Here is a 57671-nt window from a genome sequence, read left to right on the forward strand (position 1 = left end):
ATTTATATTTTTATTAACCATTATTTACTGAGTAGATAATGGTTAATATCAGGCCATTATCAATTACAAAATACCGTATATTATCGGCGTAATATTTCCTTATTGCTGCATTTCGTTAATAAGGATTATTTATGTCATGGAATAAGCATGAAGCTGTGTCATACGCCCGTAGCCACGCACTAACCCATACTGGACACTATTGCGCTCGCGCAATCGCCGCCGCCATTCGAGCCGGAGGGCTTAAAATCGAAGGGGCAAACGCTAAGGATTTCTGGCGTTCTCTTGAAAAAGCAGGGTTCACAAAAGTCTATGGCACTCCCATAGAGGGGGATATCGCGGTGATTGATGCCTTGCCCGGCCCGAATCAGTACGGGCATGTCTGTATTTACGATGGCGCTGGAACCTGGTATTCAGATTTTAAACAGAGAACAATGTACCCGGGGCCAACGTATCGCCAACTCCAGCCAGCCGTCACCTTATACAGGCATTATTAATATGAATAAGCTCATCTTAATTGTATTATTCAGCACAGCAGCATTGGGGGCCGAAGATTTTCAGGTACCGATGCAGCGCGCCCTTGAATTCAATCGCTGGTACGTCAAACAGGTGAACAACGATCATTATCCTATCCAGGAGGGAAATGAAATCGATAAGTTCGTTACGGCCAGTACCATGAAAAAATTACGTCATGCAGACGATCCCCGTTATGCCGATGCTGAATTTTACGAGGCTGATTTTTTTATGAAATCGCAGTATATCGGCGAGGACTGGGCTGAGAATGTGGCTATTGATTCGTATGATTCAGACCCGGTCTGTGTAAACGTGAATATCACGTTCGGCAAAAAGACCCAGCACACAGTTATTGATTGCATGGTTAAAGAAGATGGGATCTGGAAAATTCAGTCTGTCGCTGCACGGGATAATAATTGATTCCCCCGCTAACAATAATGTAGCCGGGTGGCGCTGCGCTTACCCGGCCTACAAAACCCGTAGGCCCGTGCAAGCGTAGCGCCGCCGGGCAAATCAGGCGACGATGCGGCCTGATGCCCTTTCTCCCACAACCCGCTCTACTCAATTGATTTTTCACCCCGAAAAAGGTACGTTTTCGCCTTCATTCCAGCGTGGACATGCCAGCATTATGCCGATTATTCAGTCTGTTGAACGTGCGTTGCAGATCCTCGACCTGTTTAACGAGCAGGCCACCGAGCTTAAGATCACCGACATCAGCAAACTGATGGGGCTGAGCAAGAGTACCCTCCACTCGCTGCTGAAAACCCTCCAGCTTCACGGCTATATCGATCAGAACCCGGAGAACGGCAAATATCGCCTTGGCATGAAGCTGGTCGAGCGCGGCCATTTTGTCGTGGGCTCCATCGATATTCGCCAGAAGGCGAAAGGCTGGCTGACAGAGCTGTCCCAGCGTACCGGGCAGACCACCCATCTGGGGATCCTGGACGGGCGTGAAGGGGTCTATATCGAGAAGATTGAAGGCAAGCTGGCCGCCATCGCCTATTCGCGCATCGGACGCCGCCTGCCGGTTCACGCCACCGCCATCGGCAAGGTGCTGATTGCCTGGCTGGGCGAGGCCGAGCTGAACGCCCTGCTGGAGGGCTATCACTACACCACCTTTACTCCCGCGACCCTCGCCTCTCGTGAAGCGTTAATGACCGCCCTGGCGCAGACCCGCGAGCAGGGCTACGCCCTGGACAGCGAAGAGAACGAGCAGGGCGTGCGCTGCGTGGCGGTGCCGGTGTGGAACCACGAATCCCGCGTGATTGCCGCCCTGAGCCTGTCGACGCTCACCTCCCGCGTGGACGACGCCGAGCTGGCCCGCTTCCGCGAGGAGCTTCAGCAGGCCGGGCTCGAGCTCTCACGCGCGCTGGGCTATACCGGCTCGTAAGTGAAGTAGTCGAAGTCCGCGTGACAGCCGTCGCCGCTGATGTCCTCGCAGTGCAGCCCCACAAACGCGCCGGTAAAGAAGCCGCGCCCGCCGATGTAGTCATCCGACAGCTTCCACGCTTCATAGGTCACCGGCACGGCGTGCCACGTCTCGCCGTCGAACGAGTAGCTGTAGCGGTAGACCAGCGTATCCACATCTACCCGCAGCCAGACGCTCTCCGTATGTTCCGGCACCAAAATGGGCTGCTCGTGCAGCGGCCACGACGGCACGTTGTGGTCGAGCTGGATCACCTTGATGGTTCTCCCCTGCCCCTCCTCGAAATCCACAAAGCAGTAGCTCCAGTTTTTGCTGTTGTAGTAGCAGGTCAGCCCCGCGCTCTGCTGGAAGTGAACCGGCGAGAACTGCATCCGCGTCTCGGCCCGGAAGGTGAAGTGCTGCCAGCGGCGCGCCACGGTCGACTGGGTGAAGGTCGAGTTGAGCGAGTCGTTGCCGTAGAGCCGTAAGTAGCCCGGGCGGGCGGTGAGCGAGCCGAGGGTGTCGTCGAACGGAATGCGCAGGGTCTGCAGCTCCGGGTCAAGCGTACTGCCGTCGAAATCATCCCGCCAGTTACCCTGAGCGGCTGCGGGCTGCTCCGCCACCTGCGGGCCGGGCACGGTCAGCTGCGCGTGTTTGCCGCCTTCCACGTACGGCCAGCCGTCGCGCCACGCAATGCGGGCGATGCCGGTCTCGCGCCCCAGCGGGCAGTAGCCGCGCCCGCCGGAGGCCAGCAGCGGCACGCCGGGCAGGCGCAGCGGGCGGCTGGTGAGGTAGGCCATATACCATTCTCCCGTATGGGTTTGCAGCAGCGAGCCGTGGCCGCTCTTTTGCAGCGGGTTCTCCGGCAGGTGCCAGCTGGTCATCATCGTTACGTCCGGATGAAGCTCGTACGGACCGTCGATATTTTTGGAACGCAGTACCACGACCGCGTGCTCGTAGCTGGTGCCGCCCTCGGCAACCATCAGGTAGTACCAGCCCGCGTGGCGATAAAGATGTGCTCCTTCGGTGTAGCAGAGCGGCGTACCGGTAAACAGCGTTTTGCGCTCGGGCGAGAGCGTGCCGGTCTGCGGGTCAAACTCCTGCATCACAATGGTGTTGTGCGGGTTGCTGTGGTGTCGCGGCCCCCACGGACGGTAGAGGTAGTATTTACGCCCATCGTCGTCGTGGAACAGGGACGGATCGAACCCACCGTTGCCCATCGGGATCGGCTCGCTCCACGGCCCCTCAATGGACGGCGCGGTGACGAGGAAGTTGCGGCCGTTTTTCCACGGCGAGTCGACAATCTTCACGTCGGTATAGAGCAGCCAGAATTTGCCGTCGGCGTAGCTCAGGCACGGCGCCCAGATGCCGCCGGAGTCCGGGTTACCCTTCATGTCCAGCATCGACACGCGATCCAGCGGGGTGCTGACCAGCGACCAGTTTTTCAGGTCGCGGGAGTGGTAGATGCGCACGCCCGGGAACCACTCGAAGGTCGAGGTGGCGATGTAGTAGTCCTCGCCCTGACGGCACAGGGACGGGTCCGGGTTGAAGCCGGTCAGGATCGGGTTAGTAATTTCCATGTTGCCTCCGGTTAATGGGATGCGGCTGTCGCGGCGTCGGGAACAGCCTCGCCCTGCGCCGCGCGGTGTTTGATCAGCTGCTGGCTGATGGCCTCCACGCGGTCGTCGGTGAGCTTGTAGAACGACAGCATGATGAACATGCCCGCGTAGAGCACCACCGGCACCACGCAGAACAGAATTTTGATGGTGGTGAGCACCTCAACCGGCTGCACGCTGCTGCTGGCGGAGTAGTTCACCCAGGCCAGGATCCAACCCACAACCGCCCCGCCAATCGCCAGGCCAATCTTCAGGCTGAACAGGTAAGTGGAGAACACCAGCCCGTCGAGGCGACGCCCGCTGCGGCTCTCCTCGTAATCCACCACGTCGGAGGCCATCAGCCACTGCAGCGGCGTGGTGGTGTTGAAGACGAACAGGAACAGGATGTTGAGGGCGAAAATCAGCGCGATGTGCTCGGCCGGGGTGAAGAAAATCAGCAGGCTGATGAGCGAGTAAGCGACGATGATCCACTTGAAGGCGGTGACGCGGTCGAAGCGGCCCAGCAGGCGTGAGGAGCAGAGCGAGCCGAACATGGTGGCGAGGCTGCCGTAGAGTAAAAACTGGGTCGCCATCTCCGGGTGATCCATCACGTATTTCACGAAGTAGAGCGTCGCCCCGCCGCGCACCACGTTGGAGCAGGTCGCCATCATCTTGAACGCGCACATGATGCGCCACTGGCCGTTGCCGAGCAGCAGCCTGAGATCTTTCGCCACCGACGAGCCCGGCTGCACCTCAAAGGTGTAGCGCTCTTTGGTGGTGAAGAAGCAGACGTAGAGCAGCACCACGCCGGTCAGCCCCAGCACGCACATGGCGCCGAAATAGCCCACCTGCTCGTCCCCCTTGCCGATGATGCTGACCAGCGGCAGCGCGATGCCGCTGATGGCGAGCGAGCCCGCCGCGGCGAGGAAGAAACGCCAGGACTGAAGGGCGTGGCGCTCTTTCGGGTCGGCGGTGATCACCCCCGGCATGGCGCAGTACGGGACGTTAACGAAGGTGTAGACCAGGGTCAGAAGAATGTAGGTCGCGCAGGCGTAGATGATTTTGCCCTGCGCGGAGAAGTCCGGCGTGTAGAAGGTCAGCATGCAGACGATGCCAAACGGGATGGCGCCCCACAGCAGGAACGGGCGGAACTGACCGTGCCGCGTGCGGGTGCGGTCTACCAGCAGCCCCATCAGCGGGTCGGTCACGGCGTCGAGCACGCGGGAGACTAAAAACAGCGTGCCCATAATGCCCGCGGAGAGTCCAAACACGTCGGTGTAGAAATAGGCCAGCAGGAACATCGTGGCCTGCCAGACAAAGCCGCAGGCGGTGTCACCCAGCCCGTAGCCAATTTTGTCTTTCATGGTTAATTGCGTCATCAGAATTACACCCTTTGGTAGTGTGCTGAATTACAACATCGTGTTAATGGAGTGTAATGAGCTGTTCAATTAGCCAGCAATGGTCATATCTTATTTCTGAATTACGTTATTTTGCTTTTGTGACGCCAACGATATATCGCAACGTATTGTTTAAATTAACAAATTATAGATACGTAAAAGCCGCCCACGGAATATATTCCGTAGACGACAATCGCGTGAAAAATAATTAAATGCCGAGCGCTTTTTTACCGGCGTTAATTACCTCAATAATTTTATCGGTGTCATAAATACAGCCTTTCCAGGTGCCGCCGCTCACGGACTGCAATGCCGCCCACAGCCGGGTATCGTCCGGCAAAAAGTCGTGGGCGTGCAGGTCCGGGTGCGTCTGCCGCAGCGCCAGCTCGCGCGCGCCCTCCTCCGGCGTCAGCGGGTTATCCGCGGTGCCGATAAAGTTCACGCTGCCTGTTAATGTCAGGCGGTCGACGGCAATCTCGATGATGTCATTGTCGCGCAGCTTGCCGATCGGCCCGCCCGCCAGCGCCTCCGGCGACACGTGGCCGAAGCAGGCACCCGTCGATACGCCCGAGAAGCGCGCATCGGTGATTAACGACACCGTCTTGCCCCACGAGATATGCTTCAGCGCGGAGGTAAGCTGGTAGGTCTCTTCCATACCGGTGCCGGACGGCCCGCCGCCGATCACCACCATGATATCGCCCTGCGCAATCTCTTCCCGCTTGATGGCCTTGATCGCCTGCGCTTCCGAGACAAACACTCGCACCCGGCCGGTGTGGCGGTAAACGCCATCGTCATCCACCACCGACGGGTCGATCGCCGTGGCCTTGATCACCGAACCTTCCGGCGCGATGTTGCCCGTCGGGAAGCAGACCGTCGAGGTCAGCCCTTTCGCTTTTGCTTTCTCCGGCGGCAGGATCACGTCATCCGGCTCCACGCCGTCCTGCTCGCGCAGGCACTGGCGGAAGCGCTTACGGCGCTCGGACGTCTGCCACCAGTCGAGGTTCTCGCCCACCGTCTGGCCGGTGACGGTCATGGCGTCCAGATGCAGCAGGCCGCGATCGCGCAGGTGGAGCATCACCTCCGGCACGCCGCCCGCGAGGAACGCGCGCACGGTCGGGTGATAGTCCGGGCCGTTGGGCAGCACGCTCACCAGGCGCGGCACCCTGCGGTTGACGCGCGTCCAGTGCTCTACGTCCGGAATAGTGCAGCCCGCCGCGTGGGCAATGGCCGGGATGTGCAGCAGTAAGTTCGTTGAACCGCCGAACGCAGCGTGGATCACCATGGCGTTTTCGATGGCTTTATCGGTGAGGATATCGCGCGTGGTAATGCCGCGGTTATCCAGCTCGCTCACCGCCCGCGCCGACTGGCGGGCGATCTCCAGCCACACCGCCTGCCCGGACGGCGCCAGCGCGGAGTGCGGCAGCGCCAGCCCCAGCGCTTCCGCCACCACTTGCGAGGTGCCCGCCGTGCCGAGGAACTGGCAGCCGCCGCCCGGCGACGCGCAGGCGCGACAGCCGAGCTCGGCGGCCTCCTGCAAGGAGAGCTCGTGGTTGGCAAAGCGCGCGCCGATGGTCTGCACCTTGCCTGCGTCTTCCCCCACGGTTGGCGGCAGCGTCGCCCCGCCCGGCACCAGAATGGTCGGCAGGTCGTGCATGGAGGCCAGCGCGATCATGGTGGCGGGTAGCCCTTTATCGCAGGTGGCCACGCCGATCACCGCCCGGCGCGTCGGGAGGGAACGGATCAGACGGCGAAACACGATCGCCGCGTCGTTACGATACGGCAGGGAGTCGAACATGCCGTACGTGCCCTGCGAGCGCCCGTCGCACGGATCGCTGACGAAGGCCGCAAACGGGATCCCGCCGTTGCGGGTGATCTCCTTCGCCGCCGCCTGCATCTGCATGCCGATTTCCCAGTGTCCGGTGTGGTAGCCCAGCGCAACCGGGCGTCCATCTCCGGCGCGAATACCGCCCTGGGTACCGATAATCAGCACCTCTTTGCCGGTCAGCTTGTTGGCGTCCCAGCCCATCCCGGCGTTCTGCGTCATGCCGAACAGGTTGCCGCTGGGGGATTCCATCAGCATCTGCGGGGTCAGCGGCAGCGCGCCCTGCGGCCCCGCCGCGTGGGTGATCACCGCATAAAACGCATCGTCCTGTGGGGTGAAAATTTTCTCAATGGTCATCGTTATCGTCCGGCTCAGCAGAGCTTGAGCTGTTGCAGCAGGGTTTTCAGCTGCGCCTTACGCGGCTCGTCCAGCGGCGTGGCGGGCGGCAGCACGTGCGTGGAGACAGGACGACCACAAAGCACGATCGCCTCTTTAATGACGTTCACAAACGGCGTATCCAGCTGATACATCTGCGGGATTTGCAGCAGGGTCTGATGATACTCAGCCGCTTTCGCCACGTCTTTATCCCGCCAGGCTTTCAGAAGATTCACCGACACCTGCGGGGCAAAGTTGCCGCTGGCCGAAATCGCCCCGTCGCCGCCGAGCAGCAGGGTATTAAACAGATGATCGTCGTAGCCGCACAGCACGGTGAAGTGCGGATGAGCGGCTTTAACGGTGAGGATCATGCTGCGCAGGTGGGCGACGGAGTCGATGGTGTCTTTGATGCCAATAATATTGCTGCGCGAATCGGCCAGGGTTTTCACCAGCGCCGGAGTCAGATCCTGCCCGGTCAGCGCCGGGAAGTTATAGAGCATCACCGGCAGCGTGACGCTGTCGGCCACCTGTTCGAAATAGCGGATCAGGTTTGCTTCCGACACCTTCCAGTAGTAGGGGTTGATCACCACGATGCCGTCCGCGCCCGCCTGCTGCGCGTGCTGGCTGAGTTCAATGGTTTCCCGGGCGTTGGTGCCGCCGGTGCCGATCAGCACCGGCACACGACGATCGACATGATCGATAGCAAAGCGGGCAATGGTTTTACGCTCTTCGGCGCTGAGCTGGGAGAACTCGCCGCCGCTGCCCAGGAAGAACAGGCCGTCAACGCCTGCTTTGATGAGATCGTCGATCAGCGCGGCGGTGCCCTGCTCATCAAGCTGGCCGTCGGCGGTAAAAATGGTGGAGACAGGGGGAATGATTCCCGTGAACAACGCGGACTGCGGCATAAGATCTCCTTGTTGAATCATTTTGTTCTACATTATAGAACAGTGTTCATTAATTTAACGATCATACTATGACGCAGAAAAAGGGGAGGTAAATGGGAGATGAGGAGGGAGTGCGGGAAGTTTAAGCTGGATCACATTATGCGTGGGTGCAGTCTGGTGCCCTCTCCCTGTGGGAGAGGGCTGGGGTGAGGGGAACTTACTCCACCAGCATTTTAACAACCACTTTTCTGACCTTTGCCGGCTCCCCCACCGCGCACAGCGGCTTATGCACTTCACCCGGCCAGAACACCACAAAATCCCCTTCGCTCAGCACCACGGTTTTCTCCTGCTCGCCTTCCGGCAGGAACGCGATGTCTTTATCCGCCAGCCAGTCGGTGTCCGGCGTGCCGTGCGGCAGGGTGCTGAACGTCATCCCTTCCTGGCCCTTCAGCACAATCTGGATATCCAGATAGCGCGCGTGGTACTCGGCGCGGCGCTCGGCGAACGGCTGGGTCATGTCTTCTGACACCAGATAAAACAGGCTGTTGCCGTTGATGTCATGCTTGCCGAGCGGCGTGGCGTCGGTGACGTGGGCTTTAACGTGCTCAATGGCCTGGCGCAGCGCGTCAGGCAGCCAGGACTGCAGATGGTGGATGTTGCCGATAATCATGGGAAACCTCTCGATGTAAAACAACGTTTCATTTTTGTCTTTTATACGAGAGTTAAGCCTGCCATACCAGCCCTTTTTCGACGAGGCTTGCGCGAGCGCATGTTTATCGGAAAAGGTGTTAACCCGCTGTTAATACTGCCCAGGCAATTATGCAGCGGTTATGCATAACCTCATTTCGCGCGCGCTAAGGTTCTCACATAACCCACTGAAATAAAGAGCTTAATAACAAAACCCGCTGCCGTATCACATTTTACGACTTTGATAATTTCCGTTATAAGCCCATAATTATTTATGGATTTTCCTTAAGTCAAAAATAGTTAATTGTCATTATTGCATAGCCATTCTTTCCACTTTATTTAATCGTTTAAAATCAAACAGATAACTAATAATTACAAAATGTGTAATTCCACAAAATAATAACAACCTCAAATAATGCCACCGGATCCTGCTTAGCTATTCAACTCCCAATAATATGAAATTAATCATTATCTGATGCGAATCATGCAAATGAAAACAAACGCATTAATATCCATTTTCGCGTGAGCAATATCACATTACGGATTATTTAACTGCCTACTATAAATCACGAAATCAATTGAGCTTAGCCGCCATGTAATTAAACACACCACATGGCGCATGCCCTTTTTATTCTGAAAAACAGTTAAAGGAATAATTATGGAAAAGCATTACGTCGGTTCTGAAATTGGTCAATTGCGTAGCGTTATGCTGCACCGCCCTAATTTAAGTCTGAAGCGGTTAACCCCCTCAAACTGTCAGGAGCTGTTATTTGATGATGTACTGTCGGTTGAACGGGCGGGTGAGGAGCATGACATCTTCGCAAACACGCTGCGCGAGCAGGGTGTGGAAGTCCTGCTGTTGACCGACCTTCTCACGCAAACCCTTGATATTGCAGAAGCGAAAGCCTGGCTTCTTGAAACGCAAATCTCCGATTATCGCCTCGGGCCAACCTTTGCCGGCGACGTGCGCGGCTGGCTGGCGGATATGCCGCACCGCGAACTGGCGCGGCGATTAAGCGGGGGATTAACCTACGGCGAAATTCCGGCAGCCATTAAAAATATGGTAGTGGATACCCACACGGCGAATGATTTTATTATGAAGCCGCTGCCGAACCACTTATTTACCCGCGATACCTCCTGCTGGATTTATAACGGCGTGTCCATTAACCCAATGGCGAAACCCGCCCGCCAGCGTGAAACCAATAATCTGCGCGCGATATATCGCTGGCATCCGGCATTTGCCGACGGCGATTTTATTAAGTATTTCGGCGACGAGAATATTAATTACGACCACGCCACCTTAGAAGGCGGTGACGTACTGGTGATTGGCCGCGGGTCGGTATTGATCGGCATGTCCGAGCGCACGACGCCGCAGGGCGTGGAGTTCCTCGCCAACAGCCTGTTTAAACACCGTCAGGCCGAACGCGTTATTGCCGTTGAGCTGCCAAAACACCGCTCCTGCATGCACCTCGACACGGTGATGACCCACATCGACGTGGACACTTTCTCCGTCTATCCGGAAGTGGTGCGCAAAGACGCCCAGTGCTGGACGCTCACGCCGGACGGACGCGGCGGCCTGCTGCGCACTCAGGAAACCGACCTGCTGCACGCCATCGAAAAAGCCCTCGGCATTAACCAGGTCCGCCTGATCACCACCGGCGGCGACGCCTTTGAAGCGGAACGCGAGCAGTGGAACGACGCCAACAACGTTCTGACCATCCGCCCGGGCGTGGTGATTGGCTACGAGCGTAACGTCTGGACCAACGAGAAGTACGACAAAGCGGGCATTACCGTGCTGCCGATCCCCGGCGACGAACTGGGACGCGGTCGCGGCGGCGCGCGCTGCATGAGCTGCCCACTGGAACGCGACGGAATTTAAGGAGCCATCATGGAACGAAAACCCACTCTGGTTGTGGCTCTGGGCGGCAACGCGCTGCTTAAGCGCGGCGAGCCGCTGGAAGCGGATATCCAGCGCCAGAACATCGAGCAGGCCGCCCGCACCATCGCCGGGCTGACGGCGCAGTGGCGTGTGGTGCTGGTGCACGGCAACGGGCCGCAGGTCGGGCTGCTGGCGCTGCAAAACAGCGCCTACGACAAAGTGACGCCCTACCCGCTGGACGTTCTCGGCGCGGAAAGCCAGGGGATGATCGGCTACATGCTCCAGCAGGCGCTGAAAAACAATCTGCCGCAGCGTGAGGTGAGCGTCCTGCTCACCCAGGTGGAAGTGGACGCCGCCGACCCGGCGTTCAGCAACCCGACCAAGTACATCGGTCCGGTGTACAGCGAAGCGCAGGCGAAAGCGCTGGCCGCAGAAAAAGGCTGGACGTTCAGGGCAGACGGCGCCTATTTCCGCCGCGTGGTGCCCTCTCCGCAGCCGAAGCGCATCGTGGAGAGCGACGCCATCACGGCGCTGATCCAGCGCGACCACCTGGTCATCTGCAACGGCGGCGGCGGCGTGCCGGTAGTGGAAAACGCCAACGGCTATCGCGGCATTGAGGCGGTGATCGACAAAGACCTCTCCGCCGCCCTGCTGGCGCGTCAGATCGAGGCCGACGCCCTGCTGATCCTCACCGATGCCGACGCGGTGTACCTCGACTGGGGCAAGCCGACCCAGCGCCCGCTGGCGCAGGTGACGCCGGAACTGCTTAAAGACATGCCGTTCGACGCCGGATCGATGGGGCCGAAGGTCGCCGCCTGCCGCGAGTTTGTTGAGGCCTGCAACGGCATTGCCGGGATCGGCGCGCTGGCCGACGGCGCGGAGATCCTGGCGGGCGAGAAAGGCACGCTGATTCGTAACTGATCACTCATTTTAAAAAGGATTTAGCCATGACCATCAACCTGAAAAACCGCAACTTCCTCAAACTGCTGGACTACACCCCGGCGGAAATTCAGTACCTGATCGACCTCGCCATCGAGCTCAAGGCGGCCAAAAAGGCCGGGCGCGAAAAGCAGACGCTGGTCGGGAAAAACATCGCCCTGATCTTTGAAAAAACCTCCACCCGCACCCGCTGCGCTTTCGAAGTGGGCGCGTTTGACCAGGGCGCGCAGGTCACCTACCTCGGCCCAAGCGGGTCGCAGATCGGCCATAAAGAGTCGATGAAAGACACCGCCCGCGTGCTGGGCCGCATGTATGACGGCATCGAGTACCGCGGCTACGGCCAGGCTATCGTCGAGGAGCTGGGCGAGTACGCGGGCGTGCCGGTATGGAACGGCCTGACCGACGAGTTCCACCCGACGCAAATTCTCGCTGACCTGATGACCATGCTGGAGCATTCACCGGGCAAAACTCTGCCGGAGTTGAGCTTTGCCTATCTCGGCGACGCGCGCAACAACATGGGCAACTCCCTGATGGTCGGCGCGGCCAAGATGGGGATGGATATCCGCCTCGTGGCACCGAAATCCTTCTGGCCGGAAGCCGGGCTGGTTGAGCAGTGCCGCGCCATCGCCAAAGAAACGGGCGCACGCATCACCCTCACCGACGACGTGGAAGAAGGCGTACAGGGCACCGATTTCCTCTACACCGACGTGTGGGTCTCCATGGGCGAGCCGAAGGAGGCCTGGGCCGAGCGCGTCAGCCTGATGAAGCCGTATCAAATCAACGCGGACGTCATGAAGGCCACCGGCAACCCGAACGTCAAGTTCATGCACTGCCTGCCCGCGTTCCACAACGAGCACACTAAAGTGGGCCGCGAGATCGAGATGGCGTACGGCCTGAAGGGGCTGGAGGTGACGGAAGAGGTCTTTGAATCACCGAACTCCATCGTCTTTGACGAAGCAGAAAACCGCATGCACACCATTAAGGCGGTCATGGTGGCGACACTCGGCGACTAATCACCGCCCGGCGCGCCGCGGGGTGCGCCGGGTTTCAGGAGAACATCATGGGCAAGTTCAAGTTTCCCTCCGCTTACACCATTCTCTTTTTTCTGATTGCCGTGGTTGCCGTGCTGACGTGGATTGTTCCGGCCGGGCAGTACCATATGGCGATGAACGAGGCGCTCGGCAAAGAGGTGCCGGTTGCCGGCACCTATGCGCACGTGGCATCGCATCCGCAGGGGCTGGTGTCGGTGCTGATGGCGCCGATTGCCGGACTGTACGATCCGGAGTCCGGCCAGGCCGGGGCGATCGACGTTGCGCTGTTTATCCTGATCATCGGGGGATTTCTCGGGATCGTCACCAAAACCGGAGCGATTGACGCCGGGATCGAGCGCGTCACCACTAAGCTGCGCGGGCGCGAAGAGTGGATGATCCCGATCCTGATGGCGCTGTTTGCCGCAGGCGGCACGATTTACGGCATGGCCGAAGAGTCGCTGCCCTTCTATACCTTACTGGTGCCGGTGATGCTGGCGGCGCGGTTCGATCCGGTGGTTGCCGCGTCCACCGTACTGCTCGGGGCGGGGATCGGCACGCTCGGATCCACCATTAACCCGTTCGCGACGGTGATCGCCGCTAACGCAGCCGGGATCCCCTTCACCAATGGGATCATGCTGCGCATCGCGCTGCTGGTCATCGGCTGGATCATCTGCGTGGCGTGGGTGATGCGCTATGCCCGCAAGGTGCGCAAAGATCCGTCGCTGTCGATCGTGGCGGATAAACAGGAGGAGAACCTCGCCCACTTCCTCGGCAACAAGGGCGAGCAGTCGCTGGAATTTACCCCGGTGCGCAAACTCATCCTGGTGATTTTCGCCCTCGCCTTCGCGGTGATGATCTACGGCGTGGCGGTGCTGGGTTGGTGGATGGCGGAGATCTCGGCGGTGTTCCTCGCCAGCGCCATTATCGTTGGGCTTATCGCCCGCATGAGCGAAGAGGAGCTGACGTCGACGTTTATCAACGGCGCGCGAGATTTGCTGGGCGTCGCGCTGATTATCGGCATCGCGCGCGGTATCGTAGTGATTATGGATAAGGGCATGATTACCCACACCATTTTGCACAGCGCCGAGGGGATGGTCACCGGATTGTCGACGGTGGCGTTCATTAACGTGATGTACTGGCTGGAGGTGGTGCTGTCGTTTCTTGTGCCTTCTTCGTCCGGCCTGGCCGTTCTGACGATGCCGATCATGGCGCCCCTTGCCGATTTCGCTAACGTCAACCGCGACCTGGTGGTTACGGCTTACCAGTCGGCGTCCGGCATCGTTAACCTTATCACCCCCACCTCTGCCGTCGTGATGGGCGGGCTGGCTATCGCCCGCGTGCCCTACGTGCGTTATCTGAAATGGGTCGCGCCGCTGCTGGGGATTTTGACGGTGGTGATTATGGTGGCGTTAAGCCTGGGCGCGTTGTTGTGATTTGCCGGATGGCGCTGCGCTTATCCGGCCTACGGATCGGTGCGGTGCCACCGGTTTTTTCGGGAACTGATATGGGAACTATGATGGATTACGAAGAGTACTCTCCCAAAGAGCAACTACAGCTAACGGTCTGCCAGCGTCTGATCGCGGAAAAGAGCTATCTCTCTCAGGAAGAGATCCGCCGCGACTTGCAGGAGCGGGGTTTTGAGACCATCAGCCAGTCCACCGTTTCACGTCTGCTCAAGTTGCTCGGCGTCATAAAAATTCGCAATGCCAAAGGGCTAAAGATTTATTCGCTGAATCCCCAGCTGCGCCCTGCCCCCGACGCCGCGCGTACCGTCTCCGAAATGGTGGTAAGCGTGGAGCACAATAGCGAATTTATCCTTATTCATACCGTTGCCGGATATGGCCGCGCGGTGGCGCGTATTCTGGATTATCACCAGTTACCGGAAATTTTAGGCGTGGTGGCGGGAAGCAGTATTGTCTGGGTCGCGCCCCGAGTGGTGAAGCGTACCGCGCTGGTGCATAAGCAAATTAATTATTTACTCAGAATGCATTAATATTCATAAAGAACCGTTTGCATTGAGTAAAGCGTGCATTAAATCGCTTGATCCCAAAAACGAGCTGCGTATAATGCCCGACAATTTGCCGGGAGGAAGCATGGTCAAGCGTGTACGACATAACGTCTTACCGCGTCTGAAATCAGACGCTGGCCTGCCGTTTTTCTTCCCGTTGCTAAACCTATTCCCAGAGCCCCTCATTTGAGGGGCTTTTTTTTGCCCGGCGTCAGGAGATAAACATGAATCCGCTTTATCAAAAACACATCATTTCCATAAACGACCTCAGCCGCGAAGAGCTGGAACTGGTTCTGGAAACCGCGGCAAAACTGAAGGCCAATCCGCAGCCAGAGCTGCTGAAGCACAAGGTGATCGCGAGCTGTTTCTTTGAAGCCTCGACGCGCACCCGCCTCTCCTTTGAAACCTCCATGTACCGCCTGGGCGCGAGCGTGGTGGGCTTCTCGGACAGCAGCAACACGTCGCTGGGCAAAAAAGGCGAAACCCTGGCGGATACCATTTCAGTGATCAGCACCTACGTGGACGCGATTGTGATGCGTCATCCGCAGGAGGGCGCGGCGCGTCTGGCCACCGAGTTTTCCGGCGGCATTCCGGTGCTGAACGCCGGTGACGGCGCCAACCAGCATCCGACGCAGACCCTGCTGGACCTGTTCACCATTCAGGAGACGCAGGGCACGCTTGAAAACCTGAACATCGCCATGGTCGGCGACCTGAAGTACGGCCGCACCGTCCACTCCCTGACCCAGGCGCTGGCGAAATTTAGCGGCAACCGCTTCTTCTTCATCGCCCCGGACGCGCTGGCGATGCCGCAGTACATCCTCGACATGCTGGACGAGAAAGGCATTACGTGGAGCCTGCACGCCAGCATCGAAGAGGTGGTGGGCAACGTGGATATTCTCTATATGACCCGCGTGCAGAAAGAGCGTCTGGATCCGTCCGAATACGCCAACGTGAAGGCGCAGTTCGTGCTGCGCGCCAGCGACCTCGACGGCGCGCGCGACAACATGAAGGTGCTGCACCCGCTGCCGCGCATCGATGAGATTGCCACCGACGTGGATAAAACGCCGCACGCCTGGTACTTCCAGCAGGCCGGAAACGGCATCTTCGCTCGCCAGGCGTTACTGGCACTGGTTCTGAATCGCGAATTAGCTCTGTAAGGGGAGACGACCATGACACACGATAACAAACTCCAGGTTGAAGCCATCAAGCGTGGCACCGTGATTGACCACATCCCTGCGCAGGTGGGCTTTAAGCTGCTGACGCTGTTCAAACTGACCGAAACCGACCAGCGCATCACCATCGGCCTGAACCTGCCTTCCGGCGAAATGGGCCGTAAAGATCTGATCAAGATCGAGAACACCTTCCTGACCGACGAGCAGGTCAACCAGCTGTCGCTGTACGCGCCGGACGCCACGGTTAACCGCATCGACGATTACGACGTGGTGGGCAAATCCCGCCCGAGCCTGCCGGAGCGTATCGAAAGCGTGCTGGTCTGCCCGAACAGCAACTGCATCAGCCACGCCGAGCCGGTTTCGTCCAGCTTTGCAGTGAAAAAGCGCGCCAATGACATCGCGCTCAAATGCAAATACTGCGAAAAAGAGTTTTCCCATTATGTGGTGCTGGCCAACTAATTGAGGTTGGTAATGAAATCCCGGCTGTTATAATGGCCGGGAACATTCTTAACGCTGTAATTCTGGAGAAAAAATGAGCAAAGTACTCGCGACGGAAAATGCACCAGCGGCTATCGGCCCATACGTTCAGGGCGTTGATCTGGGCAGCATGATCATCACCTCTGGCCAGATCCCGGTAAACCCGAAAACCGGTGAAGTACCGGCCGACGTGGCGGCTCAGGCGCGTCAGTCGCTGGAAAACGTGCAGGCTATCGTTGAATCTGCGGGCCTGAAAGTGGGTGATATCGTCAAAACGACGGTGTTCGTGAAAGATCTGAACGACTTCGCCACCGTTAACGCCACTTACGAAGCGTTCTTCACCGAGCACAACGCCACCTTCCCGGCGCGCTCCTGCGTGGAAGTGGCGCGTCTGCCAAAAGACGTGAAAATTGAAATTGAAGCGATCGCCGTACGTCGTTAATACATTTCAATAAACAGAAGGCAGCTCGGGCTGCCTTTTTTATTTCGGTTATTTTTACTCTCCGGGTAAAATGACACAGAGCCAGATCCATTATTAGACTCTCCCTCGCCTAGTAATATTCTCTAATAATGGATGAGTAATGAAACTTTCAAAAATTGCACTTGCCCTCGCAACAGTGACCGTTGCATCTTCGGCATTTGCTCACGGATATATTGAATCTCCTGCCAGCCGCGCCTATATGTGTAAGCTGGGTCAAAATATTGATTGCGGCTCCGTACAGTATGAACCGCAGAGCGTAGAGAAAACCTCCGGCTTCCCGACCGGGGCAGAGCCAGCAGACGGACACCTCGCCAGCGCGGGTATCTCTCAATATTCTCAGTTGGATAAGCAGAGCCTGAATGCGTGGACTAAAAACCCGATGACCGCGGGCCCGCATGAATTTGTCTGGCACCATACTGCGCCGCACAAAACTACCAACTGGCGTTATTACATTACCAAACAAAACTGGGATCCAAATAAACCGCTAACTCGCGATCAGTTTGAATTAACCCCGTTCTGTACAATTAACGGAAATAGCCAGGCGCCAGCCGTAACTAAATCCATGACCTGTAATGTTCCTGAACGCACAGGTTATCAGGTAATTTACGGCGTATGGGAAATTGCAGATACCACAAACAGCTTCTATCAGGCTATCGACGTTGATTTCGGGAATGGCGGCAACGTTACCCCGGACGAAACGCCTGCGGTTGTGTCCGAGTGGAGCAAAACCCTGAGCGGCCAGATTGCCGGTAATAACCTGAACGTGGGCGATAAAGTTATCGCACGCTTCTTCGACGCCCACGGCGAAGTGACCGCCATGCGCACCGAGATGACCATCGGCTCTGCTGAACAAGGCGACGCTAACCAGTGGTCCTACGATCTGGCGCAGAAGATCAACACCGCGCAGCACGACGTGCGCGTCGGCGTGAAGGATGAAGCCGGTGACATCAGCCCGGTTCACGGCGCCAACAGCGTATTCGTGAAAGACGGCAGCACGCTGCAGTCCGTTGCTATCTCTTATGAAGAGCAAAAAGCGCAGGTGAATGAGACCATTGCCGTTACCGATCTGCAATACAGCAAAATCGAACATGGCAACGCGACCGTGACCTTCCACGTGAATACGCAGGGTGACGTGAATTTTGAAGCACACGTGATGAACCACCACGGTGCGGAAAAAGGCTACCTGAAGCAGGACATGAACAACAGCAATCAGGACGTCACCATGACCCTGACCGACGTGACCGCCGGCCACCACATGCTGAAATACTACGCGACCAATAAAGACGGCACCCTGTTCGCGCAGGACGTCCTGAACCTGATGCTGGAAGGCGATGCCGCTGCGGATAGCACCGGCCACCACGACTTTACCTTCCCGGACAATATCGCGTCGTACAAGGCAGGTACCGTGGTGCTTCAGCCTAAAGACGGTAAGACCTACGAATGTAAGCCTTTCCCGTACAGCGGCTTCTGCGTGCAGTACAGCCCAACCGCAAACCAGTATGAGCCAGGCGTTGGCGCACACTGGAAAGAGGCGTGGGTTCTGAAGAACTGAGTGGCCTTTACGCCCGGCGGCACTTCGTTTGCCGGGCCTACACACCACGTAGGCCCGGTAAGCGCAGCGCCACCGGGCATGTGTGTTACTGATTTCGCGTGGCGCGTAGCAGCGTCTCCAGCGGATAGACCGCCGCAATCACCACCTCATCCTGCACCTTCGCCGCGCTGTCCAGCTCGCTCTGGATCGACGCGATCTCTTTGTCGTCCAGCGTCCCCTGACGCGCCACCAGATCCGTCAGCCTCAGGCCAATCGAGGCCAGCTTATCCACCTCCAGAATGACCGGCTTAATGGCCTTCAGCTGATAGCTGTTTTCGCTCAAAGCCAGCACGTCGCTGGTGTTGTTCTGCCAGCGGTTAAAGACGTGGCGCAGCGCCTCGGCGCTCTCCGTGTCTTCCGCGTCGCTCACCAGGCGGTCCACCCACTTGTGCATCTGACGCACGGTAGCGCTTTCGGCGTTCAGCGCATCTGCAAGTCTGTTAAGCGGCTCAAACTGATGGTAGTTTCCGGCCTGGAACTTCAGGTGCTGGCGGGTGTAATACTGGGCCGGCTCGAGCGCCTGAGCGAGGATTTGCAACGGCAGGGTGTCCGCATTGTTAGCGAGGCGCGTGAACTGCACCTGCTGCTGGGTATGCTGCTGCAGCCCGACGGAAACCGTCGACCAGCTGTCCATCGCCTGCAGGCGGGTATACATGTTATCGACGTCGTTGACGTCCTGCGCGGACCACAGCCGCTCCGCCACCGCAAAGGCGCGCGGCCACAGGCGGATGTCCAGCACCGGCGCGACCACGTTTTCCGCCCACAGCGCGGCTTCGCCGCCGAGCAGGTTGGCCTGATTCGCCACGTCCGGCACGACCGGAGGGGTACCTTTCGGCACGTCGTCCAGACGCGCGCCGCTAATCGGGTAGCGGGTGTTTCCCACCAGGAAATAGCCGGTGAGTTTGTCGTTATCAACGTTGGCCACCGGGCGCGTTTCACCCATCCAGGTGTCGACGGTAAAGGTCACCTGGTTGTCGTCGCGCCACTGAATGTTATTCACCGCCCGACGCGATTTCCCGGCAAAATCAATAAAACCGCGCCAGCCGGCGTCGCCTTTCACCAGCGTAAAGCTGCCTTCCACCGGCTTGCCCTTCAGGCGCGGCATGGAGAAAGCCCAGCTCTGGACGCTGTCGGTGTCCGCTATCACGTCCACGCCATTCAGCCCCTGCGGCACGATTTCGTTGCGGTAGTGATAGGCGGTGGACTGGGGCTGGTCGAGGTAGAAGCCGGTTGAGAGAATGCCCTTATAGCCGTTCTGCGCCACCTGCCCCAGCGCGTCCTGTCCCTGCCAGGACTGGATCAGAATGCTTTTCGGCAGATCGGGATGGTAGATCTCATCCCAGCCGACCATCTGCCGGTGATGCTTCTCAAGGATCGTCTCCAGCTTGCGGTTGAAATACGCCTGCAGCGCGTGGCTGTCCGCCAGTTTGTTGTCGCGCATAAATCTCTGGATCGCCGCGTTTGCCTTCCACTGGCTGTCGTCCACCTCATCGCCGCCGATATGCAGATACGGATCGGGGAAGATCGCCGCCAGTTCGCTGACCATCGCGTCGGCGAATGTGTAGGTCGCCTCTATGGTGGGATCCAGCACCGGCTTCAGCACGCCCCAGTGGCGCTCCATAGCGTACGGCCCCGGCGCGCTCATCAGTTCTGGATAGGCGACGGCAATCGCTGAGGCGTGGCCCGGCATATCGATTTCCGGCACCACGCGTATGCCGCGTTCGGCAGCGTAACGCACAATCTCGCGCATCTGCTCAGGGGTGTAGAACAGCCCGTCGCTGGCAAGCTGGGTTAATTTTGGATAACGCTTCGAGGTAAAGCGCCAGCCCTGATCGTCGGTCAGATGCCAGTGCAGGACGTTGAGCTTGGCCGCAGCCATGCCGTCGATCTGACGCTTGATATCGGGTAACGGGATGAAATGGCGCGCCGAATCGAGCAGCAGCCCGCGCCACGGGAAGCGCGGCGAATCTTCGATGGTAACCCACGGAATCGAAGTGTTTTCGGCACCGCTCTGCATCAGCTGGAGCAAGGTTTCCATTGCGCGAAATGCGCCAAAGCGGGTGTTAGCGGAGATGTTCACGCCGTTGGCATCCACTATGAGTTTGTAGCTCTCATCGCTGTCCGGCAGCGGCTGCGGCTTCACCTTTTTAGCGATGGCGATACGGATGGTCGGCTTGTCAGGTTTTTCGGCCTGTGGCTGTAGCGTCCAGCCGGTTTGCAGCGCAATGCGCTGGCGCAGGCGGTTGACCGCGTCCCCCAGATCGTCGCCGCTGACGCTCACGGAGAGTTGATTGTTAAGCACCAGCGCGCCCTGCGTCGTCGGGCGTTCAACCTTCGCAGGCCAGGGCATCAGGGGAAGATCGCCTGCCGGCGCGGCAAAAGCGGAGGCGCCGAGCATAAGCCCGGCGGTTAAGAGACTGTACCGTAACATGAATGTTCCTTATCTGACGGGCCAAATACAGGCAAAACATTCTGTTAACATGCGTACAAATTGTCGTCAAGCGAATGCGCCGACGGAGATCACAGGTTGTTGAATTTGGGAGGAAAGCCAGATGCCGGGTGGCGGCTTCGCCTTACCCGGCCTACGTTTGGATTGTGGGAAAATGAGTTTACTGCCACCCATATCGACGCGCATAGAACCCTTTCACCATCTGGGTCAGCACCATATAGCCCGCGAGGATCGCCACCAGCCACGGGAAGTAGCTCAGCGGCAGCGCCTGAAGTTGCAGGTAACCTGCAAGAGGCGAGAACGGCAGCGCAATCCCGAGCGCCATCACAATGCCCGTCATCACAATCAGCGGCCACGCGGCACGGCTCTGGATGAACGGAATGCGGCGCGTGCGGATCATATGCACAATCAGCGTCTGGGACAGCAGCCCTACCACGAACCAGCCGGACTGGAACAGCGTCTGGTGTTCCGGCGTGTTGGCGTGGAACACAAACCACATCAGGCAGAAGGTCAGAATGTCGAAGATGGAGCTGATCGGCCCAAAGAACAGCATGAAGCGGCCCAGATCGGCCGGGTTCCAGCGCTGCGGCTTCTGGATCTGCTCGTCATCAACGTTATCAAACGGGATCGCTACCTGAGAGACATCGTACATCAGGTTCTGGATCAGCAGGTGCAGCGGGAGCATCGGCAGGAACGGCAGAAACGCGCTCGCCACCAGCACGCTGAAGACGTTACCGAAGTTGGAGCTGGCGGTCATTTTGATGTACTTGAGCATGTTGGCGAAGGTGCGACGCCCTTCGATGACGCCCTCCTCTAGCACCATCAGGCTCTTTTCCAGCAGGATGATATCCGCCGCTTCACGGGCGATATCCACGGCGCCGTCCACGGAGATGCCAATGTCCGCCGCACGCAGCGCGGGCGCATCGTTGATGCCGTCGCCCATAAAGCCCACCACGTGCCCTTCACGACGCAGCAGCGTCACAATGCGCTCTTTGTGCATCGGCGTCAGGCGGGCAAACAGCGTCGTGCGCTGGGCAAGCTGCGCCAGTTCGTCGTCGGTGAGGTGCTCGATGTCGCTCCCCACCACCACGTCGCCCGCGTCCAGCCCCACTTCGTGACACACTTTGGCCGCCACCAGCTCGCTGTCGCCGGTGAGAATTTTGACGGTGATGCCGCTCGCCTTCAGCGCCTTCAGCGCCGGTGCGGTGGTCTCTTTCGGCGGATCGAGGAATGCGATGTAACCCTCGAGGATCAAATCGGATTCGTCGATACGCTGATAGTCCCCCTCCCGCGCGGGCAGGAATTTGCTCGCCACCGCCACCACGCGCAGCCCCTGACGGTTCAGGTTGTCGGTGACGCGCTTGATGCGGCGCAGCATGGTGTCGTCCAGCGGCACGATCTCCCCGTTGTGGCGCACCTGCGTGGAGACGTTCAGGATCTCCTGCAGCGCGCCTTTGCAGATCAGCTGGTGCACGTCCGGCTGCTCGCTCACCACCACCGACATGCGGCGGCGCTCGAAGTCGAACGGGATTTCGTCCACCTTCTGCCAGCGGCCGGAGAGCGTACGGGCGGCCTCCTCGTCCACGCCTTCCAGCACCGCCACGTCGAGCAGGTTTTTCAGCCCGGTCTGGTAGTGGCTGTTCAGCCACGCGCTGTGGAGCACGCGCTCGCTGGTTTTACCGGCGATGTCGGTGTGGTTCTCCAGCACGATTTTATCCTGCGTCAGGGTGCCGGTTTTATCGGTGCAGAGAATGTCCATCGCGCCAAAGTTCTGAATGGCGTCGAGGTGTTTGACGATCACCTTTTGTTTAGAGAGTTTGACCGCCCCGCGCGCCAGCGTGGAGGTAACGATCATCGGCAGCATTTCCGGCGTCAGGCCGACGGCCACGGAGAGCGCAAACAGCGCCGCCTCCCACCAGTCGCCCTTGGTGTAGCCGTTGATCAGCAGGACAATCGGCGTCATGACCATCATAAAGCGGATCAGCAGCATGCTGACGCGGCCAATCCCTTTCTGGAACGCATTCGGCTCGCTCTCCTGCTCGCTGACGCGCCCGGCAAGCTGTCCAAACCAGGTGTTGCCGCCGGTGGCGGTGACAATTGCCTGCGCCGTGCCGCTGACCACCGTGGTGCCCATAAAGCACAGGGTGTCGCACTCGAGCGGGTTCATCTGCTGCGGGTCGCGGCTGCGCGATACCTTCTCAACGGGCAGGGACTCGCCGGTCAGGGAGGCCTGCGCCACGAACAGATCCCGCGCCTGGATGATGCGTAAATCCGCCGGGATCATGTCTCCCGCCGCCAGCTTCACCAGATCGCCCGGCACCAGCTGGTCAATGGGCAGCTCAACCCAGGCGTTTTCGCCGAGATCGTTAATCACGCGCGAGACGGTTGCGGTATTGCTGACCATCGCCTTCAGGGCGTCTGCCGCTTTGGTGGAGCGGGCTTCCTGAATGAAGTTCAGCAGCGTGGAGATACCCACCATCAGGGCAATCACGCCCGCGGCAAAGAGATCTTCCGTCGCGTAAGAGATGATGCCGAGCACGGTCAGCAGCAGGTTGAACGGGTTGCGGTAGCAGAGCCACAGGTGCACCCACCACGGAGAGGGCTTCTGCGCCGGGATCTGGTTATCGCCGTGCACGGCGCGGATTTTTTCCACTTCAGACGCGTTCAGCCCTTCCGGATGGCCGCCAAAGGCGCGCCAGACTTCGTTTTCATCCATCGCCGCCACGTTCAGGCAGCGTTCGGTCAGGGACGCCGGGATCGCCGCTCCCGCCATGTTTTTGGCATTGGGCAGCGGGTCGCGCTGAACAAGACGGTGTGGCAGATGGCGGCTCAGCAGCGCCTGCAGCTGCCGGGTGATATTTTTAAACATAGACATTCCTCCGCATCCGCCAGGCGGACGCAGCATTCCCTTCAGGCGTGGCAAAGCCGTACCTGTCAGGCACTCAATTTTTCAAGCAGGAACGTTTAGGACGTTGCTGCCTCACATTACCGGTGAGACAGCAAAAGCTGGCTTACCGGAAAGAACAAATTCTCCCGTTCAGGAGAGGTGCGGGATCGGGATCCATAAAGCCTCCGGTAAGTAAAAAAACAGGGTGTCGCCGCGCAGTATAAAGATTTAAGCGTACCCTTTGTGACGATTCGGGCGGTATTATACGCGCCTGCAAATAAACAGTACGTAAACCAGACTTTGCCCATAGCGAAATCGCGCTATAGCATTAGGCTCAATTGACCATTTTGTCGTTGTTACAGGGAAAACAGCATGCAGAACCGCCTTACAATTAAAGACATCGCGCGTTTAAGCGGCGTGGGGAAATCAACCGTCTCACGCGTGCTGAACAACGAAAGCGGCGTCAGCGAACGCACCCGCGAGCGCGTTGAGGCGGTCATGAATCAGCACGGTTTTTCCCCTTCCCGCTCCGCACGCGCCATGCGCGGGCAGAGCGATAAAGTGGTTGCGATCATCGTTTCGCGTCTGGATTCCCTCTCCGAAAACCTCGCCGTTCAGACCATGCTGCCCGCCTTCTACGAGCAGGGCTATGACCCGATCATGATGGAGAGCCAGTTCTCGCCACAGCTGGTGGAAGAACATCTCGGCATGCTCCAGCGCCGTAACATTGACGGCGTGGTGCTGTTTGGTTTTACCGGCATTGACGAGGAGATGCTGAAACACTGGCAGCCGTCTCTGGTGCTGCTGGCGCGCGATGCCCACGGTTTTGCCTCCGTCTGTTATGACGATGAGGGGGCGATTATCACCCTGATGCAGCGCCTGTACGAAGAAGGCCACCGCCACATCAGCTATCTGGGCGTGCCGCACGCGGACGTTACCACCGGCAAGCGCCGTCACGAGGCCTATCTGGCCTTTTGCAAAAAGCACAATCTCCCTGCCGTGGCCTCCCTGCCGGGGCTGGGCATGAAGCAAGGCTACGAGCAGGTCGCCAGCGTCCTGACGCCGCAGACCACCGCGCTGGTGTGCGCCACGGACACCCTTGCGCTGGGTGCCAGCAAGTATCTGCAGGAGCAGCGCATTGATAACCTGCAGGTGGCGAGCGTCGGCAGCACGCCGCTGATGAAGTTCCTGCACCCTGAAATTATCACCGTCGATCCGGGCTACGCCGAGTCCGGCAGACAGGCCGCCGCGCAGCTGATCGAGCAGATCAACGGGCGGAGCGAGCCGCGCCAGATCGTTATTCCCGCCCGTCTCTCATAACCCCCCTGAATCGTTTATTGTGATCTTCGCCCGATTTCGGGAACGTTCCCATTTTCGCCGTCACGCTGAAGGAGTAGGCTTGCGCTCAGGTCATTACCCCCCTCAACATCTGTCATGAGGTTTCATGATGAGTAAAGTCAAACAAGCAGATATCGATCGGCTGATCGTCCTGGTCGGCGGCCGCGAAAACATCGCCACCGTCAGCCATTGCATTACCCGCCTGCGCTTCGTGCTGAACGATCCGGCCAAGGCCAACCCGAAGGCGATTGAAGAGCTTTCCATGGTGAAAGGCTGCTTCACCAACGCCGGACAGTTCCAGGTGGTGATTGGTACCGAAGTGGGCGATTACTATCAGGCTCTGCTGGCGACCACCGGACACTCTTCTGCCGATAAAGAGCAGGCGAAGAAGGCGGCGCGCCAGAATATGAAGTGGCACGAGCAGCTGATTTCCCACTTTGCAGAAATCTTCTTCCCGCTGCTGCCGGCGCTGATCAGCGGGGGCTTAATTTTGGGCTTCCGTAACGTCATCGGCGATGTGCCAATGAGCGACGGTAAAACCCTGGCGCAGATGTACCCGGCGCTGCAAAGCATCTATGACTTCCTGTGGCTGATTGGCGAAGCGATCTTCTTCTACCTGCCGGTCGGGATCTGCTGGTCCGCCGTGCGCAAGATGGGCGGTACGCCAATTCTCGGTATCGTACTGGGCGTCACGCTGGTCTCTCCGCAGTTAATGAACGCTTACTTACTTGGTCAGCAGGTGCCGGAAGTGTGGAACTTCGGCCTGTTTACCATCGCCAAGGTGGGCTATCAGGCGCAGGTCATTCCGGCCCTGCTGGCGGGTCTGGCGCTGGGCTTTATTGAGACGCGTCTGAAGCGCATCGTGCCGGATTACCTCTACCTGGTGGTGGTGCCGGTCTGCTCGCTGATCCTGGCCGTCTTCCTGGCGCACGCTTTTATCGGTCCGTTTGGCCGCATGATCGGCGACGGCGTAGCCTTCGCGGTGCGTCATCTGATGACCGGCAGCTTCGCGCCAATCGGTGCCGCGCTGTTTGGCTTCCTGTATGCCCCGCTGGTGATCACCGGCGTGCACCAGACCACGCTGGCCATCGATATGCAGATGATCCAGAGCCTCGGCGGTACCCCGGTCTGGCCGATTATCGCCCTCTCTAACATCGCACAGGCCTCTGCGGTGACCGGCATCATTATCGTTAGCCGTAAGCACAACGAGCGTGAGATCTCCGTTCCGGCGGCCATCTCCGCCTATCTCGGCGTCACCGAACCGGCGATGTACGGCATCAACCTGAAGTACCGCTTCCCGATGCTCTGCGCGATGATCGGCTCTGGCCTGGCGGGCCTGCTGTGCGGCCTGAACGGCGTGATGGCGAACGGGATTGGCGTCGGCGGCCTGCCGGGGATCCTCTCCATCCAGCCTACTTTCTGGCAGGTGTTTGCCCTGGCCATGGCGGTGGCGATTATCGTCCCCATGGCGCTCACCACCGTGGTTTACCAGCGTAAGTTCCGTCAGGGCACGCTGCAGATTGTTTAACTTCATCTTTCGGGGCGCAGTTGCGCCCCTTCGCATTTGCAGGAACGCACTATGAATACCCTTCCTCACTGGTGGCAGAACGGCGTCATCTACCAGATTTACCCAAAGAGTTTTCAGGACACCACCGGCAGCGGCACCGGCGATCTGCGCGGCGTGACGCAGCGGCTGGATTACCTGAAAACCCTCGGCATCGACGCTATCTGGCTGACGCCGTTTTATATTTCCCCGCAGGTGGATAACGGCTACGACGTGGCGAATTACACCGCCATCGACCCGTCCTTTGGCACGCTGGATGACTTTGACGAGCTGGTTGCCGAAGCGCACGAACGCGGCATTCGCATCGTGCTGGATATGGTGTTTAACCATACTTCCACGCAGCACGCCTGGTTCCGCGAGTCGCTGAACAAAGAGAGCCCGTACCGCCAGTTCTACATCTGGCGCGACGGCACGCCGGAGCAGCTCCCCAACAACTGGCGCTCCAAGTTTGGCGGCAACGCCTGGCGCTGGCACGCCGAGAGCGAGCAGTATTATCTTCACCTTTTCGCGCCCGAGCAGGCGGATCTCAACTGGGAAAACCCGGCGGTGCGCGCCGAGCTGAAAAAGGTATGCGAGTTCTGGGCCGATCGCGGCGTGGACGGCTTGCGTCTGGACGTGATTAACCTCATCTCTAAAGATCAGGATTTCCCGGACGACACCATTGGCGACGGTCGCCGCTTCTACACTGACGGGCCGCGCATCCACGAATATCTTCAGGAGATGAGCCGCGACGTCTTCACCCCGCGCAACCTGATGACGGTGGGCGAGATGTCGTCAACCTCGCTGGAGAACTGCCAGCAGTACGCGTCGCTCGACGGGCGCGAGCTGTCGATGACCTTTAACTTCCACCACCTGAAGGTGGACTACCCCGGCGGCGAAAAGTGGACGAAGGCAAAGCCGGACTTCGTGGCGCTGAAAACCCTTTTCCGCCACTGGCAGCAGGGCATGCACAACAAAGCCTGGAACGCGCTGTTCTGGTGTAACCACGACCAGCCGCGCATCGTGTCGCGCTTTGGCGACGAAGGGGAACACCGCGTTCACGCTGCAAAGATGCTCGGCATGGTGCTGCACGGCATGCAGGGCACGCCGTATATCTACCAGGGTGAAGAGCTGGGCATGACCAACCCGCACTTCAGCCGCATCACCGACTACCGCGACGTGGAAAGCCTGAACATGTTCGCCGAACTGCGGGCCAATGGCCGCGAGCCGGATGAATTACTGGCGATTCTGGCGAGTAAATCCCGCGATAACGGCCGAACCCCAATGCAGTGGGACGCGTCGCACAATGCGGGCTTTACCGAGGGCGAGCCGTGGATTGGGGTCTGCGATAACTATGAAACCGTGAATGCCCGTACGGCGCTGGACGACCCGGATTCAGTGTTCTACACCTATCAGTCGCTGATTCGTCTGCGCAAAACCCTCCCGGTGCTGACGTGGGGAGATTATGAAGATCTCCTGCCGGAACACCCTTCCCTGTGGTGCTATCGCCGCCAGTGGCAGGGCCAGACGCTGATGGTGGTGGCGAACCTGAGCCGAGAGCACCAGCAGTGGCAGCCGGACCCGGTACAGGGCGCATGGCAGGTCGCACTCAGCAACTATGAGGACGTCCCCTCTCGTCCCGATACGCTGCAACTGCGCCCGTTTGAAGCCATCTGGTGGGTGCAGGAATAAACGTCAGGAGATACAGCATGCTGTATCTCCTTTTTTTATGTTTAGCGATACGCTAAATGTACGACGATAACTTTTACATCACGGCGTACCGAAAATAAAAATAGTCCTGCCAATTAAATAACCTCGGCAGGACATGATGAAAAAGACAATTATTAAAGTAACGTGTATTAGCGCATTATTATTGAGCACACAGGGATGGTGCGGAAATACGTCCGTCGACCTTCGCTTTGGCCATAATACGCGCTCTGACGTAAATGATTCTCGTATTAAGGTTATGCATCAGGCGGATAACGGTTTTTACTTCTCCGTTGAAGCCGCACAAAACCATAACGACACCTTTTTTGGTGATACCGACAGAAATAATCCCGATGACAAAGGATTAACGGAGGCGGCACAGGAGATTGAAACGCGCTGGCGCTTCAATCTGGGCAATGGCTTTGCCGTTGCGCCTGGCATGGTGACGGTTTTCACCCCCAGTAATACCCACTATCGCCCCTTCATTCAGGGCTGGAAAGCGTTCGATAACGGTCTGAACCTCTCTGCCCGTTACCGTTATAACACCATCAATGACGCGCACAGCGACAAAGAACTCGACGGCAGCGGCTATACCCGCCGTCAGTCACACCAGTTCGACATTTGGTTCGCGTACAACATTGGCAAATTCGGTATGTCCTACAACCCGCGCTTCCGCTGGCAGGATAATGTCGATCAGGGAACCGGGGATGATACCTACTGGGAGCTTACCGTTGCGTTCAACTACCAGCTCGACGATGGCTGGACGCCTTACGTCGAACTGGTGTCACTGGATAAAACCTATATCAACAATGACGGCAACCATGAAAATGATTATGCCGTACGTCTGGGGATAGTGAAGCAGCTCTGACGGCCTGACTACACCGTATCGTGCTGCAGCAGCCTGCAGCCGATACGGTCCACGGCGCTTAACAGTTCAAGCTGGCCCTCCCGCTGATACAGCGATACCGCGTTAATGTCGATCGATAACGGCCAACATAGCGTTGAGATCGACGCCAGCGTCGCCCCCTGACGGGTAATTGCAATAATCTTTAAGCCCTTGCGCAGCGCGTTTCGCGCCATTTCTATCAGCGACTGTGTCTCCCCGGATTTGCTGATCAGCACCAGCGTCCCCTTCGATACCCGTGTCAGCTGGTGCATGTCATTCAAAATAAGATGCGGCAGGCTCGCCAGCGATAAAAAGCGCGACAGGTAGTTGAGACTGGTAAGCGAGGCACCGCGTGCGTACAGATAGATATGGCTGGAATGGATGAGCAGCCTGGACACCTCCGCCACAATGTCGTCCGCCTGCGGACCCGCGTCGGGCACTGCAGGCGCAGGGGTAAAATGATCGCGTAAAAAACGATACCGAAGCTCGGTATAGCTTTTATACCCCATTTTTTTACACACACGATTAACGGATGTTGTCGTTGTAAAGGTATCACGGGCAATCTCTTTTGCCGAAATATTAGAAATATTACACGCGTGATGCTGAATGTATTCAAATATCAAGCGTTCACTTCCCTGGAATGAATTCATATATTACACCCTGTTTAATCCCGGCATGATATTAACACAACAGAGAAATAGTCTCTGGAAGGCGCTTCACACATTGCATTTACGCGTATCGCGATACGTAATTAGTATTAACAAACGTTAAAAACTGTTTTAGGTTCTCTTTATACTTTCCCTGTTTTCACATCCAGGGAATTATGACAATGACGAAACAAAAAGTTGTCGCGGTGACGGCGTGCCCGACGGGCATTGCACATACCTTTATGGCGGCGAATAAAATTATTGCATGGGCTAAAGAGCACAATATTGAGGTTAAGGTCGAAACGCAGGGCAGCGACGGCGTTAAAAACCGCTTAACGAAGCAGGATATCGCCTCCGCCACGGCCATTATTCTGGCAACCGACGTCCCCATTCAGGATGCCGAGCGCTTTGAAAACATTCCCCACCTTCAGACCCGCACGCAAGAGCTGATCAAGCATACCGATCGCTATCTGCGTCAGGCGCTTGCCATGGAAAAAAACGTCACGACTGTCGTACATGAAGACGAACTCCAACCTTCGGCTTACCAGATTTTTATTGGCCATATCATGGCGGCCATCAGCTATATGCTGCCGGTGGTGGTCATGGGCGGGCTGATGATGGCAACGGCCAAAATTACCGGCCAGTTTATTAACATCGACCATTCGCCGTTCAGCGTGCTGGATAAAGTGGGCTTTATGACCATTAAGTTCATGTATCCGGTTTTCGCCATGTATCTGGCGTTTTCCATTGCCGGCAAACCGGCGCTGATCCCCGGACTTATCGGCGGCATCATGTCAGACGAGGTCTACAAGCGCTTCTTTGATATCGAAGGCTTTATGCCGTCCGGCTTTTTCGGCGCGATCGGCATTGGCTTTTTTGTGGGCTATCTGGTGCGCTGGCTGAATGATTCCATTCACGTCCGCCAGCAGCTCACCACCATCAAGACCATGCTGGTCGTCCCGCTCATCACCGGCATTACGCTGGTGATGGTCATGGAATATTTGATTAACCCGATTTTCGGCTCGCTTAACCAGCTGATGGTGGTCTTTTTTACCTCGGCAGGTGACACCGGGCGCGGATTCTATTCCGCGATGATCGCCGCAGGCACCGCGTTCGACCTGGGCGGCCCGGTCAACAAGGCGGCAGGCTCAGTCGCGCTCGGCCTGAATGGCATGAGCGAAACGTTTGATCTCACCGCCCGCGAACTCTCCATCGTGATCCCCTCTATTGGTGTCGGCTTTGCCGCGTTCCTCAACGGCCGCTTTGGACTACCGGATGTTTTTAGCCGGGAAGAGAAAACCGTTGGCAGCACCTCGTTGCTGTTGGGCGTGATTGGGATCTCCGAAGGCGCGATCCCGTTCATCCTGAAAAACCCACGTCTGATCCCGGTGTTCATGACCGGTGCCGTCGCCGGCGCGCTGGTCGCCATTGCACTCGGCGTGAAGCAGACGCTGCCGCTGCCTGCCATCTGGGGCTGGCCGCTGGCAACCAACGTGGCGGGCTACCTGGCGAGCGTCTTTATTGGCGCACTGATTTGCGCCCTGGGCGTGCTTTACGTCAGCCCAAAGAACGCCAGCTAAGGGGAAGGTCATGAATCAGATCCACGTCATTGCCCATACGCACTGGGATCAGGAGTGGTATTTCACCCGTCAGGACAGCATGGTGCTGGCGTCATATAACTTTGCGGACGTCATCGACACGCTGGAGCAGGACCCGGCTTACAGCTGCTATCACCTTGACGGACAGATGGCGGTGGTAGAGGACTTTCTCGCCATCAATCCCGAGTATCGCACCAGGCTGGAGACGCTGGTCAGAGCGAAAAGGATTTTTGTGGGGCCGTGGTATACCCAGACGGACACCTACAACGTGCATGGCGAATCCATTATCCGCAACCTCAAATACGGCATCTTCTCTGCCCGTAAGCTGGGGCACGCCATGCAGGTTGGGTATCTTCCGGATACCTTCGGCCACAATGCGCAGATGCCCACGATTTTGCAGGGCTGCAATATCGACAACATCGTCTTCTGGCGCGGCATCGATCACGACAGACAGGCGAAAAGCAGCCAGTTCCTCTGGCGCGCGCCGTCAGGGGAGACAGTTATCGCCTGCGCGATGGCGCTCGGTTATGGCGCGGCTAAAAACATCTCTTCAGACGCGAGCCATTTGCAGGGAAAAATCTATCCGATGGTCAATCTCCTGCGCTCGCGGGCCGGAATAAATGACCTGCTGCTGCCCTGCGGCGGCGATCAGGTCAGCATCGACCCGGCGCTGCCGAAAATCCTGCAGGTCGCCAGCGCACGCTCCCCGGATGAGGACCGGTACGTCATCAGTTCGCTGGAGCGATACGTCGACATTCTGCGCGCGCAGCGTGAGCAGTTTGAATTCTGGGAAGGAGAGCTGAAATCGCCGCGCTACACCCGCATCCATAAAACGATCGGCTCCGTGCGCTACGACATTAAAAAGAAAAATGATGCAGTTGAGCAGTTCATCCTGCGGCAGCTGGAGCCGACAATCGCCATGGCGCGTCACCAGGGGCTGCCGGTCAACCTCTCGGTGGTCGATACGCTCTGGAAGAAGCTGTTGCGAAGCCATGCCCATGACTCCATCGGCGGCTGTAACAGCGATGCCACCAACCGTGATATTTTGCATCGACTGGAGCAAACCGAACAGCTGTGCCACAGCCTGTGGAATCTGGTGGTGAAAACCCTGGCCGCCGCCTGCGCTCGGGAAGGCGATCTGCTGATTTTTAACCCGCTGGGCACGCAAACGCAGCGCGTGGTGAAAACCACTCTCTATAGCCGCGCTGAAAATATCGCCCTGATGTATCAGGGGCAGGCCATCCCCTTCGACGTCCTGAAAAGAGACGTGTTGCCCGGCGGAACGGCGATCTCCCTTAACGCCGAAGGCGAGTGTGAAACGCCCCTTCCCCCTTATTACCGCTGGCACGTTGCTGTGAAAACACCGGTTCTGCCGCCGGTCGGCTATCTCAGCGTTAACGTTGAAGATGACCCGGCGCCTTTCCGGCAGCCTGAACAGACAACGGGCAGCGAGATAGAGAATGCACAGTATCGATTAACGCTGGACGACGGAACGCTAACCCTGCACGACAAACGCAGCGGCAGATGCATCCCCTCGTTCTTTACCCTTGAAGACTGTGCGGATGCCGGCGACAGCTACGATTTCTCACCGCTTGCGGGCGATACGCCGACGCGATGCGACCATTTCACGCTCGTCGGCTGCCTGAAAACGCCGCTTGTCGAAAAGCTGATCGTTGAAGCCACCCTGTTTCTTCCGCCAGATCTCGCCGGACGCCAGGATACTGCCCGAACGCCGTTATCCATTCGTCTGGAGTGCACATTACGCGAAGACGATCCGAACCTGTACGTCGAGGCTTCGCTGGAAAACAGCCACTGCGATCACCGGCTACGTTTACTGATCGGCAGCGATATTCGCACCCGTCACGCTATCGCCTCCCAGCCCTTCGCGATAATCCAGCGCGATACGGGGTGTGAGAGTGGAAACTGGCAGGAGCGCTATCGCGAGATGCCCGTGGATATCGAAACCACCGAAGGCATTATTGCTGTCGCGGAAGCGGGCAAAGCGCTGGTGGTGAATAGTCGCGGTATGAAGGAATTTCAGATTATCGGCAGCGAACCCGCGACGATTGCCCTGTCGTTATTTAAAGCGACGGGCGTGCTCGGGCGCAACGATCTCGACTGGCGACCGGGCCGGGCGTCCGGCATTAATAATACGGTGGTTGAGACCCCCGACGCCCAGTTACTGAAACCGCTGCACTTTTCATTTACCGTCGCGCTGGCCGACAGCGCCGATCATCTCACGCTTCGCCAACTGGAAAATCAGGCGGCCGGACAGCCTTTCACCTACCAACGGCAATCGTTACACACGCTCGATCACCGTCTTGAGCGCTTTGCGTTGCGTCTGCCCGAGCATCAGCTTCCGGCACAATTCTCATTATTGACCCTGCCGGAGCCGCTAGTCCTTTCTGCCCTGCCCCATGCGCAACGGTCGAATGGCACCGTCGTCCGGGTGTTTAACGCCGGGACGCAGCCGGTTCCCGTCCCGGAAAGTCTGGTGGGGCTACGTCAGATCAACTATCTGGAAGAGCCTGTGCCGCCGGTAACGGCAATCCCCCCTTTCGCAACCTGCGATTTTTTGATGGAGGCTTAATATGAACTTGCTTGCATTGACGCACCCCGATCTGGTTTTTATCAACCCGCCGCACCGTACGCCTGAAGCGCTGATCCGCTGGCTCGCCGAACCGCTCGCCAGGCGAAAAATCATCTGCGATGAAGAAACATTCATCCAGAGCGTGTTACAGCGCGAAAGCGAAGGCCCTACCGCGCTGGGTGAAGCGCTCGCCGTTCCGCACGGTAAAACCGAGGCGGTGCAGCAGGCGGCGTTTTGTCTGGCACTCTTTGACGACCCGATACGCTGGCCGGGGCTGGACGGTGATGAAGAGGTCAGAATGGTTTTCCTGCTCGCCATTCCGCCCGCGGAAGCAGGCAGTACCCATATGCAACTGCTGACGACGCTGACCAGTTTATTGACAGAAGATCGAGTGCGCGCGCAGCTTCTGGCGGCGCGCACCCGGGAAGAGGCGATGTCCGCCCTGAGTGCTGAAGAACCTCAAAAACAGGATGCGGCCCCTGACCGCTCCCTTCTCATTCCGGTGATACTGGGCAGTATCGCTACCGCAGCCTTTTTACAGGCAGGATTGAGCTGGGCCTGCGCGGTGAGTTAACCGAACGGCGCTCAGCATGTACCACGTTGAGCGCTTGTTTTTGTTGAATAATTAATCAGATTTTTCCTTCGCGTCTTTACAAAGGCTGAAGCGCCCGCCGTTTGTACTCTCGTCTTTTTACTTTGTTCTGCGTCAAATAAATCGCAAACTTGTTTGATGCAAATCACTATATGTAGAACTTAAAATGCACGCCGACCCAACATCTTGTATTAATCGTCTACTATTCCAACAACAAGACGGCGCTTACGCTGGCCGGAATTGTGGATAACATGAGCTGGGAACGGGGGAAGTCTTTGGCCTGGCGGGGAATACGTCCGGTGAATACTTCTCCACCTCTGTGGATAACCTGTTTTTAAAAATGGAGTGATCATGACACCGCATGTGATGAAACGTGATGGCTGTAAAGTGCCGTTTAAATCAGAGCGCATCCAGGAAGCCATTCTGCGTGCAGCTAAAGCAGCGGGAGTCGATGACGCAGATTACTGCGCCACCGTCGCAGGAGTCGTTAGCAGCCAGATGACTGAACGCAGCCAGGTCGATATCAACGAGATCCAGACCGCGGTTGAAAACCAGCTGATGGCTGGCCCCTACAAACAGTTAGCCCGCGCCTACATTGAGTATCGCCACGATCGCGACGTGCAGCGTGAGAAGCGCGGTCGCCTGAATCAGGAGATCCGTGGCCTGGTGGAGCAGACCAACTCTGCCCTGCTCAATGAAAACGCCAACAAAGACAGCAAAGTGATCCCGACCCAGCGCGATCTGCTGGCCGGTATCGTCGCCAAACACTATGCCCGCCAGCATCTGCTGCCGCGCGACGTGGTCTCGGCACACGAGCGCGGCGAGATCCACTATCACGACCTCGATTACTCGCCGTTCTTCCCGATGTTCAACTGCATGCTGATCGACCTGAAAGGCATGCTGACCCAGGGCTTTAAAATGGGTAACGCCGAGATTGAACCGCCTAAGTCGATCTCCACGGCGACAGCGGTAACGGCACAGATCATCGCTCAGGTGGCGAGCCACATTTATGGCGGGACCACCATTAACCGCATTGACGAAGTGCTGGCCCCGTTCGTGACGGCGAGCTTCAACAAGCATCGGAAAACTGCCGAAGAGTGGCAGATCCCGGACGCGGACGGCTATGCGCGCTCCCGTACCGAAAAAGAGTGCTACGACGCGTTCCAGTCGCTGGAATATGAAGTGAACACGCTGCACACCGCCAACGGGCAGACGCCGTTTGTAACCTTCGGTTTTGGCCTGGGCACCAGCTGGGAATCACGCCTGATCCAGCAGTCCATTCTGCGCAACCGTATTTCCGGCCTCGGCAAAAACCGTAAAACCGCGGTGTTCCCGAAACTGGTGTTCGCCATCCGCGACGGCCTGAACCACAAGTTTGGCGATCCGAACTACGACATCAAACAGCTGGCGCTGGAGTGCGCGAGCAAGCGCATGTACCCGGACATTCTGAACTACGACCAGGTGGTAAAAGTCACCGGTTCGTTTAAAACGCCTATGGGCTGCCGCAGCTTCCTCGGGGTGTACGAGGATGAAAACGGCGAGCAGATCCACGACGGGCGTAACAACCTGGGCGTCATCAGCCTGAACCTGCCGCGCATCGCGCTGGAGGCCAAAGGCAATGAAGCTGAATTCTGGAAACTGCTGGATGAACGCCTGCAGCTGGCGCGTAAGGCGCTGATGACCCGTATCGCACGCCTTGAAGGGGTGAAAGCCCGCGTGGCGCCCATCCTCTATATGGAAGGGGCCTGCGGCGTGCGCCTGAAGGCGGACGATGACGTGTCCGAGATCTTCAAAAACGGCCGCGCGTCGATTTCGCTGGGCTATATCGGCATCCACGAAACCATCAACGCCCTGTCTGGCGACGCGCATATGTACGACAGCGCGGCCCTGCGCGAAAAAGGCATTGCGATTGTCCAGCGCCTGCGCGACGCGGTTGACCAGTGGAAAGAGGAAACTGGCTACGGGTTTAGCCTTTACAGTACGCCGAGCGAGAACCTGTGCGACCGCTTCTGCCGTCTGGACACCGCCGAGTTCGGGATTGTGGAAGGCGTGACCGACAAAGGGTACTACACCAACAGCTTCCACCTCGACGTGGAGAAAAAGGTAAACCCGTACGACAAGATCGACTTCGAAGCGGCCTATCCGCCCATCGCCAGCGGCGGCTTCATCTGCTACGGCGAGTACCCGAACATCCAGCACAACCTGAAGGCGCTGGAAGACGTGTGGGATTATAGCTATCAGCACGTGCCGTATTACGGGACCAATACGCCAATCGACGAATGCTACGAGTGTGGCTTTACCGGTGAGTTCGAGTGTACGAGCAAAGGCTTTACCTGCCCGAAATGCGGCAACCACGATGCAGCCCGTGTCTCCGTGACCCGTCGCGTGTGCGGCTATCTCGGCAGCCCGGATGCCCGTCCGTTTAACGCCGGCAAGCAGGAAGAGGTGAAGCGCCGGGTGAAACATCTGGGGAATGGGCAGATCGGTTGAGCCACTGCCACATTTATGCCCGGTGGCGCTACGCTTACCGGGCCTACAATCCGCACTCACACTGTACCCGGCTTGGTTAACCGCTATGAACTACCATCAGTACTACCCCGTCGACATCGTCAACGGCCCCGGCACCCGCTGCACCCTGTTCGTTTCAGGCTGCGTACATGAGTGCCCCGGCTGCTACAACAAAAGCACCTGGCGCGTAAATTCCGGCATGCCGTTTACCGCTGAAATGGAAGACCGCATCATCAACGACCTGAACGACACGCGCATCAAACGCCAGGGAATTTCGCTCTCCGGCGGCGATCCGCTCCATCCGCAAAACGTGCCGGAGATCCTGAAGCTGGTGAAACGCATTCGCCGCGAGTGCGCGGGAAAAGATATCTGGGTCTGGACGGGATATAAGCTGGAAGAGCTGAATGCTGCTCAGAGGGAAGTCGTGGATTTGATTAACGTGCTGGTGGACGGCAAGTTCGTGCAGGATTTAAAAGATCCGGCCCTGATCTGGCGCGGCAGCAGCAACCAGGTTGTGCATCATCTGCGTTAAATGCTAAAGCCGTTTATTTGCTTCATGATAAACGGCTGATTTCTCTCTCTTTCCGATAGCGATAACAAATACCGTAACTACGTTATCCTGAACCTGATAAACCAAACGATAACCCAGAGATCTGAGTTTTATTTTGTAGCAATCCGGCAGGCCGTGCAGGCGGGCCGATTCAATTCTGGGGTTCACTAAGACGTCAGCAAGTTTCTTTTTAAACTGGCATTTCACCGTATCGCCCAGCTTATGCCACTCCTTTAAAGCCCTCGGGTCGAACTCCAGTTCATAAATCATCCAGACTAACCTTAATTCCCTTTTGTGGATTCGCCAGTCGCTCCCGGACTGTCTGTATCAGTTCATCTTCACTGTCACTGATGGTGACAGTTTTCACCGGCATACGCCCTGTTTCCGCAACGTACTGAAACAGTAACCGCACGGCTTCCGTTGGGGTAATATTGAGTTTTTCCAGCACGGCATACGCCTCATTTTTGAGTTTGTCATCCAGACGGACGTTAAGCGTGGCCATTATGCCTCCAGTAAAATCGAATGTGTAATGCAGTTTAGCATTACATTCGCATTACATCGAATTCTGGATAACGCCTCTCAAAACCGGCTCAAACTCTCCATCGCCTCAGCCTTAAACGCCGCAAAATCCTCGCACTGGCACAGGCGCGTCATCGCGCGTTCTCGCAGGAAAGTGACGAAGATGTCGTAAATCGCCATCGCCTCTTCGTACTCGCTTTTGCTGATGGCGAGCAGGAAGATGACGTGCGCCGTTTCATCCCCCCACTGAATACCCTGCGGAGCCAGCACCGTATAGACCACCGTTTTCTGTGCCAGCAGGCCGAGGGAGTGCGGCAGCGCGATACCGTCGCCGAGCATGGTGCTGACGATAGCTTCACGCTCAACGACCGAATCCAGAAACTCCGCGCCAACAAAGCCTTCGCGTTCAAGCTGGTCACACAGCTCGTGGAACAGCGTTTGCTGGTCAACAGGCTTGTCGAGAATGCGAAAATGGGCCGCGTCGAAGTATTTCTCCAGCATCCACGGGCGGGTGCGGTCCACCAGCACCAGCTTGCCGATCTGCTCTAACTGATAATCGGTCGGGAACGGGGCGATCGTCACCACCGGTTTAGATTTTTCACTCACGCGGGCGGTGGAGATGACAAAGTCTTCGCCGATGGCATCCGCAAGCTCGTACTCGCGCAGAGTGAGCGTGCGCGTCACCTCGATCTGCGGGTATTTGCGCTGGAGCACCGCCTCGATCATGCGCACCATCGCATTACCGGCGTCGCACACCAGCAGCACGCGCGGCTGGCGCTGGTAGCCGATGTTGTAGTGGCGCTCCAGCCCCACGCCGATGTGCAGCACCAGAAAACCAATCTCGTTTTCGCTGATCGCATACGGGGTGTATTTCCCCCAGCTCGACACCGCCGCGAGAGTCATATCCCACGCCATCGGATAGTGCTGCTTGATGTTGTCCAGCAGCGGATTGGGGATCATGATTTGATAGCGCACGCGGGTGATCATGGTTTTGATGTGCGTGAGCAGATCGGCGTGCAGCTGCGCGTCGCTGAGCAGGTTGTAGTTATAGTGGGTGTTGATGTAGCGAAGGATATAGTTGACCAGCGCTTCGTCGTCGTCGGCGTTAATCGCGCTGGGGGCAATCTCCTGAATCTGCCGCGCCGCGATGTGGACGCACAGCCAGCTCTCTTCGGATGGCGCAAGCGCCTTGCCCGCCAGCTCCTGAATGGCCACCGCGATATCCTTCGCCGCCTCGCGCACGTTCTCTTCCACGTCTTCCGCGTGGAATTCCGGCAGCGGATACCCCTCGCTGATGCGCCGCACCGACACCGCGCAGTACAGGCGCAGGAACAGTTCGCCTTCGTCGGTCAGACGAATGTGATGGCGGGTGAGCGCGTCGTGAAGCACGACCACCATCTGCTCCGGTACCCCGGCGTTGAGCGCGACCTCCGTCACCAGCGGGTTAAGGCTGTCCTGCTGCGCCAGCTCCCACAGAAGATCGGTCAGGCAGGCGCGGACCGACATCTCGCTGCCAAACAGCTTCATGCCGTGGCGCGGGCGGGTTTCCAGCGTCAGGTTATAGCGCTGGAACCACTCGCGCACTTCCACCATGTCGCTCTGCAAGGTGGCGCGGCTGACAAACCACTCGTCGGCCAGATCTTCAAGCTTAAGTGAAAACGCCGACGTCAGGAAACGCACCACCAGATAGTGCACGCGCTCCGGTCCCGTTCGGGGAATACGCAGCGCGCGCGGGTGCGATGCCTGCAGCTGCTGATAGCGCTCGGCATCGTCAATTTTAAGCTGGTAGCCGTTACCCCGGCTCAGAATAAACTGCGCGCCGTGGCTCGCCAGCAGCGCGTTCAGGGCGGTGATATCTGCGCGGACGGTTCGCGTGGAGACCGACAGCCGCTGCGCCAGCTCGTCCTGCGGCAGCGTCTCGTTTTGCAACAGATCGAAAAGTTGCGCTAAACGTTGGTTCGGAAATCTCACGTCGTTGTCCTCTTACTGCTCAGGGTGAAATGACCATCTGGGATGGGCTGCCGACCGGGGTATAGTCTGGCTCGAAGCTCAGCTTGCCGTCCTGCGCCACGCGGAAACGGGTAATGTTGTCGCTGCGCTGGTTCATGACGTACAGCCAGCGGCCCTGCTGATCGAGCGTCAGGGTGCGCGGGTAGTCGCCGCGCGTCCAGACATCCTCCTGATGCGTCAGCGTGCCCTCCGCTGTTACGGTAAAGTGCCCGATGCTGTTATGCAAACGGTTCGCCACATACAGCTGTTTACCATCGGCGCTTAGCGCCAGCCCGGCAGCAAAACTGGTGCCTTTGTAACCGTCCGGCAGGGCAGAGACCGTTTTGCCCTCTTTCAGTCTGCCGCTGCTGTCCAGCGCATAATGGGTGAGCGTCGACGCCTCTTCGTTAATCAGCCACAGGGCATCGCCTTTCGGCGTAAAGACGAAGTGGCGCGGACCGGCACCTTTCGAAGAGGCGCTGATAAACGGCGGATCGTTCGGCGTTAGCTTTCCGGTTCGATCGTCAAAGCGGTACTGATAGATACGATCCAGCCCAAGATCGGTGGAAAAAACGTATTTCCCGCTCGGATCGGCGGCGATCATGTGCGCATGCGGGCCGTTGTGATCGCTGATCGCGAAACTGCCCTCAACGGCCGCTTCCGGCTTCGCCGCGCCCGGTTCGCCCTGGTCCTGATGTCTGTCCGTCGCGTCACCCAGGCTGCCGTCCGCGTTGACGGGCAAAACGGCAATCGATCCGCTGACGTAGTTCGCCACCAGCAGATGCTTGCCGTTTGGCGTTAGCGAAAGATACACCGGCCCGGCGCCACCGGAGGCCACCTGATTCAGCTCGCTCAGCTCACCGTTATCGCCGACGCGCAGCGCCTGCACCACGCCCTGCTCCACTTCGCTTGCCAGATACAGCGTTTTACCGTCTTGCGAAAGGGTCAACTGCGCCGTGTTCGGCAGTTTGCTCACCAGCGTTTTATCGTCCAGCGCGCCGGTTTGCGGGTCGACGGTAAAACGGTACAGCCCTTCACCATTCGGATTATAGGTGCCCACCCAGGCGTATTGCGTCTGGGCGATGGCGGCGGTGGCGAGCATTGAGAGTGAAGCGACAAGCAGGTTACGGGTGTGCATGGTGGCTCCTTTATATGTGTGAGTTCTACTTCACCAGCTTCTTCGTCATCGCCAGCAGCGTACGCACATCTTCGGGACGCGTATCGCCGCTGGCTTTGTCGATAATTGAACTGTAGATATGCGGGATGATTTTGCTCACGCCCGCGTCGAGGGCGATCTGCAGGATCGCCTCATAGTTTTCCAGATCGATACCCCCCGTCGGCTCCAGCCAGAAGTCGTGACGGGCGCAGGCTTCCGCCACCACCTGGTATTCGTCACGGCACTTGAGGCCGCCCATCGGGAAGTACTTGATCGAACTGCCGCCGAAGTCTTTCAGCAAGGCAATCGCCGTTTCAACCGGCACGATGCCGTCCGGCGCTTTGCTGCTCAGCGGGCCGGTGGAGATTTTCACCATGCCGACGGTACCGGTCGGAGAGACCAGACCATTGACCACCGATTCATTCTGCCCCAACAGCGCGCGGCTCGCGGCCACGCCGGTGAAGACCTGATTAACGTGCTGCGGCTGCACCTGGCGGGAGATCTCGCTCACCATCGCCGACTGGTTCGGATCGCCCGCGCCCAGCCCTACGGAGAGCGCGTTATCAATCAGCGCCGCGTATTCACGCATATCCGCGACCGCGCTCGCCACGTCCGGGTAATTTTTGGAGAGCACGCCCACCAGCACGTGACCTTCCGCCGCCTCGTAAATGGCGCTGGCGTTGGCTTTCGAGCCGGCCAGCACGTTCAGGCAGACGCGGTCACGGTAAAAATTGGGGGTCAGTTTCATGCGTTTTTCTCCTGTCCTAATACTTCGCTAATGCGGCGGTAGACGATGTTCAGCTGGTCAGCACTTACGCTACGCACGTCCGCTTCGATAATCCCTTCGTTGGCCTTGTAGCCACGGAAATAGATGGCGTATTCGCCCTGCTTGAGCGCGTTCACCAGGTCACCCGTGCCGACGCCTGTGGTAGCTTCGTCGAACTTAATTTCGGTGCGGGCGATATCGCGACCCGCGCTGTCCCAGACCACGCGGGCGGTGACGCCGTTCAGGGTGTTGAGCGCGTCGATAAACGGTGTCATCTTCGCCACCATCTCGGCACCGCTTTCTTTGGTGGCCGTCAGGTAGTGTTCGATGGCGCAGGTCAGGCCGAGGATCCCCTCTTTACCCACCTTCATGGCGCGGCCAATGCCCGCCGTCTGGCGTTTCACCCACTCGACGTACTGGGTTTTGCCGATCACCAGGCCGCTGGTTGGCCCCTCGATCGCCTTCGCGCCGCTGTAAATCACCAGATCCGCGCCGGAGCGGTAGTACACGTGCAGATCTTCTTCCGCCGCGGCATCGACGATCAGCGGCAGGGAGTGTTTACGTGCGACGACTGCCGCCTGCTCGACGCTGAGCATGCTTTTCTGCACGCAGTGGTGCGATTTGATGTAGAGGATCGCCGCCGTGCGCGGGGTGATGGCCGCCGCCAGCTGATCGGCGGAACATTCGTTGGCGTAACCCGCTTCCACCAGCTTGCCGCCGCCCAGCGCCACCATGGTGCCGACCGGCGCGCCAAAGTTAACGTTGTGGCCTTTCGGCAGGACGATTTCATTGTTCTCGATTGGCGTGACGTGCAGGTTTTCCAGCAGCCAGTCGCTGTCTTTTACCAGCACCGCCGCCACGGACTGGGCGATGCCCGCCGACGCGCAGGAGACCACCGTCGCGCCTTCCACATCCAGCAGCTTCGCGATGTATTCCCCGGTTTTGTTAACCAGATCCTTCATCTCGAAGTAATGATTCATGCCGTCCATCGCCGCCTGCACTACTTCCGGGCGCGGCGTGGAGACGCCCAGCGCCGTCATGCGGCCAGAGGTGTTGATAACCTGCTTTAAATTATACTTCTCATAAATCGAAGGCATGTTCCGTGCTCCCTTGTTCGGTCATGTAGCCCTTGCCCGCGCGGATCGCGGCAAGCGGCACCAGAATGTGTTCAGCCTGCAGGCTGTCGTTTTCAGCGTCCGTCAGCACCGTTGGCTGGCGTTTAATCGTGAACAGCGTCAGGTCGGCGTCGAGACCCGGCTGGATGCGGCCCTTGCGCGTCAGGCGCAGGCCGTCGGCGGCGTTCGAGGTCACGCAGTCAATCACCTGCGGCAATGACATGCCGATGGCGAGAAACTTCGACATCACGCTTGCCAGCGAGCCCACCGGGCCGTTGATGCGGTTGCGGCAGTAGATATCCGAGCTGATGGTGTGCGGCAGAATGCCCATCGCGATGGCGCGTTTCGCCACCTCAAAGCTGAAGCTCGCCGTGCCGTGGCCGACGTCCAGACGCACGCCACGCTTCAGGGCGGAGGTGATGGAGGCGCGCAGCTCGCCGGACGGCGTCAGAATGCGGTTTGGCTTGCCGTTGTAGCAGTGGGTAATGATGTCGCCGGAGCTTAACAGCTCGGCGATTTCATCGAGGTTCGGCGGGTTATTGCCGATGTGCACCATCAGCGGCAAATCGCCATTTCCTTTCTGGATGGCTTTGGCGCGCTCCAGCGGCGTGATGCCGTTTTCACCGACCACGCTGCTGCTCATGCGCGCCTTCAGGCCGACAATAAAATCAGGGTGGCGCTTCACCGCCTGCTTCACCGCATCGGCGTCAATGTTTGCCATGTTGGCCAGTTCGTTCTGGGCAATCAGCCCCACGCGGGAGATATTCAGCAGGGCAAAGACCTCGGTGGAGGCTTTGCGGGTGATGTCGTAAAAATCGTCCACGTCGTCGGCCCCGGTACTGCCCGCGTCCACCACGGTAGTGACGCCGGTGGCAATGCCCACGCTGTCCGGCTCGTCGTGGTAAATCGGTGAGTTCGGGTAGCAGTGAACGTGGGAGTCAATCCAGCCCGCGCTGACGTACACGTCACCGTTAAGCTCAACCGTTTTACGGGCGGGAGCGTCAATTTCGCCCGTCGCGGCGATCTTCCCGTCCTGAATGGCGATATCGGTCAGGGTATCGTCGGCGAGGCGCGCACGGCGCAGGAGTAAATCAAACATGAGGATCTCCTGATAGGGCGGGCGCCGGAGCGCCCGCGGGTATTAAAGGGCGACCGGGAACAGCCAGCCCAAAATCATTGCGCCGAGGATGGCGCCACCGGTAATCGGCTTCTGCCAGATGTAGAACAGCAGCGCGCCCACCAGCGAACCGACGCCGATTGGAATGGAGGCGGTCATCGCGCTGAGGATAATCAGCGGCCCGAGGAAGCGCCCGGAGGCGTTACCCGCGCCCATCATCACGTCTGCGCCGTAGGTGGAGTTGCTCTGGTTGATGGTGAACTTACGCGCCAGGATGATGACGTAGCCAATCGCCAGACCAATCACCAGGCCGGTAATCAGCGAGGCAATGAAGTTGGTCACCGGGAACATGATCCCCGCGCCCAGCAACAGCGCCGGTACGCCGAGGCCCACGCCGGTCTGGATCGCCCCGCCGATGTCGAGAATACCCACCAGCGACCCTTCAATAATGCGGGCGAACAGGAAGCTCGCGCCGAACGCCGCCACCGCGCCGTAGACGCCGGTATCGATGCCCGCTTTCAGCATCGCCACGAAGGCCACTTCGTTAAACGCGCCGATGCCGTAGAGGTAGTACATGTGCGTCCCGGCGAAGACGCCGGAGGAGAGCAGGCCAACGAAGATCGGGAACGACCAGTCGGCATACCAAAAACCTTTATTCTGTTCCATTTAGAGGCTCCTGTTATTTACCGCTGAGCGAGTTGTGGATCATGTCGAGCCAGTTCGGCACGGTCAGATGGAAGGATTCGATCATCTTCATGTCGAAGCCGCGGAAGAAGCCGCTCAACACGAACAGCAGGACGATCGCCGCCATCATCACTTTGGTGACGTGGTTCCAGCCGCTCTCCTCAACGCCTTTACCGATCAGGATGCCGAGAACCAGACCCGGTACGGCGTTCCCCATGATCAGCTGCGCCGCGCCGCCGAAGATGGTGGCCCAGAAGCCCGATTTTTTACCCGCGTCGATGGCCGCCAGCCAGAAGATCACCGGCATCACGGTGTTAACCAGCAGGTTCGCGGCAGGCACCAGCACCTTCACGGCGGTGACCTGCAGCGCTGCCGGCACGGAGGAGGCGGTCAGGTTCAGGAAGGTGACGACGAGCATGCCAATCACGCCGCAGGCAATCGCCATTTTGCGGGGATCGTGCAGCGTTTCGCCGACGTTACGGTTTTTGATCATCAGTGCAGCAGCACCCCAGTTCGGGATGATGCGGTGGTCAACGTCCTGTGTGAAGGCACCTGCAGCCACGGAAGAGGCCCAGGCGTTAAAGAAGAAACCTAACCCAAAGGAGAAGTGGGACGCCGGATCCCCTTCACAGGAGTTCAGTTCCCCCAACGTACGAAACGCGCCCATACCCTGAGTGGTAGGCGCATGAAACATGCGTGCAGCCCCGGCTCCGACACCGACGCCAACCAGGCCGCCAATGATGAGCGATTTTATTAATATAATTAAGAACATCAGTCTGCCCTTTTATGAATAATCAGCGTTGCGTGACGAAATCCACCTGGTCGAGATTGATGGCAGTCACGTTGACGGTCACATCCAGCTCCACGCTGTAGGTGCGTCTTTCCCGGCGCAGAAAGAAGAACAGAAACGCTTCTTTACGCACCGCTTCTTGCGCCTGAACTACCTGCACATCCTGTGGCTCAATACGCAGTAAGATATGCGGTGAGGCTTTCATCACCGCGGCCTGAACGTGGTTGAGGGCGTCGGCAAAGGCGCGCGCTTTGGCGTCGCCCTTCCCCTTCACTCTCACCGTGGTTGTGAACTGTTCTTTCATGCTTATGCGCCGTATTTCTTCTGCCACGCCTGCACCAGACGCTCGCCCAGCTCTTCTTTATCCATAAACCCAAAGCCCAGCACGTTGCAGCCTTCGTTGATGGCGGTCACGCCCTCTTCCACGGAACGCATGCCGTATTTGGCCTTGTAGCCATATTTGGTTTGGGCGGTGATGGCACCCGCGCCGCCGCTGCCGCAGAAGGAGATGCCGAAGGTGGCGTTTTCCGCTTTCATTACGTCGCCGAGCTTCATGTCCGCCGCCATGCCCGGCACAACCACTGCGCGTCCACCTGCTTTTTCCACACCCGCAGCCACTTTCTGACCTTTACCCAGGCGATCGCCAATCACGACTGTAATCTGTTCCATGTGTTGCTCCTTAAAGGTTGTCTTTCGCGACTTCAAAGTGAACGGAGAGCAGCCAGGCCTCTTCATCAGGAAGGTTGCCAAACTGCGCCACCACTTCACGGGCAAGCTGCATTGAATCTGGTGAAATTTCGTCGAACAGCTCTGCTTCAACCTCCGGCAGCGGCTCGCCGGTCACGGACCGGTGCGCCATTGCGCGAACGTGGGAGGTGAGCATCTGCTCCTGTACCGCATTGGGGATGATGTTGTGCCGGGCCAGCAGGGCATAAACCTGCTGCAGCATGGTGTTCGCGAGCTGTTCTGTTTGCACCGCCTGTTCCCCAACGTCGTTCATTACCGCTCCGTTAATCACTCGTCTTACCCCGTTAATGGCTCTGGAATAAAACTAACGTTGGGCGTGAAGGGTTTGTAGCGAGTTGTTTTCCACTTCGAAGTGGAAAGGCGAGCCGCAGCAGTGATCTGTGCCACATAAATATGGTGAATCTGGATTAACGGCCGCATTTACGTGATGAATATCACGCTATTAAGCGGCACTAAACAGGTAAGCGGAGTGGAAAAGTTTACGAGCAGGCTCGTAGAAATGTGACGTGGATAAGGTTTTCTTATGGGGATTCGCTAGAGTGGCTGCGGGTGCTTGAGACTGACCGTCTCAGGCATGGGACGGAAAGTGGAAAGCCCCGCCTGATAGAAAATCAGGGCGGGGGCTCGAAACGACACGTCGGACCGTGGAGTTCGCTACCTCGCCCGCTTTAAAGCAAGGAGGCATCCATGAAACGCCAATCCCCAATTATCCGGGTTTCGATGATTGTTGCTTTGACAATAATCATCTTAACGCTGGTGACGAGGAAAACACTGTGCGAGATCCGTTTTCGAAACGGCTCGCTTGAAGTGACAGCGCGGATGGATTGTCGCTCCGGCCAGTAGGGAGCAAGGATGCGGGGGCGCTTAGTGCGCCTCCGCATACGGAGGAAGGACGTACAGCTCAGGCACCCAATTAACGGTATTTCTTGTGATACGTGTTGCGCGTCGCCACAAACTGGTCGGCCGCCGCCTGGGCTTCCTTCACTTTGCCTTCGTTAGCCAGCTTCAGCGCGCCGTCGATCTGACCGACCAGCACGTCAAAGCCGTGGCGATAGTCTTTCATCTCTGCGCTGTCTGCCGCTTTGCTTTCCAGCTTTGGCGGCGTCGCTTTTTGCGCGTCCAGCGCCGCTTCACGCATTTTGGTCAGTGCGCCTTTCATTTCCGCCGCATTGTCCGTTTTCTGCACTACCTTCAGGTTTTGACTGAGGATGTCCATGTTGTCTTCGAGATCGGCAGCAAACGCAGAAGAGCCAAGAACCAGCGTTGAAGCCGCGACGATCGCTAACAGGTGTTTACGCATTGCTCACTTCCTTTTTTATTATTAAAACGCTTTTCGGGTATTACTGGCCGGCGATTTTCATTTCCGGCAGTAATACAGAACCACACTGTATATTGCTACGTGTTTCAATATCGTTACCGACCGTAACGATATTGCGCCACATGTCCTTCAGGTTACCGGCGATGGTAATTTCGCTCACCGGATACTGAATTTCGCCGTTTTCGACCCAGAAGCCTGCCGCACCGCGAGAATAGTCGCCGGTGATGCCGCTTACGCCCTGGCCCATCAGCTCGGTGACCACCAGACCGGTGCCCATCTCTTTCAGCATCTGCTCGAAGTTCAGGCCCTGACCGGCAATGCGCCAGTTGTGGATCCCGCCCGCATGTCCGGTGCTTTTCAGCCCCAGCTTGCGCGCGGAGTAGTTGGTCAGCAGCCACTGGGTCAGAATGCCGTCTTTAACAATATCGCGGCGTTCCGTGCGCACGCCTTCGCTGTCGAATGGCGTGGAGGCCAGCCCTTTCAGCAGGTGCGGATGTTCTTCGATAGTCAGCCACTCCGGCAGGATCTGCTTGCCCAGCGAGTCGAGCAGGAAGGTCGATTTACGGTACACCGAGCCGCCCGCGATAGCGCCCACCAGATGACCAAACAGGCCGGTCGCCACTTCATTGGCAAAAATGACCGGGGCCTTCATGGTGGAGAGTTTACGCGGCGACAGGCGAGACAGCGTGCGTTCGGCACACTCTTTGCCCACCCACTCAGGAGACTGCAAATCCCCCAGCGCGCGGCCAATGGTGTAGGCGTAGTCACGCTCCATGTCGCCGTTCTCTTCGGCAATTACGCAGCTTGAAAGCGAGTGACGGGTGGAGCAGTAGCCCTGCAGCATGCCGTGGCTGTTGCCGAAAACTTTGATGCCGTAGTGGCTGTTGAAACTACCGCCTTCGGTATTCGTGATGCGCTTGTCAGCCTGCAAAGAGGCCTGCTCGGCGCGCGCGGCCAGTTCAATCGCTTCATCCGGCGTGACTTCAGCCGGGTGGAACAGATCGAGATCCGGCGCGTCAAACGCCAGCAGATCTTTATCCGCCACGCCTGCGTAAGGATCCGGAGAGGTGTAACGGGCGATATCCAGCGCCGCCTGCACCGTGCGGGCGATGGCATCCGGGCTGAGATCGGTGGACGACGCGCTGCCTTTGCGGTTCTGGTGATACACCGTGATCCCAAGCGCGCCATCGCTGTTAAATTCTACATTCTCCACTTCGCCATAGCGGGTGCTCACGCTAATGCCGGTGGTTTTGCTGACCGCCACTTCGGCGCCATCTGATTTACCTGAAGCGAGCGTCAGCGCGGTGGAGACGGCTTCTTCCAGAATCTTACGCTGCGCTTCAACTTGTGAGGTTACTTTCATCGCAAATGCCATACTGTAAGAGAGAGTTAAGTGAAGTCTAACAGAGAACCGTTTTTCAGTGCGCGTCTTAACTGGTAACATTAGCCTCTTTTTTTAAGGAGCCTGACATGACTAAGCAGCCCGAAGACTGGCTCGACGACGTTCCCGGTGATGACATCGAAGACGAAGATGATGAGATCATCTGGGTCAGTAAAAGTGAAATTAAACGTGACGCCGAAGAGTTAAAACAGCTTGGCGCAGAAATGGTAGAACTGGGTAAAAACGCGCTGGATAAGATCCCGCTCGACCAGGATCTGCGTGATGCCATTGAACTGGCACAGAAAATCAAGAAAGAAGGCCGTCGTCGCCAGCTTCAGCTTATCGGTAAAATGCTGCGTCAGCGCGACGTGGATCCGATCCGTCAGGCGCTGGACAAGCTGAAAAACCGCCACAACCAGCAGGTTGCGCTGTTCCATAAGCTGGAGCAGATCCGCGATCGTCTGATTGAACAGGGTGATGATGCGGTACCGGAAGTGCTGAACCTGTGGCCGGATGCCGACCGCCAGCAGCTGCGTTCTTTGATCCGCAACGCGAAGAAAGAGAAAGAGGGGAATAAGCCGCCGAAATCCGCGCGTCTGATTTTCCAGTATCTGCGCGAGCTGTCTGAGAACGCAGAGTAAGCCCCTCACCCCAAAGGGAAGAGGGAGAAGAGATAATGTAAGCCCGGTAAGCGCTAGCGCCACCGGGCTTTTTTTTACTCTGCGGCCGCGGCTTTCTTCGCCAGACCGTCCAGCAGCTTCTGATGGATCCCACCGAACCCGCCGTTGCTCATCACCAGAATGTGGTCGCCAGGCTGTGCGGCTTTGACCACCATATCCGCTAAGACATCCACGTCCGCGCTCCAGTGCGCAGGCTGAATGCAGGCGTCGGCCACTTCCGCCACCTGCCACGGAATATGCTGCGGCTGCAGCAGGAAGACTTCGTCGGCACGTCCCAGGGACGGCGCGAGGTCGTCTTTGCAGATGCCCATTTTCATGGTGTTCGAGCGCGGTTCCAGCACCGCCAGAATGCGCGCGGTGCCGCCAACCTTGCCACGCAGGGCGGCAAGCGTCGCCAGAATGGCCGTTGGGTGGTGCGCGAAATCGTCATACACCGTCACGCCGTTCGCTTCGCCGCGCAGCTCCAGGCGGCGGCGGGCGTTGATAAACGTCCCCAGCGCATTGGCCGCATCCGCAGGCAGCACGCCCACGTGGCGCGCCGCGGCGATCGCCATCAGGCCGTTGTGCATGTTGTGCTCGCCCACCAGGCCCCACTTCACCTCGCCCACTTTCTCACCGTCGAGCAGTACTTCCCACTCGGAGGCATCCACGTTGAGTTTTTTCGCCTGCCAGTGGCCCTGCTCGCCCACCAGTTCCTGCTCGCTCCAGCAGCCCATCGCCATGGTCTGCTTCAGGTTGATGTCGTTCTCCGGCAGGATAATGCGGCCCTGGCCCGGAACAATGCGCACCAGGTGGTGGAACTGTTTCTGAATGGCTTTCAGGTCGTCAAAGATATCCGCGTGGTCAAACTCAAGGTTGTTGAGGATCAGCGTGCGCGGGCAGTAGTGCACGAATTTGGAACGCTTGTCGAAGAATGCGCAGTCGTATTCATCCGCTTCAATCACAAAGAACGGGCTGTCGCCGAGACGCGCAGAGACGTCGAAGTTACCCGGCACGCCGCCGATCACGAAGCCCGGCTTGTAGCCGCAGGCTTCAAGGATCCAGGTCGCCATGCCGGCGGTGGTGGTTTTGCCGTGGGTACCGGCTACGGCAACCACCCAGCGGTCGCGCAGCACGAAATCATGCAGCCACTGCGGGCCGGACATGAACAGAATATTGCGTTCCAGCACCGCTTCAACGCACGGGTTACCGCGGGTCATGGCGTTGCCAATGATGACCAGATCCGGCTCGGGATCCAGCTGGCTGGCATCGTAGCCCTGAATTAAAGAGATGCCCTGTTTCTCCAGAAGCGTGCTCATCGGCGGATACACATTGGCGTCCGAACCTGTCACTTCATGGCCCAGCGAGCGCGCCAGCATTGCCAGCCCGCCCATGAAAGTGCCACAAATCCCCAATATATGAATGCGCATACGTCACTATCCTTCTTTAATGTGGCGCACATTTTACTCACATGTTAGCGGCTGTGAAACGCATTTCAGGTAAATCCGTATGTTGCTGGCGCGATTCACCTCTGCGCTACTATTTGAATATTTGTTAAGATTGTTGGGCTTTAGTCGTTTTAGTGAACATACAATCGCTCTACTCACAAAGATGCAGGGAAAGTGTTATGAAAACGTTAGGTGAATTTATTGTCGAAAAGCAGCACGAGTTCTCTCATGCTACGGGTGAACTCACTGCTTTGCTGTCGGCAATAAAGCTGGGCGCTAAGATCATCCACCGTGATATCAACAAGGCCGGTCTGGTCGATATCCTGGGTGCCAGCGGTGCCGAGAACGTTCAGGGCGAGGTTCAGCAGAAACTCGATCTGTTCGCAAATGAAAAACTGAAAGCTGCACTGCGCGCGCGCGACATCGTTGCGGGTATCGCCTCCGAAGAAGAAGATGAAATTGTTGTATTCGAAGGGTGTGAACACGCGAAATACGTCGTACTGATGGATCCGCTCGACGGCTCCTCCAACATCGACGTTAACGTTTCTGTCGGTACCATTTTCTCCATCTACCGCCGCGTCACGCCTGTTGGTACGCCGGTAACCGAGGAAGATTTCCTGCAGCCGGGCAGTAACCAGGTTGCGGCCGGTTACGTCGTTTATGGCTCGTCCACCATGCTGGTCTACACCACCGGATGCGGGGTTCACGCCTTTACCTACGATCCCTCGCTGGGCGTCTTCTGCCTGTGCCAGGAACGTATGCGCTTCCCGGAGAAAGGCAGCACTTACTCCATCAACGAAGGCAACTACATCAAGTTCCCGAACGGCGTGAAGAAGTACATCAAATTCTGCCAGGAAGAAGATAAAGCGACCCAGCGCCCTTACACGTCCCGCTACATTGGCTCTCTGGTCGCGGATTTCCACCGTAACCTGCTGAAGGGCGGTATCTACCTCTACCCAAGCACCGCCAGCCACCCGGACGGGAAGCTGCGCCTGCTGTACGAATGCAACCCGATGGCGTTCCTGGCCGAACAGGCGGGCGGCAAGGCGAGCGACGGTAAACAGCGTATTCTGGACATCGTGCCGGAAAGCCTTCACCAGCGTCGTTCGTTCTTCGTTGGCAACAACCATATGGTTGAAGACGTTGAACGTTTTATCCGTGAGTATCCGGACGCGTAATATCTCTCCCGGGGAGCCAGTCTGGCTCCCCAGCACATTTATATATTTTACCGTATAAGTGTTTATAAAAATCACGCTTTAATCTTCACCCCTGCTCCTGCATTATTTCCATAACAGTTTGACATTTATTTCCTGGAGCAGAATTGCAATGAAAAATTATTCCCGGGCTAATACCGGCATTGATTTAAATCTTATCCCTGTATTTATTGAAGTCGTCCGCTGCGGCAGTATGGCAAAAGCCTCTTTGCGCCTGGAGATGTCCCGTCCTGCGGTGAGCCTGGCGTTGAAGCGTTTTAATCAACTGTTTGATGAGCCGTTATTTTTCCGCAAAGGTTTATATCTCGAGCCGACTGAAAAAGCGTTAGCGTTAACCAGCTCGCTGGAATTATTAATGGGTGATATTCACGATAATATTGCTGCGGTAAATTCCGCGAAAAATAAAGCCCCGGCACAGAACGCACCGGGGCTGGGAAATATTATGCCGCAGTCTGAGCCGTCACTTTAAATGATGACATGGCTTCCATCAGCTGACGCGACTGCTCCTCAAGGGAGCGGGTCGCGGCGGAGGATTGCTGCACCAGCGCCGCATTCTGCTGCGCGGTTTCATCCATCTGGTTCACCGCAATATTCACCTGCTCGATGCCGCGGCTCTGCTCCTGAGACGCGGTGGCAATTTCGCGCATCAGTTTGGTCATGCGCAGCACTTCGGTGGCAATCTCATCCATCGTTTCACCCGCCTGCTGGGCCAGCTCGCTGCCCTCGTTAACGTGGGCCTGCGAATCGCCGATCAGAGAGCGGATCTCTTTCGCCGCGTCGGCGCTGCGGCTGGCAAGGTTGCGGACTTCACCCGCGACCACGGCAAACCCGCGTCCCTGCTCGCCCGCGCGCGCCGCTTCCACGGAGGCGTTAAGCGCCAGAATGTTGGTCTGGAAGGCAATACCGTCAATCACGCTCAGGATGTCGGCGATGCGCGCCGAACTGCCGGAGATATCGCGCATTTTTTCAATCACGTAGCAGACCATTTCGCTGCCGTGATCGGCGGTGTCGGAAACAGACTTCGCCAGCTGGTGCGCCTGCTCGGCGTTGTCGGCGTTAAGCTTCACCGTGGCGGTGATCTGCTCCATGCTGGCGGCGGTCTGCTCCAGCGACGTGGCGGTAGATTCGGTGCGCTCGGCAAGGTCCCGGTTCCCCGCCGTCAGCTCGCGGCTGCCGGTATCAATTTGCGAGCTGGCATCGCGAACCCGCAGAACCGAGCTCATCAGCGACTGGCGCATCTCCTCTATCGCCGCGTTGAGGCGGTTAAACTCCTGGCTCGCCGGGGCATTCAGCGTGTGGGTTAAATCGCCCGCCGCCACGTTCTCCAGCTGCGCAATGGAGGCCGAGAGCGGCTTGAGCAGCATATGGCGCAGCGCCAGCCAGGCGAGCGCGATAATGCCCGCCGTCAGCAGCGCGGCGACAATAATCAGGATCAGCACGCGGGTTTTACTCGCCTGCACGGCACGCACTTCCGCCTGACCCCGCGCTTCGCTCCATTTCTGAAACGCCTGCATGTCGTTATCGAACTGCTTCGCCACCGGAATCAGCGTGTTCTCCAGCAGATCGTAATAGCTGTCTGCGCTCTGGTCATTCAGGGTTTTCAGCATCGGGCCGATCCCCTGCTGGTTATACGTCGCCAGGCTGGCCGCGACTTTGTCGAGGAGCTGCTGCCCCTGTTCGTCAGCCACGCCGCCGTCAATCACGCCTTTTAACGTTTTCCGGGCCACGGCGACTTCCTGATTGATGTTTTTTACCGCTTTGGCCGCATCGTCCAGCATGCCGATTTCCATCATGCGGACGGCCTGACCCGCCTCATTACGCGCACGCAGGATCAGCGTATAGCCGGTATTCAGCTGCACCATCTGCTCACCCTGAAGGTGATTAATGCGCTGCAGTGAGGAAGAACTCTGTGTGAGGGCATAAATGCCGATGCCGCTGACAATCAGCAGCAGAAGGGTCATAACGGCCAGTAAAGAGAGCAAGCCGGTACGAATCGATAGCGTTTTAAGCATGATATTATTTCCGGTAGCGAGATATTTCTGGGCATAAAAGAAGAGTATCGGCCGCTACCGGAAAATGTTTAGACTTTAAGCAAATTCAGCGTGTTATCGCTCTGTTACCGATGTGTTTACGCGGGTAACAGGCGAGCTTTGACGGTTCTCCCAGAGCACCGTCAGCCCCCGCTGCAGGGCAATAAAAATAAACAGCAGAATGCCAATGGCGATCTTCGTCCACCACGAGCTGAGCGTGCCGTCAAAGTTGATATAGGTTTGTATCAGGCCCTGAATCGCCACGCCGAACAGCGTCCCCAGCACCGTCCCTACCCCGCCGCTGAGCAGCGTGCCGCCGATAACCACAGAAGCAATCGCATCCAGTTCCACGCCGACGCCTGCAAGGGCATAGCCCGCCTGGGTATACACCGAGAAGACAATACCCGCCAGGGTTGCCAGGCCGGTCGAAAGCATATAGATGCGGATGGTGGTGCTGCGGGTTGAGATCCCCATCAGGTTGGCCGACGTGGCGTTGCCGCCAATAGCGTAAACCTGATTGCCAAACCGGGTTCGGTGGGCGAGGAAAATGCCAATCACCACCACGCCCAGCATCAGCAGCCCCATCGCGCTCAGGCGACCGCCGCCGGGAATTTTCCACGCCAGGCTGGAGAGCGTGTCATACACCGGATGGTTAATCGGAATCGACTCCTCAGAAACCAGATAACTTACGCCGCGCAGGAAAAACATCCCGGCCAGCGTGATGATAAAGGCTGGAATTTTCAGCGCGTCGATCAGCAGCCCCATAAAGGCGCCAAATGCGCAGCCCATCACCAGCACCAGCGGAAACGCCACCAGCGGCGAGATGCCCCAGAAACCGATCGCCTTCGCGAGGAATACCCCCGTGAACGCGATCACCGAGCCGACGGAGAGATCGATCCCGCCGGAGAGGATCACAAAGGTCATGCCGACGGCGATAATGCCTAAAAAGGCATTGTCCGTCAGAATGTTGCAGATCACGCGCGTTGAGGCAAAACCGGGGAACTGCGTGAGGCAGTAGAGATACCCCAGCACAAACACGCCCAGCGTGATCATTAACGGTAAATTACGTTTTATCATGGCCACGGATCCCCTTAATGATGCTGACAAAGCGCGGCGACTGGACGATCAGCACGCAGAGTACAACTACCGCTTTTACCACCTGGTTGAGTTCCGGCTGGAATCCAGAGAGCAGGATCCCGGTGTTCATGCCCTGAATGATCAGCGCGCCGATCACCGAGAGCAGCAGGTTAAAGCGCCCGCCCATCAGCGACCCGCCGCCGATCACCACCGCGAGGATCGCATCCAGCTCCAGCCAGAGCCCGGCGTTATTGGCATCGGCCCCGCGAATATCGGCGGCGACGATGACACCGGCAATGGCGGCGCAGACGCCGCTCAGCACGTAGGTCAGCATCACCATCAGGCGGGTGTTGACCCCGGCGTTGCGCGCGGCGCGAATGTTGATCCCCACCGCCTCAATAAACATGCCGAGCGCCGTTTTGCGGGTGAAGAGCCAAAAGACAATAAGCGTGACCAGGGCAATAATCACTGGCGTCGGGAAGAACAGAAGGTTGCCGCTGCCAAGCCATGCCAGGCTCGGAGAGTTGAAGGTGACAATCTGCCCCGAGGTGATCAGTTGTGCGACCCCGCGCCCGGCCACCATCAGGATCAGCGTAGCGACAAAGGGCTGAATTTTCAGCACCGCCACCAGAATGCCGTTCCATAGTCCGGCCAGCACGCCGGTGCCTAAGGCCGCCAGCAGTACCACCGGCAGGCTGTGACCGGCCACGGTCATTGAGGCTGCCGTGGCCCCGGCGATAGCCATCACCGCGCCGACGGAGAGATCTATTCCGCCGGTGGCGATCACCAGCGTCATCCCAATCGCCAGCAGCGCCACGGGCGCGGCGCGGTTTAAAATATCGATCGGGCTGCCAAACAGGCGGCCATCCTGAACAATAATCTGGAAGAAATGCGGTGCGACAAGGCTATCTACCAACAGCACCACCAGCAGCGCTGCAATTTGCGGCGTGCCGGTTGGCCAGCTAAAGCGGCGCTTTGACTCACCGGTTTGCGAAAGCGAACGGGACATCACGATTCACTCCTTACGCCGCGATGGCATTCATGATTGCCGGAACGGACAGTTTATCCAGTGGGATCTCTGCCACCTGTTTGCGATCGCGCATGATGATGACGCGATCGGCATAGCCCACCAGCTCCTCCAGCTCGGATGAGATAACCAGCAGGGCCAGCCCGTCCGCACAGAGCGTTTCGATAAGCCGGATAATTTCGGCGTGCGCGCCCACGTCGATACCGCGCGTCGGCTCGTCAAGGATCAGGAACTGCGGTTTGGTCAGCAGCCAGCGGGAGAGCAGCACCTTCTGCTGGTTACCGCCGGAGAGAAATTCAATCGGCTGTTCCGCGCTCGGGGTGCGGATGCCGAGCTGGCGGATAAAGCGCTCGGCGATGGCGTTTTGCTCTTTACGGGGGATCGGGCGCAGCCAGCCGCGCTGGGCCTGCAGGGCCAGGATGATATTTTCCCGCACCGAGGCGGCGGCAATGATGCCGTCCGTTTTCCGGTCTTCCGGGCAGAAGCCAACGCCCAGACAGGAGGCCTGATGCGGCGATCGCAGGGTTTGCGGTTTGCCCTTGATCAGCGCGGTGCCGCTGTCGGCAGGCTTGATCCCGAAGATCACCTCGGCGGTTTCGGTTCGGCCCGAGCCTAGCAGGCCCGCCAGCCCGACAATTTCGCCGGGACGCACCTCAAGGTTAAACGGCGATATCACGCCTTTCTTGCCGTAATCGCTGAACGCGGCAACCGGTTTTTCGCTCAGCAGCGTACGGCCCGCACGCTGGAGCGCGTTGGTTTCCAGCTCGCGGCCCAGCATCATTTTCACCAGCTCGATCTGCGGCAGCTCGCGGGTTTCGCGGCAGCCGACAAAGCTGCCGTTGCGCAGCACCGTAATGCGGTCGCTCACCTCATACACCTGATCGAGGAAGTGCGTGACGAAGATCAGGCTCACGCCCTGATCGCGCAGCTGGCGCATCAGGGTGAAGAGCATCTCCACTTCCTGGGTATCGAGGCTGGCGGTGGGTTCATCGAGGATCAGCACCTTCGCAGAGAGATCGATCGCGCGACAGATGGCGACGATCTGCTGCATCGCCACGGAAAAGCGGTTCAGCGGCTCGCGAACGTCGA

General features: G+C 58.1%; 53 protein-coding genes and 1 pseudogene (1 of these 54 running past the window's edge). 26 read left to right on the forward strand and 28 right to left on the reverse strand.

The annotated features are described in order from the left end of the window. Positions 1 to 131: 131 nt before the first annotated feature. The 3 genes from IM284_RS17385 (at position 132) to xynR (ending at position 1900) form a co-directional block, all read left to right on the forward strand. On the forward strand, positions 132 to 494 hold the full coding sequence (locus tag IM284_RS17385) for a hypothetical protein (RefSeq protein WP_008501376.1): 363 nt from the start codon (positions 132 to 134) through the stop codon (positions 492 to 494). A 1-nt stretch (position 495) separates the two neighbouring features. Continuing rightward, positions 496 to 930 carry a DUF3828 domain-containing protein gene (locus tag IM284_RS17390; protein WP_047367015.1) on the forward strand — a complete coding sequence of 145 codons (435 nt, stop codon included), beginning with the start codon at positions 496 to 498 and terminating at the stop codon, positions 928 to 930. Between the two features lie 208 nt (positions 931 to 1138). Further along, complete coding sequence (xynR, locus tag IM284_RS17395) at positions 1139 to 1900, forward strand: DNA-binding transcriptional repressor XynR (RefSeq protein WP_047367014.1); 762 nt, start codon at positions 1139 to 1141, stop codon at positions 1898 to 1900. Here the strand turns inward: xynR and IM284_RS17400 are convergent. The 5 genes from IM284_RS17400 to IM284_RS17420 form a co-directional block, all read right to left on the reverse strand. Then, complete coding sequence (locus tag IM284_RS17400) at positions 1885 to 3495, reverse strand: glycoside hydrolase family 43 protein (protein WP_047367013.1); 1611 nt, start codon at positions 3493 to 3495, stop codon at positions 1885 to 1887. The two genes, xynR and IM284_RS17400, sit on opposite strands and share 16 nt — an antisense overlap. 11 nt (positions 3496 to 3506) lie before the next feature. Further along, positions 3507 to 4889, reverse strand: coding sequence for an MFS transporter (locus tag IM284_RS17405; protein ID WP_028015325.1), 1383 nt, complete (start codon positions 4887 to 4889; stop codon positions 3507 to 3509). Positions 4890 to 5115: 226 nt separating this feature from the next. Further along, a complete protein-coding gene (yagF, locus tag IM284_RS17410) occupies positions 5116 to 7083 on the reverse strand; it encodes a xylonate dehydratase YagF (protein WP_047367012.1) in 1968 nt (655 codons plus the stop codon). Between the two features lie 14 nt (positions 7084 to 7097). Further along, the gene (gene yagE / locus IM284_RS17415; RefSeq protein ID WP_047367011.1) at positions 7098 to 8006 is read right to left on the reverse strand and encodes a 2-keto-3-deoxygluconate aldolase; all 909 of its coding nucleotides are present in this window, start codon (positions 8004 to 8006) and stop codon (positions 7098 to 7100) included. Between the two features lie 196 nt (positions 8007 to 8202). Continuing rightward, on the reverse strand, positions 8203 to 8655 hold the full coding sequence (locus IM284_RS17420; RefSeq protein WP_028015322.1) for a YhcH/YjgK/YiaL family protein: 453 nt from the start codon (positions 8653 to 8655) through the stop codon (positions 8203 to 8205). A gap of 675 nt (positions 8656 to 9330) precedes the next feature. Here IM284_RS17420 and arcA point away from each other — a divergent pair. The 5 genes from arcA (at position 9331) to IM284_RS17445 (ending at position 14514) form a co-directional block, all read left to right on the forward strand. Next, entirely contained in the window at positions 9331 to 10551 is a 1221-nt protein-coding gene (gene arcA, locus IM284_RS17425) for an arginine deiminase (RefSeq protein WP_047367010.1), read from the forward strand. 9 nt (positions 10552 to 10560) lie between these two features. Beyond that, on the forward strand, positions 10561 to 11472 hold the full coding sequence (gene arcC, locus IM284_RS17430; RefSeq protein ID WP_193055849.1) for a carbamate kinase: 912 nt from the start codon (positions 10561 to 10563) through the stop codon (positions 11470 to 11472). Positions 11473 to 11498: 26 nt separating this feature from the next. Next, positions 11499 to 12503 carry an ornithine carbamoyltransferase gene (gene argF / locus IM284_RS17435; protein ID WP_003863360.1) on the forward strand — a complete coding sequence of 335 codons (1005 nt, stop codon included), beginning with the start codon at positions 11499 to 11501 and terminating at the stop codon, positions 12501 to 12503. 47 nt (positions 12504 to 12550) lie between these two features. Continuing rightward, positions 12551 to 13954 (forward strand): YfcC family protein, encoded by a 1404-nt coding sequence (locus tag IM284_RS17440; RefSeq protein WP_045259604.1) that lies wholly within the window; start codon positions 12551 to 12553, stop codon positions 13952 to 13954. 80 nt (positions 13955 to 14034) lie between these two features. Further along, entirely contained in the window at positions 14035 to 14514 is a 480-nt protein-coding gene (locus IM284_RS17445; RefSeq protein WP_028015317.1) for an arginine repressor, read from the forward strand. A gap of 3 nt (positions 14515 to 14517) precedes the next feature. Here the strand turns inward: IM284_RS17445 and IM284_RS17450 are convergent. Then, a pseudogene (locus tag IM284_RS17450) lies at positions 14518 to 14635 on the reverse strand (hypothetical protein). On the opposite strand from IM284_RS17450, the gene IM284_RS17455 reads away from it, so the two are divergent. The 5 genes from IM284_RS17455 to gbpA all read left to right on the forward strand — a co-directional run bounded on the left by IM284_RS17455 (position 14615) and on the right by gbpA (position 18211). Continuing rightward, the gene (locus IM284_RS17455; protein ID WP_022646880.1) at positions 14615 to 14719 is read left to right on the forward strand and encodes a pyrBI operon leader peptide; all 105 of its coding nucleotides are present in this window, start codon (positions 14615 to 14617) and stop codon (positions 14717 to 14719) included. The pseudogene IM284_RS17450 and the gene IM284_RS17455 sit on opposite strands and share 21 nt — an antisense overlap. A 34-nt stretch (positions 14720 to 14753) precedes the next feature. Then, positions 14754 to 15686, forward strand: a complete 933-nt coding sequence (gene pyrB, locus IM284_RS17460) for an aspartate carbamoyltransferase (protein ID WP_047367008.1) — start codon at positions 14754 to 14756, stop codon at positions 15684 to 15686. Between the two features lie 12 nt (positions 15687 to 15698). Then, positions 15699 to 16160, forward strand: a complete 462-nt coding sequence (pyrI, locus tag IM284_RS17465) for an aspartate carbamoyltransferase regulatory subunit (RefSeq protein WP_010427352.1) — start codon at positions 15699 to 15701, stop codon at positions 16158 to 16160. 73 nt (positions 16161 to 16233) lie between these two features. Next, positions 16234 to 16620: a 2-iminobutanoate/2-iminopropanoate deaminase gene (ridA, locus tag IM284_RS17470; RefSeq protein ID WP_003863373.1), complete on the forward strand. Its 387-nt coding sequence runs from the start codon at positions 16234 to 16236 to the stop codon at positions 16618 to 16620. Between the two features lie 139 nt (positions 16621 to 16759). Next, entirely contained in the window at positions 16760 to 18211 is a 1452-nt protein-coding gene (gene gbpA / locus IM284_RS17475; RefSeq protein ID WP_045259606.1) for an N-acetylglucosamine-binding protein GbpA, read from the forward strand. 85 nt (positions 18212 to 18296) lie between these two features. Here the strand turns inward: gbpA and IM284_RS17480 are convergent, their stop codons facing one another. Together IM284_RS17480 and mgtA are read right to left on the reverse strand one after the other, a co-directional pair. Then, a complete protein-coding gene (locus IM284_RS17480; RefSeq protein WP_047367007.1) occupies positions 18297 to 20681 on the reverse strand; it encodes a beta-N-acetylhexosaminidase in 2385 nt (794 codons plus the stop codon). 178 nt (positions 20682 to 20859) lie between these two features. Then, positions 20860 to 23568: a magnesium-translocating P-type ATPase gene (mgtA, locus tag IM284_RS17485; protein WP_045259608.1), complete on the reverse strand. Its 2709-nt coding sequence runs from the start codon at positions 23566 to 23568 to the stop codon at positions 20860 to 20862. A gap of 390 nt (positions 23569 to 23958) precedes the next feature. Between mgtA and treR the strand changes: the two genes are divergently transcribed. The 4 genes from treR to IM284_RS17505 all read left to right on the forward strand — a co-directional run bounded on the left by treR (position 23959) and on the right by IM284_RS17505 (position 29042). Beyond that, positions 23959 to 24906, forward strand: a complete 948-nt coding sequence (gene treR / locus IM284_RS17490) for a trehalose operon repressor TreR (RefSeq protein WP_028015312.1) — start codon at positions 23959 to 23961, stop codon at positions 24904 to 24906. Between the two features lie 127 nt (positions 24907 to 25033). Continuing rightward, positions 25034 to 26452 (forward strand): PTS trehalose transporter subunit IIBC, encoded by a 1419-nt coding sequence (gene treB, locus IM284_RS17495; protein ID WP_045259643.1) that lies wholly within the window; start codon positions 25034 to 25036, stop codon positions 26450 to 26452. 51 nt (positions 26453 to 26503) lie between these two features. Continuing rightward, complete coding sequence (gene treC, locus IM284_RS17500; protein ID WP_047367006.1) at positions 26504 to 28159, forward strand: alpha,alpha-phosphotrehalase; 1656 nt, start codon at positions 26504 to 26506, stop codon at positions 28157 to 28159. 136 nt (positions 28160 to 28295) lie between these two features. After that, positions 28296 to 29042, forward strand: a complete 747-nt coding sequence (locus tag IM284_RS17505; protein WP_193055850.1) for an oligogalacturonate-specific porin KdgM family protein — start codon at positions 28296 to 28298, stop codon at positions 29040 to 29042. 8 nt (positions 29043 to 29050) lie between these two features. On the opposite strand, the gene IM284_RS17510 is transcribed toward IM284_RS17505, so the two are convergent. Continuing rightward, the gene (locus IM284_RS17510; RefSeq protein ID WP_041911449.1) at positions 29051 to 29710 is read right to left on the reverse strand and encodes a MurR/RpiR family transcriptional regulator; all 660 of its coding nucleotides are present in this window, start codon (positions 29708 to 29710) and stop codon (positions 29051 to 29053) included. A gap of 179 nt (positions 29711 to 29889) precedes the next feature. On the opposite strand from IM284_RS17510, the gene IM284_RS17515 reads away from it, so the two are divergent. The 5 genes from IM284_RS17515 to nrdG all read left to right on the forward strand — a co-directional run bounded on the left by IM284_RS17515 (position 29890) and on the right by nrdG (position 37527). Next, the gene (locus tag IM284_RS17515; protein WP_072058717.1) at positions 29890 to 31287 is read left to right on the forward strand and encodes a PTS fructose transporter subunit IIC; all 1398 of its coding nucleotides are present in this window, start codon (positions 29890 to 29892) and stop codon (positions 31285 to 31287) included. A gap of 10 nt (positions 31288 to 31297) precedes the next feature. Continuing rightward, positions 31298 to 33895, forward strand: a complete 2598-nt coding sequence (locus IM284_RS17520; RefSeq protein WP_047367005.1) for a glycoside hydrolase family 38 C-terminal domain-containing protein — start codon at positions 31298 to 31300, stop codon at positions 33893 to 33895. 1 nt (position 33896) lies between these two features. Then, entirely contained in the window at positions 33897 to 34469 is a 573-nt protein-coding gene (locus tag IM284_RS17525; RefSeq protein ID WP_041911451.1) for a PTS sugar transporter subunit IIA, read from the forward strand. A 369-nt stretch (positions 34470 to 34838) separates the two neighbouring features. Next, positions 34839 to 36977, forward strand: a complete 2139-nt coding sequence (gene nrdD / locus IM284_RS17530; RefSeq protein WP_047367004.1) for an anaerobic ribonucleoside-triphosphate reductase — start codon at positions 34839 to 34841, stop codon at positions 36975 to 36977. Between the two features lie 85 nt (positions 36978 to 37062). Next, positions 37063 to 37527: an anaerobic ribonucleoside-triphosphate reductase-activating protein gene (nrdG, locus tag IM284_RS17535; RefSeq protein WP_028015303.1), complete on the forward strand. Its 465-nt coding sequence runs from the start codon at positions 37063 to 37065 to the stop codon at positions 37525 to 37527. Positions 37528 to 37530: 3 nt separating this feature from the next. Here the strand turns inward: nrdG and IM284_RS17540 are convergent, their stop codons facing one another. The 12 genes from IM284_RS17540 to IM284_RS17595 form a co-directional block, all read right to left on the reverse strand. Next, positions 37531 to 37815, reverse strand: a complete 285-nt coding sequence (locus tag IM284_RS17540; RefSeq protein ID WP_041911453.1) for a type II toxin-antitoxin system RelE/ParE family toxin — start codon at positions 37813 to 37815, stop codon at positions 37531 to 37533. Next, entirely contained in the window at positions 37805 to 38047 is a 243-nt protein-coding gene (locus tag IM284_RS17545) for a type II toxin-antitoxin system RelB/DinJ family antitoxin (RefSeq protein WP_023331889.1), read from the reverse strand. The genes IM284_RS17540 and IM284_RS17545 overlap by 11 nt, the downstream gene beginning before the upstream one ends. Positions 38048 to 38124: 77 nt before the next feature. Then, positions 38125 to 40035, reverse strand: a complete 1911-nt coding sequence (locus tag IM284_RS17550) for a transcription antiterminator (protein WP_047367003.1) — start codon at positions 40033 to 40035, stop codon at positions 38125 to 38127. A gap of 19 nt (positions 40036 to 40054) precedes the next feature. After that, the gene (locus tag IM284_RS17555; protein WP_047367002.1) at positions 40055 to 41191 is read right to left on the reverse strand and encodes a lactonase family protein; all 1137 of its coding nucleotides are present in this window, start codon (positions 41189 to 41191) and stop codon (positions 40055 to 40057) included. Between the two features lie 25 nt (positions 41192 to 41216). Next, on the reverse strand, positions 41217 to 41957 hold the full coding sequence (locus tag IM284_RS17560; protein WP_047367001.1) for a KDGP aldolase family protein: 741 nt from the start codon (positions 41955 to 41957) through the stop codon (positions 41217 to 41219). Continuing rightward, on the reverse strand, positions 41954 to 43072 hold the full coding sequence (locus IM284_RS17565; protein WP_028015299.1) for a DgaE family pyridoxal phosphate-dependent ammonia lyase: 1119 nt from the start codon (positions 43070 to 43072) through the stop codon (positions 41954 to 41956). The genes IM284_RS17560 and IM284_RS17565 overlap by 4 nt, the downstream gene beginning before the upstream one ends. Continuing rightward, complete coding sequence (locus IM284_RS17570) at positions 43056 to 44189, reverse strand: amidohydrolase/deacetylase family metallohydrolase (protein ID WP_047367000.1); 1134 nt, start codon at positions 44187 to 44189, stop codon at positions 43056 to 43058. The genes IM284_RS17565 and IM284_RS17570 overlap by 17 nt, the downstream gene beginning before the upstream one ends. A gap of 42 nt (positions 44190 to 44231) precedes the next feature. Next, positions 44232 to 44873, reverse strand: a complete 642-nt coding sequence (locus IM284_RS17575; RefSeq protein ID WP_003856081.1) for a DUF4310 family protein — start codon at positions 44871 to 44873, stop codon at positions 44232 to 44234. A 13-nt stretch (positions 44874 to 44886) separates the two neighbouring features. Next, positions 44887 to 45663, reverse strand: coding sequence for a DUF4311 domain-containing protein (locus IM284_RS17580; protein WP_023310182.1), 777 nt, complete (start codon positions 45661 to 45663; stop codon positions 44887 to 44889). A gap of 22 nt (positions 45664 to 45685) precedes the next feature. Continuing rightward, entirely contained in the window at positions 45686 to 45985 is a 300-nt protein-coding gene (locus tag IM284_RS17585) for a DUF4312 family protein (RefSeq protein WP_006810338.1), read from the reverse strand. A gap of 2 nt (positions 45986 to 45987) precedes the next feature. Further along, positions 45988 to 46350, reverse strand: a complete 363-nt coding sequence (locus IM284_RS17590; RefSeq protein WP_023293430.1) for an SFCGS family glycine-rich protein — start codon at positions 46348 to 46350, stop codon at positions 45988 to 45990. Between the two features lie 10 nt (positions 46351 to 46360). Next, positions 46361 to 46699, reverse strand: a complete 339-nt coding sequence (locus tag IM284_RS17595) for a PRD domain-containing protein (RefSeq protein ID WP_026080657.1) — start codon at positions 46697 to 46699, stop codon at positions 46361 to 46363. A 416-nt stretch (positions 46700 to 47115) separates the two neighbouring features. Here IM284_RS17595 and IM284_RS17600 point away from each other — a divergent pair, with 416 nt between their 5' ends. Further along, positions 47116 to 47271, forward strand: coding sequence for a Hok/Gef family protein (locus IM284_RS17600; RefSeq protein ID WP_041911460.1), 156 nt, complete (start codon positions 47116 to 47118; stop codon positions 47269 to 47271). A 70-nt stretch (positions 47272 to 47341) separates the two neighbouring features. Here IM284_RS17600 and cybC read toward each other — a convergent pair whose 3' ends face one another. Continuing rightward, complete coding sequence (gene cybC, locus IM284_RS17605; RefSeq protein ID WP_028015297.1) at positions 47342 to 47728, reverse strand: cytochrome b562; 387 nt, start codon at positions 47726 to 47728, stop codon at positions 47342 to 47344. Between the two features lie 40 nt (positions 47729 to 47768). Next, positions 47769 to 49121, reverse strand: coding sequence for a metalloprotease PmbA (gene pmbA / locus IM284_RS17610; RefSeq protein WP_032644960.1), 1353 nt, complete (start codon positions 49119 to 49121; stop codon positions 47769 to 47771). 95 nt (positions 49122 to 49216) lie between these two features. Between pmbA and yjgA the strand changes: the two genes are divergently transcribed. Continuing rightward, positions 49217 to 49768 carry a ribosome biogenesis factor YjgA gene (gene yjgA / locus IM284_RS17615; protein ID WP_028015295.1) on the forward strand — a complete coding sequence of 184 codons (552 nt, stop codon included), beginning with the start codon at positions 49217 to 49219 and terminating at the stop codon, positions 49766 to 49768. 74 nt (positions 49769 to 49842) lie between these two features. Here the strand turns inward: yjgA and mpl are convergent, their stop codons facing one another. Then, positions 49843 to 51216, reverse strand: coding sequence for a UDP-N-acetylmuramate:L-alanyl-gamma-D-glutamyl-meso-diaminopimelate ligase (mpl, locus tag IM284_RS17620; RefSeq protein WP_047366998.1), 1374 nt, complete (start codon positions 51214 to 51216; stop codon positions 49843 to 49845). A 197-nt stretch (positions 51217 to 51413) separates the two neighbouring features. On the opposite strand from mpl, the gene fbp reads away from it, so the two are divergent. Both fbp and IM284_RS17630 read left to right on the forward strand, forming a co-directional pair. After that, complete coding sequence (fbp, locus tag IM284_RS17625; protein ID WP_028015293.1) at positions 51414 to 52412, forward strand: class 1 fructose-bisphosphatase; 999 nt, start codon at positions 51414 to 51416, stop codon at positions 52410 to 52412. A gap of 148 nt (positions 52413 to 52560) precedes the next feature. Continuing rightward, positions 52561 to 52917 carry a LysR family transcriptional regulator gene (locus IM284_RS17630; RefSeq protein ID WP_028015292.1) on the forward strand — a complete coding sequence of 119 codons (357 nt, stop codon included), beginning with the start codon at positions 52561 to 52563 and terminating at the stop codon, positions 52915 to 52917. Here IM284_RS17630 and IM284_RS17635 read toward each other — a convergent pair. From IM284_RS17635 to ytfR, 4 genes are all read right to left on the reverse strand, one after another. Next, positions 52889 to 54460: a methyl-accepting chemotaxis protein gene (locus IM284_RS17635; protein WP_047366997.1), complete on the reverse strand. Its 1572-nt coding sequence runs from the start codon at positions 54458 to 54460 to the stop codon at positions 52889 to 52891. The genes IM284_RS17630 and IM284_RS17635 overlap by 29 nt on opposite strands. A 93-nt stretch (positions 54461 to 54553) precedes the next feature. Beyond that, positions 54554 to 55555, reverse strand: coding sequence for a galactofuranose ABC transporter, permease protein YjfF (gene yjfF / locus IM284_RS17640; RefSeq protein ID WP_021240694.1), 1002 nt, complete (start codon positions 55553 to 55555; stop codon positions 54554 to 54556). Continuing rightward, a complete protein-coding gene (gene ytfT, locus IM284_RS17645; protein ID WP_162268710.1) occupies positions 55542 to 56567 on the reverse strand; it encodes a galactofuranose ABC transporter, ATP-binding protein YtfT in 1026 nt (341 codons plus the stop codon). The genes yjfF and ytfT overlap by 14 nt, the downstream gene beginning before the upstream one ends. Positions 56568 to 56577: 10 nt before the next feature. Then, on the reverse strand, positions 56578 to 57671 hold the 3' portion of the coding sequence (gene ytfR / locus IM284_RS17650; protein ID WP_041911465.1) for a galactofuranose ABC transporter, ATP-binding protein YtfR. 409 nt of this gene lie beyond the right edge of the window; 1094 of the gene's 1503 nt are visible here — the last part of the coding sequence; its start codon lies off the right edge, out of view; the stop codon is at positions 56578 to 56580.

Source organism: Enterobacter cloacae complex sp. P12RS (assembly GCF_014895875.1).
Classification (GTDB): domain Bacteria; phylum Pseudomonadota; class Gammaproteobacteria; order Enterobacterales; family Enterobacteriaceae; genus Enterobacter; species Enterobacter bugandensis.

Coding starts and splice junctions, on each gene's coding strand:
- IM284_RS17540 (WP_041911453.1), bottom strand. CDS start 37,815: ATGATTTATGAACTGGAGTTCGACCCGAGGGCTTTAAAGGAGTGGCAT.
- IM284_RS17580 (WP_023310182.1), bottom strand. CDS start 45,663: ATGTTCTTAATTATATTAATAAAATCGCTCATCATTGGCGGCCTGGTT.
- IM284_RS17635 (WP_047366997.1), bottom strand. CDS start 54,460: ATGCTTAAAACGCTATCGATTCGTACCGGCTTGCTCTCTTTACTGGCC.
- fbp (WP_028015293.1), top strand. CDS start 51,414: ATGAAAACGTTAGGTGAATTTATTGTCGAAAAGCAGCACGAGTTCTCT.
- mgtA (WP_045259608.1), bottom strand. CDS start 23,568: ATGTTTAAAAATATCACCCGGCAGCTGCAGGCGCTGCTGAGCCGCCAT.
- IM284_RS17515 (WP_072058717.1), top strand. CDS start 29,890: ATGACGAAACAAAAAGTTGTCGCGGTGACGGCGTGCCCGACGGGCATT.
- IM284_RS17585 (WP_006810338.1), bottom strand. CDS start 45,985: ATGAAAGAACAGTTCACAACCACGGTGAGAGTGAAGGGGAAGGGCGAC.
- IM284_RS17630 (WP_028015292.1), top strand. CDS start 52,561: ATGAAAAATTATTCCCGGGCTAATACCGGCATTGATTTAAATCTTATC.
- ridA (WP_003863373.1), top strand. CDS start 16,234: ATGAGCAAAGTACTCGCGACGGAAAATGCACCAGCGGCTATCGGCCCA.
- nrdG (WP_028015303.1), top strand. CDS start 37,063: ATGAACTACCATCAGTACTACCCCGTCGACATCGTCAACGGCCCCGGC.
- yjgA (WP_028015295.1), top strand. CDS start 49,217: ATGACTAAGCAGCCCGAAGACTGGCTCGACGACGTTCCCGGTGATGAC.
- mpl (WP_047366998.1), bottom strand. CDS start 51,216: ATGCGCATTCATATATTGGGGATTTGTGGCACTTTCATGGGCGGGCTG.
- IM284_RS17510 (WP_041911449.1), bottom strand. CDS start 29,710: ATGAATTCATTCCAGGGAAGTGAACGCTTGATATTTGAATACATTCAG.
- IM284_RS17565 (WP_028015299.1), bottom strand. CDS start 43,072: ATGCCTTCGATTTATGAGAAGTATAATTTAAAGCAGGTTATCAACACC.
- treB (WP_045259643.1), top strand. CDS start 25,034: ATGAGTAAAGTCAAACAAGCAGATATCGATCGGCTGATCGTCCTGGTC.
- argF (WP_003863360.1), top strand. CDS start 11,499: ATGACCATCAACCTGAAAAACCGCAACTTCCTCAAACTGCTGGACTAC.
- IM284_RS17400 (WP_047367013.1), bottom strand. CDS start 3,495: ATGGAAATTACTAACCCGATCCTGACCGGCTTCAACCCGGACCCGTCC.
- nrdD (WP_047367004.1), top strand. CDS start 34,839: ATGACACCGCATGTGATGAAACGTGATGGCTGTAAAGTGCCGTTTAAA.
- yjfF (WP_021240694.1), bottom strand. CDS start 55,555: ATGATAAAACGTAATTTACCGTTAATGATCACGCTGGGCGTGTTTGTG.
- IM284_RS17520 (WP_047367005.1), top strand. CDS start 31,298: ATGAATCAGATCCACGTCATTGCCCATACGCACTGGGATCAGGAGTGG.
- IM284_RS17455 (WP_022646880.1), top strand. CDS start 14,615: ATGGTCAAGCGTGTACGACATAACGTCTTACCGCGTCTGAAATCAGAC.
- xynR (WP_047367014.1), top strand. CDS start 1,139: ATGCCGATTATTCAGTCTGTTGAACGTGCGTTGCAGATCCTCGACCTG.
- IM284_RS17575 (WP_003856081.1), bottom strand. CDS start 44,873: ATGGAACAGAATAAAGGTTTTTGGTATGCCGACTGGTCGTTCCCGATC.
- IM284_RS17480 (WP_047367007.1), bottom strand. CDS start 20,681: ATGTTACGGTACAGTCTCTTAACCGCCGGGCTTATGCTCGGCGCCTCC.
- gbpA (WP_045259606.1), top strand. CDS start 16,760: ATGAAACTTTCAAAAATTGCACTTGCCCTCGCAACAGTGACCGTTGCA.
- IM284_RS17560 (WP_047367001.1), bottom strand. CDS start 41,957: ATGAAACTGACCCCCAATTTTTACCGTGACCGCGTCTGCCTGAACGTG.
- treR (WP_028015312.1), top strand. CDS start 23,959: ATGCAGAACCGCCTTACAATTAAAGACATCGCGCGTTTAAGCGGCGTG.
- IM284_RS17445 (WP_028015317.1), top strand. CDS start 14,035: ATGATGGATTACGAAGAGTACTCTCCCAAAGAGCAACTACAGCTAACG.
- IM284_RS17570 (WP_047367000.1), bottom strand. CDS start 44,189: ATGTTTGATTTACTCCTGCGCCGTGCGCGCCTCGCCGACGATACCCTG.
- IM284_RS17420 (WP_028015322.1), bottom strand. CDS start 8,655: ATGATTATCGGCAACATCCACCATCTGCAGTCCTGGCTGCCTGACGCG.
- IM284_RS17600 (WP_041911460.1), top strand. CDS start 47,116: ATGAAACGCCAATCCCCAATTATCCGGGTTTCGATGATTGTTGCTTTG.
- cybC (WP_028015297.1), bottom strand. CDS start 47,728: ATGCGTAAACACCTGTTAGCGATCGTCGCGGCTTCAACGCTGGTTCTT.
- IM284_RS17385 (WP_008501376.1), top strand. CDS start 132: ATGTCATGGAATAAGCATGAAGCTGTGTCATACGCCCGTAGCCACGCA.
- yagF (WP_047367012.1), bottom strand. CDS start 7,083: ATGACCATTGAGAAAATTTTCACCCCACAGGACGATGCGTTTTATGCG.
- yagE (WP_047367011.1), bottom strand. CDS start 8,006: ATGCCGCAGTCCGCGTTGTTCACGGGAATCATTCCCCCTGTCTCCACC.
- arcC (WP_193055849.1), top strand. CDS start 10,561: ATGGAACGAAAACCCACTCTGGTTGTGGCTCTGGGCGGCAACGCGCTG.
- treC (WP_047367006.1), top strand. CDS start 26,504: ATGAATACCCTTCCTCACTGGTGGCAGAACGGCGTCATCTACCAGATT.
- IM284_RS17555 (WP_047367002.1), bottom strand. CDS start 41,191: ATGCACACCCGTAACCTGCTTGTCGCTTCACTCTCAATGCTCGCCACC.
- IM284_RS17390 (WP_047367015.1), top strand. CDS start 496: ATGAATAAGCTCATCTTAATTGTATTATTCAGCACAGCAGCATTGGGG.
- IM284_RS17525 (WP_041911451.1), top strand. CDS start 33,897: ATGAACTTGCTTGCATTGACGCACCCCGATCTGGTTTTTATCAACCCG.
- pyrB (WP_047367008.1), top strand. CDS start 14,754: ATGAATCCGCTTTATCAAAAACACATCATTTCCATAAACGACCTCAGC.
- IM284_RS17405 (WP_028015325.1), bottom strand. CDS start 4,889: ATGACGCAATTAACCATGAAAGACAAAATTGGCTACGGGCTGGGTGAC.
- IM284_RS17440 (WP_045259604.1), top strand. CDS start 12,551: ATGGGCAAGTTCAAGTTTCCCTCCGCTTACACCATTCTCTTTTTTCTG.
- IM284_RS17590 (WP_023293430.1), bottom strand. CDS start 46,350: ATGGAACAGATTACAGTCGTGATTGGCGATCGCCTGGGTAAAGGTCAG.
- pmbA (WP_032644960.1), bottom strand. CDS start 49,121: ATGGCATTTGCGATGAAAGTAACCTCACAAGTTGAAGCGCAGCGTAAG.
- arcA (WP_047367010.1), top strand. CDS start 9,331: ATGGAAAAGCATTACGTCGGTTCTGAAATTGGTCAATTGCGTAGCGTT.
- pyrI (WP_010427352.1), top strand. CDS start 15,699: ATGACACACGATAACAAACTCCAGGTTGAAGCCATCAAGCGTGGCACC.
- IM284_RS17545 (WP_023331889.1), bottom strand. CDS start 38,047: ATGGCCACGCTTAACGTCCGTCTGGATGACAAACTCAAAAATGAGGCG.
- IM284_RS17505 (WP_193055850.1), top strand. CDS start 28,296: ATGAAAAAGACAATTATTAAAGTAACGTGTATTAGCGCATTATTATTG.